29 protein-coding genes and 1 pseudogene are annotated in these 55,366 nt (G+C 69.6%); 9 read left to right on the top strand and 21 right to left on the bottom strand.

Features of this window, described 5'->3' with window-relative positions:
• The first annotated feature begins 339 nt into the window (after window positions 1-339).
• A complete protein-coding gene (locus tag DB30_RS22455) occupies window positions 340-1,221 on the top strand; it encodes a hypothetical protein (protein ID WP_146660119.1) in 882 nt (293 codons plus the stop codon).
• A 1,366-nt stretch (window positions 1,222-2,587) separates the two neighbouring features.
• Here DB30_RS22455 and DB30_RS22450 read toward each other — a convergent pair.
• The 9 genes from DB30_RS22450 to DB30_RS22410 form a co-directional block, all read right to left on the bottom strand.
• Complete coding sequence (locus DB30_RS22450; RefSeq protein WP_052552358.1) at window positions 2,588-7,144, bottom strand: Eco57I restriction-modification methylase domain-containing protein; 4,557 nt, start codon at window positions 7,142-7,144, stop codon at window positions 2,588-2,590.
• Window positions 7,145-7,148: 4 nt separating this feature from the next.
• Window positions 7,149-11,339 carry a DISARM system SNF2-like helicase DrmD gene (gene drmD / locus DB30_RS22445; RefSeq protein ID WP_052552357.1) on the bottom strand — a complete coding sequence of 1,397 codons (4,191 nt, stop codon included), beginning with the start codon at window positions 11,337-11,339 and terminating at the stop codon, window positions 7,149-7,151.
• A 110-nt stretch (window positions 11,340-11,449) separates the two neighbouring features.
• Entirely contained in the window at window positions 11,450-11,800 is a 351-nt protein-coding gene (locus DB30_RS22440) for a hypothetical protein (protein ID WP_146660117.1), read from the bottom strand.
• A 161-nt stretch (window positions 11,801-11,961) separates the two neighbouring features.
• Window positions 11,962-12,489, bottom strand: a complete 528-nt coding sequence (locus DB30_RS22435; protein WP_146660114.1) for a hypothetical protein — start codon at window positions 12,487-12,489, stop codon at window positions 11,962-11,964.
• A gap of 73 nt (window positions 12,490-12,562) precedes the next feature.
• Entirely contained in the window at window positions 12,563-13,342 is a 780-nt protein-coding gene (locus DB30_RS22430; RefSeq protein ID WP_052552351.1) for a crotonase/enoyl-CoA hydratase family protein, read from the bottom strand.
• A 28-nt stretch (window positions 13,343-13,370) separates the two neighbouring features.
• The gene (locus DB30_RS22425; RefSeq protein ID WP_052552350.1) at window positions 13,371-15,290 is read right to left on the bottom strand and encodes a hypothetical protein; all 1,920 of its coding nucleotides are present in this window, start codon (window positions 15,288-15,290) and stop codon (window positions 13,371-13,373) included.
• A gap of 330 nt (window positions 15,291-15,620) precedes the next feature.
• Window positions 15,621-17,081, bottom strand: a complete 1,461-nt coding sequence (locus tag DB30_RS22420) for a gamma-glutamyltransferase (RefSeq protein WP_146660110.1) — start codon at window positions 17,079-17,081, stop codon at window positions 15,621-15,623.
• Window positions 17,082-17,091: 10 nt separating this feature from the next.
• Window positions 17,092-19,950 (bottom strand): serine/threonine-protein kinase, encoded by a 2,859-nt coding sequence (locus DB30_RS22415; RefSeq protein ID WP_052552346.1) that lies wholly within the window; start codon window positions 19,948-19,950, stop codon window positions 17,092-17,094.
• 23 nt (window positions 19,951-19,973) lie between these two features.
• Window positions 19,974-21,203, bottom strand: a complete 1,230-nt coding sequence (locus DB30_RS22410) for a hypothetical protein (protein WP_052552344.1) — start codon at window positions 21,201-21,203, stop codon at window positions 19,974-19,976.
• 168 nt (window positions 21,204-21,371) lie between these two features.
• Here DB30_RS22410 and DB30_RS22405 point away from each other — a divergent pair, with 168 nt between their 5' ends.
• From DB30_RS22405 to DB30_RS22395, 3 genes are all read left to right on the top strand, one after another.
• Complete coding sequence (locus DB30_RS22405; protein ID WP_165703896.1) at window positions 21,372-22,082, top strand: sterol desaturase family protein; 711 nt, start codon at window positions 21,372-21,374, stop codon at window positions 22,080-22,082.
• A gap of 141 nt (window positions 22,083-22,223) precedes the next feature.
• Window positions 22,224-23,918 carry a glycosyltransferase family 87 protein gene (locus DB30_RS22400; RefSeq protein ID WP_052552340.1) on the top strand — a complete coding sequence of 565 codons (1,695 nt, stop codon included), beginning with the start codon at window positions 22,224-22,226 and terminating at the stop codon, window positions 23,916-23,918.
• A gap of 70 nt (window positions 23,919-23,988) precedes the next feature.
• Window positions 23,989-24,393 carry a hypothetical protein gene (locus tag DB30_RS22395; protein WP_052552338.1) on the top strand — a complete coding sequence of 135 codons (405 nt, stop codon included), beginning with the start codon at window positions 23,989-23,991 and terminating at the stop codon, window positions 24,391-24,393.
• Window positions 24,394-24,483: 90 nt separating this feature from the next.
• On the opposite strand, the gene DB30_RS22390 is transcribed toward DB30_RS22395, so the two are convergent.
• Window positions 24,484-26,007 carry a pyridoxal phosphate-dependent decarboxylase family protein gene (locus tag DB30_RS22390; RefSeq protein WP_052552336.1) on the bottom strand — a complete coding sequence of 508 codons (1,524 nt, stop codon included), beginning with the start codon at window positions 26,005-26,007 and terminating at the stop codon, window positions 24,484-24,486.
• A gap of 65 nt (window positions 26,008-26,072) precedes the next feature.
• Complete coding sequence (locus tag DB30_RS22385; RefSeq protein WP_146660108.1) at window positions 26,073-27,260, bottom strand: hypothetical protein; 1,188 nt, start codon at window positions 27,258-27,260, stop codon at window positions 26,073-26,075.
• 105 nt (window positions 27,261-27,365) lie between these two features.
• Here DB30_RS22385 and gcvT point away from each other — a divergent pair, with 105 nt between their 5' ends.
• The 4 genes from gcvT to DB30_RS22365 all read left to right on the top strand — a co-directional run bounded on the left by gcvT (window position 27,366) and on the right by DB30_RS22365 (window position 31,039).
• Window positions 27,366-28,457 carry a glycine cleavage system aminomethyltransferase GcvT gene (gcvT, locus tag DB30_RS22380; protein WP_052552332.1) on the top strand — a complete coding sequence of 364 codons (1,092 nt, stop codon included), beginning with the start codon at window positions 27,366-27,368 and terminating at the stop codon, window positions 28,455-28,457.
• A gap of 54 nt (window positions 28,458-28,511) precedes the next feature.
• Window positions 28,512-28,892, top strand: a complete 381-nt coding sequence (gcvH, locus tag DB30_RS22375; protein ID WP_052552329.1) for a glycine cleavage system protein GcvH — start codon at window positions 28,512-28,514, stop codon at window positions 28,890-28,892.
• 152 nt (window positions 28,893-29,044) lie between these two features.
• The gene (locus DB30_RS22370; protein ID WP_052552328.1) at window positions 29,045-30,199 is read left to right on the top strand and encodes an aminotransferase class V-fold PLP-dependent enzyme; all 1,155 of its coding nucleotides are present in this window, start codon (window positions 29,045-29,047) and stop codon (window positions 30,197-30,199) included.
• A 21-nt stretch (window positions 30,200-30,220) separates the two neighbouring features.
• The gene (locus DB30_RS22365) at window positions 30,221-31,039 is read left to right on the top strand and encodes a hypothetical protein (RefSeq protein ID WP_052552326.1); all 819 of its coding nucleotides are present in this window, start codon (window positions 30,221-30,223) and stop codon (window positions 31,037-31,039) included.
• 83 nt (window positions 31,040-31,122) lie between these two features.
• On the opposite strand, the gene DB30_RS22360 is transcribed toward DB30_RS22365, so the two are convergent.
• From DB30_RS22360 to DB30_RS22345, 4 genes are all read right to left on the bottom strand, one after another.
• The gene (locus tag DB30_RS22360; protein WP_052552324.1) at window positions 31,123-32,163 is read right to left on the bottom strand and encodes a fatty acid desaturase family protein; all 1,041 of its coding nucleotides are present in this window, start codon (window positions 32,161-32,163) and stop codon (window positions 31,123-31,125) included.
• A 125-nt stretch (window positions 32,164-32,288) separates the two neighbouring features.
• Window positions 32,289-37,967 carry an AAA family ATPase gene (locus DB30_RS22355; protein WP_052552322.1) on the bottom strand — a complete coding sequence of 1,893 codons (5,679 nt, stop codon included), beginning with the start codon at window positions 37,965-37,967 and terminating at the stop codon, window positions 32,289-32,291.
• A 154-nt stretch (window positions 37,968-38,121) separates the two neighbouring features.
• A complete protein-coding gene (locus DB30_RS22350) occupies window positions 38,122-43,782 on the bottom strand; it encodes an ATP-binding protein (RefSeq protein ID WP_146660106.1) in 5,661 nt (1,886 codons plus the stop codon).
• A 127-nt stretch (window positions 43,783-43,909) separates the two neighbouring features.
• Window positions 43,910-45,385: a hypothetical protein gene (locus DB30_RS22345; RefSeq protein WP_146660104.1), complete on the bottom strand. Its 1,476-nt coding sequence runs from the start codon at window positions 45,383-45,385 to the stop codon at window positions 43,910-43,912.
• A 135-nt stretch (window positions 45,386-45,520) separates the two neighbouring features.
• Between DB30_RS22345 and DB30_RS22340 the strand changes: the two genes are divergently transcribed.
• A complete protein-coding gene (locus DB30_RS22340) occupies window positions 45,521-47,653 on the top strand; it encodes a tetratricopeptide repeat protein (protein ID WP_052552317.1) in 2,133 nt (710 codons plus the stop codon).
• 114 nt (window positions 47,654-47,767) lie between these two features.
• Here DB30_RS22340 and DB30_RS22335 read toward each other — a convergent pair whose 3' ends face one another.
• From DB30_RS22335 to DB30_RS22310, 6 genes and pseudogenes are all read right to left on the bottom strand, one after another.
• Window positions 47,768-50,155 (bottom strand): rhomboid family intramembrane serine protease, encoded by a 2,388-nt coding sequence (locus tag DB30_RS22335; RefSeq protein WP_052552315.1) that lies wholly within the window; start codon window positions 50,153-50,155, stop codon window positions 47,768-47,770.
• 9 nt (window positions 50,156-50,164) lie between these two features.
• Window positions 50,165-51,145: an acetyl-CoA carboxylase carboxyltransferase subunit alpha gene (locus tag DB30_RS22330; protein ID WP_052552313.1), complete on the bottom strand. Its 981-nt coding sequence runs from the start codon at window positions 51,143-51,145 to the stop codon at window positions 50,165-50,167.
• On the bottom strand, window positions 51,142-52,143 hold the full coding sequence (gene miaA, locus DB30_RS22325) for a tRNA (adenosine(37)-N6)-dimethylallyltransferase MiaA (RefSeq protein WP_165703895.1): 1,002 nt from the start codon (window positions 52,141-52,143) through the stop codon (window positions 51,142-51,144). Before miaA ends, DB30_RS22330 begins: the two co-directional genes overlap by 4 nt.
• Window positions 52,140-54,209, bottom strand: coding sequence for a DNA mismatch repair endonuclease MutL (mutL, locus tag DB30_RS22320; RefSeq protein ID WP_052552309.1), 2,070 nt, complete (start codon window positions 54,207-54,209; stop codon window positions 52,140-52,142). Before mutL ends, miaA begins: the two co-directional genes overlap by 4 nt.
• 155 nt (window positions 54,210-54,364) lie before the next feature.
• Window positions 54,365-54,745 (bottom strand): hypothetical protein, encoded by a 381-nt coding sequence (locus DB30_RS22315; RefSeq protein WP_052552307.1) that lies wholly within the window; start codon window positions 54,743-54,745, stop codon window positions 54,365-54,367.
• Window positions 54,745-55,366 (bottom strand): annotated as a pseudogene (locus DB30_RS22310) (hypothetical protein); the annotation flags it as partial. The pseudogene DB30_RS22310 and the gene DB30_RS22315, both read right to left, overlap by 1 nt.

The raw sequence follows: 55,366 nt of genomic DNA, 5'->3' as shown, positions 1-55,366 counted from the left end.
CCGGGCGGCTAAGCGATCGGAATCTATTAAGAATTCAAACTGATCGCCGCTCTAGGAGCCCGTGGTGGAACCCATCGTGTCGCCTCGCGCCGGAACGAGGGCGAGGCGCCAACCTATCGTCCATGGCAGCTGTACCGGGCGTACTGCAAGTTTCGGCGACACTGCCCTCGGCGAAAAGGCCAAGCGAGGCGGCGCGAGGGGTTCCACCACGGGCTCCTCGCGCCGGGTGGGGCAGATCGACCCATTCATCCATCCAGCTCCGACCATGATATCGACTTTATTGAGACTTCATGAGAAAAGTCGCGGAATCTTCGGGTTCAATTTGTATGCTGTCTCGCTATGACAGTAGACCCTTCAACACTCGATCTGTCCGGCTACCGCACATTGTCCGTGCTCACGTTGACCGGCAGCATCTCGGTCGGCAATAGCCTGGTCGAAGCAATGCCCGCGGGCGTCCCCGATCATGTCAACGACGCGGCCCAGCTGCTCGCGGACGCGGTCGACGATGCCGAGAATGCGCTGATGGAGCGGCTCGACGGCAAGGCCGATGCTGGGCTCGAGCGCTCGTTCGACGTGCTCGTGGATCGGGTCTGGGTCGCCCTGCGTGCCCGCCTGGAGTTCTGGCAGGTGTACCGCCACGAGGGCCTGGATCTGCTCAGCGCAGAGGAGCTGACCACGGCCAAAGTGGAAGCGCATCGCAAGCTGAGCCGCGTGGCCGAAGAGCTGCTCGCGCGGCTGTTTGGCGACGGCGTGGACTTCTTGCGGGTCTCGTACCCGCAGCAGGCCGCCCACATGGCCGCGCGCCTGCGCTACATCGAGAGCCACGGCCTGCAGGCGGAGTTCGTCGAGCTCGTTGGTGCCGCGCCCGCCTCGCTCGCGCAGGTGTGCCAGCGTCGCTACGAGGCAATGGTCGCCGCGCGCACGGCTCGCGACAACGCGGTGTCGGTGAACCTTCGCCCGCTGCGGGCCAAGATCCGCTGGGCCGCAGAGAACTACGCGAGCCTGCTGATCTCGACGCTGCCCAAAGGTGACGCGGAGTGGAGCGAGACCGTGCTCGCGGCCTTGCAGCCCATGCTGGCAAACGACACGACCCGCTCGAAGACCGACGCCGAGGAAGCGCCGGATGCAGGTGGCGACCTCGAGGGTGTCGAGACGCCAGCGGCGGGGGATCTCGTGGATTCCGAGCCCCCGCCGGTCAACCCTCCGGCCGAGGGCGAGTGAGCTGGCGGTCTTGATGGATCTCGCCCCGCGCTGACTCCAGCGACGGGGCGTCTTTCCGGGTTCAATTCGAATGGGGTGCCCACGGCCGCGAGGTCTTCCGCCGCTGTGTTCGAATGGGGTGCCCACTGCCGCGGGGTCTTCCGCCGCTGTGTTCGAGTGGGATGCCCACCGCCGCGGGGTCTTCCGCCGCTCAATTTGAATGGGGTGCCCACCGCCGCGGGGTCTTCCGCCGCTCAATTTGAATGGGGTGCCCACTGCCGCGGGGTCTTCCGCCGCTCAATTTGAATGGGGTGCCCACTGCCGCGGGGTCTTCCGCCGCTCAATTTGAATGGGGTGCCCACTGCCGCGGGGTCTTCCGCCGTTCAATTTGAATGGGGTGCCCACCGCCGTTGGGTCTTCCGCCGTTCAATTTGGATGGGGTGCCCACTGCCGCTGGGTCTTCCCTCGTTCAATTTGAATGGGGTGCCCACCGCCGCTGGGTGTACCGAGCTTCGATCTTCTGGGTCCGCCGCGGACATCAGCTCGCCGGTGGTTGCAGGCAGCCGTCACCGGTACAGCCAGAGGCTACGGTTGCGGACCCGCCGCCGCGGCGCGCCCGTCCCCTGCGAACGCCGGGTCACCGCTGGCCGCTCTGCGACCTGGACGGGGCTTCGTTCGCGGATGTCGCGCCAGCCGGAGGACGGGCGAGGACTACGATCGCGGAGTTTCCGCCGCCCTCGGGACAGCCGCGAGCTACCTCGGCGTATGTTGGGGGAGCCCACACCACGGCCATCACCTACGTTCGCGGACATCCCGCCGCCCCCTGGGCAGCCGCGATCTACCTCGTCCTAGCTCGCAGGTGCCTCCCGGGCAGCCGCGAGCTACCTCGGCGTAGCTCGCAGGTGCCTCCCGGGCAGCCGGGCCTACCCCCGCGTAGTTCCGGCCGCCGTCGGGGCAGCCGGGGCCTACCCTGGGGTATCGGGGTCGCCGTCCGTGGGCGTCGCTCCGAACCGCCCGAGCCTGCAGGAGCCCGGTCACCCCGCAGCGGCGGAGCTCGCGGTCGAGCTGGCGAGGTCGAGCAGCTCGGCCGCGGGTTCGCAGCGGTCGTCGACACCAGCCCGGCCAAGGCGACGGCGAGCGCGCGCCGAGCAGCGTTGAAGCTCGAAGTGATCCTGGCGACGGCAGGAGGAACGCGGAGAAGCCGCCCCCGCTTCGGTCGCGCCGACTCGGGGTCTTGCACCGGCCGCGGCTCTGGCCCACAGGCTCGGGGTCTCTCGACGCCGGCAAGCTCGTGGCCGCGGGCCAACTTGGGCCACCAACTCCGGCAGACACACGCGCCTGAACGGCCCGGGTGAGGATCTCGTGGGTCGAGGCTTCGCGTGGGCGCTCAGCCGCGGCGTTCTTGGGCGGCCCGCAGCTCGTTGAGGGCCATGAGCGCGTCGAGGATCGCGTCGTTGAAGCGCTCGAGCGCGAGCTTGTCTGCGGGGCTGAGATCGGGGAGCCGCGGATCGACGTAGGGGGGGATGTCGATCGATTGAAACAGGGGGGCGAGCGCGCGCTGCTTGGGGTCGGTGCATGCCGCCAGCTGCTCGGCGTAGACGTCGAGGACCGCGCGATCGAGCTCGAGGTGGAGCGTACGCAGGGCGTCGAGGCGGGGGTCCGTCGCGGGGGCGTGGTGCTTGTGGCTGGGATCGGACTCGATCGTGGTGAGGTTGAAGCCGAGCAGGAGGTTGTAGGTGGTCGTGAGGCCGATCTGGTGCTCGAGCATGAAGGCGGAGCGCTGGGTGTCGAGGGTGGCGCCGAGGGCTTCGAGGCGGGGGTGCTCGGTGCGGGGGTCGGGGGACGGGAACGGGAAGTTTTGGAAGCAGTCGCTGGGGCGATAGCCTTGGCGGGATTCGAGCGTGGAGGAAAGGCTAGCGACCCACCGCTTGTGTATGGACGACGATAGAGTCGAGAGGGCCGAGTAGCAGGGTGTGGTAATGACGACCAAATTCTCGGAGAAGACGCGGTCCGATGGCTGCATTGAGAACATGGTGTGTTTGGATGTACGCGCGGTCACCAAACAACGCGGGAGGTCAGCGAGGGCGGCGTAAAGCGCGGGACGTGTCCGCGCGTGGAGCCACCAGTCGTTTTTGAGCCTCTTGCCGTCAGCAGTGTCTCGCAACTTGTCGCGCTCGGGCTTGACCTCCGCGCGAACGATGCCAATCAGATCCGGCCACTGCTGCGCGGCCTCCAGCGACATATCGCCGAAGTCGATAACGTAGCGGTCAAACCCCTGATCGGGGTTGCGATTGACCTCCGCGCCCCCGAGGTAAGGCTTAATTCGATCCGCATTGTGCTCGTCCTGTGCAACCAGCCTGTCTCGGTCGGCTGGTGTCAGGGTGAATCCCAGTCCCAGGACGATACTGCCCTGTAAACTCAGGTCGGTATTACTCCGCAGACCGACCGGGTCATTCCGTTCGGGGCGCGCCACCAGCCGCGAGTTAATCACCGCTGCTCGACGAGCCTCAACCTGCGCTGTCACCGGATCCATGCCGCGAAGTACTGGTTCCTCCGCATATTTTCCGACGGACCCCGTCGCCATGTGCACGATCGACACCGTCACCGCTGCGCCAGGCGCCGGCCACCTCAAATTCACCATCGCGTCATAAATCACCCCACCCGTCGCCAACATCGCCGCCAGCCCCGTCGTCCGCGTATCCCCCTGCCCGATCGTATTCGTCGCAACCAACCCCAACGCCCCATGCGGCCCAAGCAAATGCTCCGCCCGCCGGAAGAAGTGCGCACACAAATCCGCGTTCCCGTGCGCGCCCGGGTGCACGACCTTCAACCAATCCAAATACTGGTCCCCACCCGCAGCGGCCACCCCATTCTTCCCCGCAAACGGCGGATTCCCAACCACCGCATCAAAATAGGCCACCCGATTCTTCTTCCCCCCCGCCAGCGGATCCGCCCGCCCCTCCCAGAACACCTCGGGAAACTCCAGCATCCAGTGAAACGGCTCCTGCCCCTCCAACAATTCCCCCCGCAACCCCTCCACGACGCCCCGCGCCGCCGCCTCCTCGGGCTCGCCGCGATCCCGCGCCCCCCACCAGCTCATCAGGGCATCCAGCCGCTCGGTCCGCCGCTCCAACCGGGCCTTGTCCTTGCTCTCGGCAAAGAACGCCGACACGCACAGATCCGCCGCCAGCCGAGCGTCGTCCAGGGCCTCGCGCGCCTGCCCCAGCAGCAGCTCGCGCTCGAGCACGGCCTCCTCGCCATCGCGCCGGGCCAGCGCCACGATCTGCCGGCGCAGCTCGGTCGCCCGCGCCAGCGACTGCGCGATCACATGCGCGAGCGCGGGATCCTCGACCTGCTCGCGGGCCTTCGCCTTGCCCTTGCGCTTGCCCGCCGGCACCTCGCCGAGCCGCCAGTCGAAGCCCCGGATCTGCGCCAGGCTCAGCCCCACCAGCGAGTCACCCTGGCGCAGCGCGTGATCCACAAAGGTGAACGGCAAGCTGCGCGACATCGTGACCAGCCACAGCGAGAGCTTGGCCAGGTTCACTGCATACGGGTTCTTGTCGACCCCATACACGCAGCGCTGGGCGACCAGGCGGCGGGCGGCGATCACCGGATCCGCCTCGTCGGTCTCGCCTTCGATCGGCCGGGCCTCGCCGCTCAGATCCCCAAGCGCGGCCTCTAGCAGCGCGCCCTGACTGGCGTAGCGACCCTCGCGTTGCCAGGCCGCGACCACGTGATCCCCCAGCTGGCGCACCACCTCGACCAAGAACGCGCCCGAGCCCATCGCCGGATCCACGATCTTGAGGTTGAGCAGGGCCTCGCTGGTGGGCGGGCCGCCGCCCTCGGCCTCGATCGTGCGCAGGATCGGGGCCAGGGTGCGGCGCACCACCGGCTCGGTCAGCTCGCGCGGGGTGTAGTGCGAGCTGGTCCGCTTGCGCTCGTCGCCGGGCTGGATCACCAGGCGCCCGGCCGCCAGCCGCTGGCCGTGGGTCTTGCCGGCGAAGTCCTCGATCACGTCGAGCGCGGCCTCGGCCTGATCCGGCTTGGGCACGCCTTTGAGCGCCTCGGCCACGGCCTTGGCCAAGCGGGCGCCCGCGGCCTTGTCGAGCCCAACCTCGTCCTTGAGCCACTTGGCGCGCTGGGCCGGGGCGACCGCCAGCAGCTCGTTGGCGCCCAGCCACACGCCCTTGGCCCGGCGGGCCCGCAAGCGCACCGCCGGCTGCTCGAGCCGGATCACGTCGTAGCCCATCAGCGCCTCGTAGACGCTGCCGATCTGCTCGACGTCCAGGGCCCGGTAGCTCAGGCGTTGGCGGGTCCTGCCTTCGCGCAGGTACAAGAGCGCGTCCAGGACCTGGTACAGCGTGCCGTCGTCGACGCTTGGCACCTTCACGGTGGCGCGCTGCTGGGCGCTGAGATCGGCGCTTGGGCTGGCGGGACCGGTTGGCCGGGCGCGGCCCTCGAGGAACGGGTAGGCGTCGGGATCAAACAGGTGGCCGCGGCGCGGGGGCATCAGCAGGGCCGCGTCGCCTTCGTGCTCACCGTGATGGTGGATGCCGTCGTAGATCGCCCGCCAGGTCGCGACCAGCCGCGACCAGGCGCCAAACCGCCGATCCATGGCGTCGGGGTGGGCGCCCTGATCTTGCTGAAGCTCGTCAAACAGGCCCAGCAGCGAGTAGCCGGCCTGGTAGATCGGGTGCTCGACCGGGAGCAGGCCCCGGTCCTCCGCGTAGAGCATGAACACCAGGCGCAGCAGCACGGTCAGCAGGCCGGCGTAGACCTCACCGGTGCCGGCGTCGCGCTTGCCCTGGGCAACCAGGCCCTGCAGCAGCTCGCTGCCGTCGCGCGCGGCCGCGGCTTCAAACCCAACCAGCAAGGTCGAGAGCGCCTCGAACACCTGATCCGCCAGGCGCTCGGTGACCTCGGCCTGCTGCTTGCGGCTGGCCTCGAGCAAGGCCGGGAGCCGGTGCTCGGCCGCCTGGGTCAGCCAGCGATCGCGGCCCAGCAACGAGCTGAAGGCGTCGAGCATCGCGCGGCCGCCGACCTCGGACATGTCGCTCAGATCGAAGGTCAGCGAGCCGGTGGTCTCGCCGTGGGGGGCGTAGATCAGGCGCACGTGGGTGCGGTTGGTGAGCACGCCGATCGGGACCCGGGTGTGGCGAAGCAGGCGCTCGAATTTGGCGGCCGGCGGGTAGTTCCAGCTGGCGTCGCGATCGGGGCGATCCAGGTCGCGGCCGATCGCGTCGGGGCCAAACGCCGTGGCCTCGTCGGCCAGGTCCCAGACCAGGGCCAGGTAGTCGCGCCCAGCCAGCGCGGCCGAAGACAGCTCGGGGTCGGTGTCGCCGGGCTCGACCGGGGGCGCGGGCTCGACTGCGGGCGCGGGCTCGACTGGGGCCTCGCTGCGGGCGACGGGATCGGCGGCGAAGGGGTCGTTGGCGGCGAAGGGGTCGTCCGCGGCGAAGGGGTCGGCCTCGGGCGGCGCGGCTGGGGGCGAGCCAGCGCCAGCGGGATCAGCCGCGAAGGGATCCGCCGCGAAGGGATCCGCTGCGAAGGGATCCGCTGCGGCCGGGCCAGCTGGCTGCGCCCGCGCTTCGCGGCGGATCGCGGCGCTCGGGCGGATCATCGAGCTGGTCGCAGCGTCGGCCGCGACCACGTGCACGCTCGCGGGCAAGCTGGCCGCGAGGTCGATGTCGCCGGGCGCAAACTCGAGCAGGCCAAACAGCAGGACCTCGAGCGAGGGCAGCTCGAGGCGCGGGCGCTCGGCCCCCTCGGCGGGGGGCGGCAGCAGCTGCTCGCGGTAGCTTCGCTGGGCAGCGGGGCCGCGCTGGAACATCAAGCCGGCCGTGGTCAACACGGGGACCGAGACCACCAGGCCGTCCTGCCGGACCATGCCCAGCCAGCTCTCGTGCCAGCGCGCCTGCGTGTGTGCGTTGGTGCTGCGGCTCATCGGCTCAACCCCACACCTTCGGCCACAGGTAGACCAGCCCGATCGGCTCGATGCGACACAGCTGGACTTCGTAGAGGGCGCGCAGCTGGGCGGGCTCCTGATCGATCTCGGTCTGGATCGCGGCGAAGCGATCTTTGAGGGCGTCGCGGTCGGCCAGGCTCTGGCGCCGCTCGGCCTCGTTGGTGATGCCCTGCAGCGCGAGCTGCTGACCCAGCTCGCTGGCGAGCAGGCGGCGCTGATCCACGAGCAGCTGTTCGAGCTGGTGGCTCTCGTGCTCCCCACGCTTGCGCAGGCGGGCGCCAGCGGCCTCGGCCGCGCGCTGGGCCCGGTCGCGCGCCAGCGGCCACAGCGTGGCCAGATCGTCGCGGGCGCGGGCGAGCAGGGATTGGCGCTGGTGGGAGCGGAGCGAGCCGGTGGGCGGGTGGCGCTCGACGTCCAGCAGCTCGTCCAGGACCATGGACAGCTGACCCAGCTCGCGCTCGGACACGGGCTCGAGCGGGCCGTCGGCCGTGTCGCCGCTGACCTGGACGATCTGCTCGACGATCTCGTCGTGGAGGCGGACGGCGCCGTGGCCAAACAGCGAGACCCGGGCCAGCGCGACCGCGTAGGCGTGGCCGTTGTGGTTGTGCTCGAGCAGGGCCAGGTGCTCGAGCTGGTGGGCGCCAAAGCCCGCCGAGGTGAACACGTCGAGCAGCCGGCGGACAAAGGGGTGATGCAGGTGCAGGTGGACCCGCGGCGAGGTCATCTGCGGGGGCGGATCAAACACGACCGGCTGCGGGGGCGCGGCCCGACGCCAGTCCCACAGCGACTCGTCGCGCTCCCGCGGCCGACGCAGGGCGTCGAGGGTGCTCTCCCACCCGGCCGGCAGCTCGGGCACCGCGTGCGCCTGGGTCCCGCCGTCGCCGGACACGGGCTCGAGCTTGCCGACGCCAAGCAGCGTCAGCGCGACGTCCAGGGCCTGGTGCAGCAAGCGGGGCTCGAAGTTGAGCTGCTTGACCGCGTCGGAGTAGCGGGTGCCGGCCTGGCGAATGTCGCGGTCGAGCTGCTTCTCGCTGGCGCTCAGCCCGGCGCCTGCGCCATGGTCGAGCTCGCGCATCACGATCTGCTGGCGCTCGCCGGGGTGGGTCGCGGCTTCGAGCGCGGCCTGGGTCTGGGCCCCGATGCTGCGGCCCTCCAGGGTCGCGGCGATCTGCTCCATCACCACGCTGCCGACCGAGCCAAGCTCCTCGCGGATCACGTCGACCTTGCGCATGACGGTGTCGAGCACCCGATCTTCCTCGCGCTGGGCGTAGACAAAGTAGTGGCAGCGGGCTTCGGGCTCGGGTTGCAAGGTGCGATCGATCCGGCCGTTGCGCTGCTCGAGCCGGGCCGGGTTCCAGGGAATGTCGAAGTGCATCAAGTCGGCGCACGCACCCTGAAGGTTGATGCCCTCGCGGGCGGCGTCGGTTGCAAGCAAGATGCGGACGGGGTGAGCTTCGGGCGGGGCGTTGAAGGCCCGCTGGATCGCCTCGCGGCGCTCGTCCCCAAGCGCGCCGTGGATCTCGAGGATCCGCTCGGCGCCGTGATCCGTGCCCTCGAACGCCCGGTTGAGCAGGGTCTTGAGCCAGCGCTTGGTGTCCGTGTACTCGGTGAAGATCAGCAGCTTGCGCGGGCCCCAGCTGGTGCTCGCGGCGCTGCTGGGCTTGGGGCCCAGGCCAACCGCGGGGCACTGGTTGCGGCGGATCCACTCGAGCAGCGCGCGGACCCGGGCGTCGGCCGAGCCGCTGCTGCGCTTGGCCAGCGTGAGCATGGCGTCGAGCTGGGCCCGGGCCTGGGCAGACGGCGTGCCCAGCAACGCGCTGGCGGTGGCGGTCTGCTGAAGCTCGTCGTCTTCGATCGCCTCGTCGGCCCGATCAAACTCGCCGTCGAGCTCGAGCTGCGCGGCGTGGTCTTGGGGGTTGTCTGGCTGGGCGTCCAGGCGGTCGGCGAAGTGTTGGTCAAAGCGCTGGGCGTGGGCGCACAAGGTCCGATAAAACCCGGCCGTGCTGCTGAGCAGGCGCTTTTGCAGGTTGGCAAACACCAGCCGCTGGCGCTTGTTGGCCGGGGCCACCGTGCGCTCGTAGTCTGCGAGCATGCGGGCGAGCTCGAGCTCGGGCGCGCCGGCCTCGCCAAGCGACCACGCCGGCTCACCCTGGGCCGCCAAGGGCAGCTGCGGGCGGGCATAGTTGGCGAGCGCCGGGTCGTCTTTGGCGCTTGGGCGGGGGCTGTGCAGGTTGGCCTCCAGCGACCAGGCCCCGGCGCCGCTGTTGGGCGCGTGATGCAGGGTCATGGCAATGACCTCGCGCCGGGGGAACAGGCCCTTGGACACCCGCCGAATGTCGCGCTTGAGCCGGCGAACCATGACGGCCTCGAGCGCCTCGGGGTTGGCCGCGACCGAGGTTGCCCGGTGGAAGCGCTGCGGATCCAGGAGCTCGAGCAAGGCCGAGAAGCTGTTGGTGTGGCCGTTGTGGGGGGTGGCCGACAAGAACAAGCGGTTCTCGAAGCGCGGACACAGGTGCTCGCGCGCGATCCGGGTGATCTGCGAGTCAACGGCGTAGGAGCTGCCCGAGGCCGGCGCCACCGTGTGGGCTTCGTCGAGGATCAGCAGCGACTTGCGGCGCTTGCCGTGCTCGGCGTGGGCGCCCAAGAACGCGCGCAGCGGCTCGAGATACTCGGCCCGACGCAGCAGCGGATACGAGATGATGAAGCGATTGTGGGTGGTCCAGGGGTTGACCTTGTAGCCCCGCTGCTGCCGCATGCGGGCCACAAACGCGCGATCGTAGACCTGAAACTGCAGACCAAACCGCTTGTAGAGCTCCTCTTGCCATTGCAGGCACACGCTGGCCGGGCCGACGACGAGCACAAACTCCACGCGCTGGCGCAGCAATAGCTCTTGCATGACCAAGCCGGCCTCGATCGTCTTGCCAAGCCCAACGTCGTCGGCAATGAACAAGTTGGCGCGGGGCAGCTCGAGCGCCTTCATCAAGGGCGTGAGCTGGTAGGGCTGAACGTGGATGCCGGCCCGCAGCGGGGCCTGAAACAAGGTCGCGTCGGCGGCCGTGGTCGCGTTCCAGCGCAAGGTGTTGAGGTACGCCGCGAAGTGCTCCGGTGGGTCAAACCCGGCCAGCCCGCGCAGCTGACCGGCCTCGGGCTCGGTCACGTAGGACCCGAGCTCGAGCTCCCACAACACGCTGAGCTCGCGGCCGGGGGCGTCGTCGTCGAGGCAGACCAGATCCACCAGGTGCGCGGCCTTGCGGCGCGCGACGGTGGGCGGGTGGACGGCTTCGACCAGCCAATTGCGGTGGCGACAGCGGGCGATCTGACCGGGCTTGGGGATCGCCGCGCCGGGCTCGGTTGGCGGGCGCGCGGGCAGCCGGCTGGCAGGGGCAAGCGGCGGCTTGGGCTGGACGAGGTAGCTGGTAGCCGTGCCCGCGTCGTTGGCCGTGATGGGGGTTGGACGCGGCGGCTGGTAGGTGGCGGGCTTGGGCGCGGGCGCGGTCGGGGTGATCAGCAGCTCTTGGGTGGGGCCGGACGCGGCGAAGTCCACACCGTCGAGGCGCTGGCGATGGTGGGCGCGCTCGAGGGCGGCGCGCACACGGCCGGGCGAGACATCCAGGGTCTCGGCCAGGCGCAGGAGCACGAGGTCGTCGTTGCGCGCGTCCGAGACCCGGAGCGCGGCGAGCTCGGCGGGGAGCTTGCTGGTTGGCTCGGCGGCTTGGGCGGGCGCGGGCGTTCTGCGTGGGGGGGACGCCTCGGCCACGACGCCGGCTCCGCCATCACGACGGCGCTCGAGGGCGGCGAGATAGGCCGCCTCGCTGGATGTGAACTCGCAGTTGTCGAGCCGCGCGCGGTGGTGAGCGTCGTGCAGATCGATCTCTACGACCGCGGGCGGGGCACCCAGGATCTGCGCGAGCTGAACTTGCAGGGCGGGATCGTGACGGGCGTCGGAGCAACGCAGCTCGCCGAGCTCCTCGGACATGGGCAAGCGCTCGCGGGCCGTGTCGTCGGGGGTTGGCCACAGCCGGCCGAGGGCCTTGGGCAGCTTGGTGCGACCGTGAACCTGCTCGAGCCAGGCTTGTAGATGTTCGCGATCGATGCCGAGGAGCTTCGCGAGGTGGTCGAGTTGCGCCCGCGCGGCGCTGGTGCTCAGCTTGGCGAGCTGCTCGGGGGTTGGCACAGGGCCGGAGTACAACACAGGGCCGGCGACAGGGGAAAGCAGGGAGTTGCGGGCCGGTAGGCGCGGGTTTGGGGCGGCTGGGCCGAGTGAGGTGGCGTAGATCGCGGGGCCTACAGGGGATTGTCAAACACGACCGTGCAGCCCCCCGCGTCACAGCTACAGTGTCCTTGGCCGCAGTCCATGGTGCCCCCTTGGCACTCTTCGGTGCACGCGACCTCAGAGCAGTCCGGCGCCTGCGAGGCCGGCACGCAGGTGGTGGGGTGACAACATTGCGCAGGGACACAGTCGGCGTCGACCGAGCAGACATCGCCGTCTGGCTCTGGCTCTGGCGCCGGCTCTGGCTCCACGGGGTCGCCCAGCTCATCGGCGGGCCCCCCCATGTCGTTGGCTTTGTTTTGGCCCCCACAGGCGACCAAGGTGAACGAGAGCAGGCACAGCGGGATCAGGCGGGGTACGAGCATGGGGGCAGCGTAGCTCATCCGTGATCTGTCGACGATGGCGCCGCGCCCCCCTGTCGCATGCGACAGGGGTCGTCGAGACTCCTGGCCTGCCGGAATCAACACATTACACAATGACCCAATGGTGGGCGACCCAATGGTGGGCGACCCAATGGTGGGCGATCTCAGCGCGACTTTGGCTCGGGCTCTGGCTCTTCGCCGCAGGCCCCCACCCGCTCGAACCTCCAGCCCATCAGCCAGCCGCCGTCCTCCCCAGACGCGCTGAGCTGCGTCTCGAGGCTGTCTCCGTTCGAGACGAAGTGGACCTCCTGGGGAAAGTCGTTCTCGTAGTTGGCCCAGGCCCACGCCAGCGACCCCTCGGGCAGCTCGATGTCGCGTTGGGTCGCGCTTGGATCAACTGGCTCGAACGCGATCGCGGGGGCCTCCGAAGTCTGCGACACGTAGACATGGTCGCCGCCGCTGGTGAGCAAGGCCAGGCGCTCGGTCGACACGACCTTCCCATTTGGGTCGACGTGCCGGACCACACCGAGCAGGTCTTCACCAAAGATCCACCACCGCTGCGAGGTCCCGTCAGTGCTCTGCCAGACCCCGCACAGGACTTCGGGGTTGGGAGCCGTGGATTCGGGGGCCCTGCCGGCGCAAGCGCACAGGGCCAGCGCGCAAGCGAGGAGCCGAGAGGATCGACGGAGCATGCGGCGGATGGTAACCGAGCCCGCCGGGTGACCCCAGAGCCAGCCGCCCAACCAGGACCCGGAGCCCAGCGGGTCACCGACCGCCATAGCGGCCAGCGCGGCGCTCTTTGAACGACTGCACGCCCTCTGCGAAGTCTTCGCTGGCGGCGAGCTTGGCCAGCTGCTCGGGCAACGCCGCGATCGCGGCCGCGGGCCCCTGCTGCACCGCCAGCTGGGCGGATCGCCGGCTCGCGCGAACCGCCAGCGGGGCCTGTGCGGCGATCCGCTCGGCCAGCTCGATCGCCCGCGCCTGCCCCTGCCCTTCGTCGACCAGCTCCTGCACGAACCCGAGCCGCAGCGCGGTCTCGCCGTCAAACTCGTCGCCGGTCAGCAGGTAGCGCATCGCGTTGCCCCACCCTGCCCGCTCGACCATGCGCAGCGTCGCGCCGCCGTAGGCCATCAGCCCGCGCTGGACCTCGAGCTGGGCGAAGCGAACGCCGCGCTCGGCGACCACGATGTCGGCGGCGAGCATCAGCTCGATCCCGATCGTGAAGCAGATCCCGTGGACCGCGGCGACGATCGGCTTGGTCCGACGCACGCCTTGCAAGTCCAGCGGGTCGATCTGGCCTGGCTCGATCAGCGGATCGGTGATGTCGAACTTCGACAGCTCGAGCCCGGCCGTGAAGTGCTTGCCCTGCGCGAGCAAGACGGCACACCAATACGCGTCCTCGCGCTCGAGCAGGGTGTAGGCGGCCGCGAGCTCGCGCAGCATCGTGGGCGTGAAGCCGTTGTACTTGGCGGGACGATCGATCGTGATCGTCAGCACGTGGCCTTCCGCCGCGGTCGTGACCCGGCCCTCGGGGTTGTCGCTCATGCCCGAGGTTATACCCGCCCGCAGCGAGTCAGTGGGCCCCGCGAGGACGGCCACCCAAGGTCGTCGCGGCTGAACCTGCGCGCAATTGCTGCTCCGCCGCGATCAGCTGGGCGAGCTCGCTGCGATCGACGGGCATCGCAGGCAAACCATTTGTAGCGGGGCCGTCGAGCAGGACCTGCGCGGCGCCGAGCCCGGTAGATCCATCACCCAGGCCGCCCGGCGCACACGCGACCTCGCAGGTCTGCAGCAAGAAGTCTTCAAGGGCGAGCTGCCGCGCGGGCAGGAACTCGTCGCGCAGCGCGGGTGAGATAGCGAAGCAGGATCCACCCCCGCATGGTTCTTGGCCAAGTTCATCGACGTGCACGAACCCGCGCGAGGCGGGAGCGAACAGATCGTGGCCCAGGTCAAAGCTGGTCGCGGTCTGGTGGCAACCCATGCAATTGCTGGCGAAGGTCGCTCGATTGGCGAGCTGCTCCACGCTCAGATCACTGCCCAGCTCACCCAGCCGCTGGGCGAGCGCGGCCTCGAATTCACCGCTGCCCTTGGCCAGCTGCGCGGCATGGTCGACCAAGGCGTCATCGCGGCTCTCGGCCGCGAAGCAGCGCGGCTCGAGGCTCAGGCCCATGCTGGCAATCTCATCGACGAGCAGGGTCTCGAGCCCGTCGAGGATGCTGGCGCGACACAGCTCGCCAAACGGCTCGTCGCTCAGGTCGTTCCACAGCGGACCAAACGCGTTGTCGCTGACGGGCACCTGCGTGACCGAGAGCCGGCCCGCCTCGTCGACGAAGCGAAACTGGCGGAGCGTCCACGGATCCTGGTCAAAGCTGTTGGTGCGGACCTGCCCGGTGCCAAAGCTCATGTTGACGCCGGACATGAACGGCTCGAAGCCAGCTTCGCTCAGCTGCGGGTGGCCATCGAGGAACGCGAGCCGCAGCTGCTCGCCGCGCTCGACTGGATCGTTGATGAAGCTCAGGTCCGACCACAGCTGGGCGATCGGCTTGCACGCGACCGGGCCGCAGTCGGGGTTGGGGTTGGGGATCCGGGCCTCGAAGATCACGAACATCCGGTCGGTCGCGTTGTTGGCCATGATCAGCCGCTGCTCACCGCAGTCGCTGCCATCGAGCGGCGCGAGATCGAGGCGGTTGACGTAGGCGATCGGGAACCACGCGTCGAGGTTGGGGACCTGCAGCGCCTCGGCCCGGGGGCACTGGAGGGGGTAGCCATTGAGCGCGGGCAGTCCTTTGACGAGTAGATCATCGCAGTGCGAACCGCCCGGAAGCGCCGCGTCCTCGCTGGTCGTGAAGCTGTCGACGAGGCGGGTGTGGGTGAACTCGGGATCCCCGATCAGATCGGCGCTGAGGGCGGCGCGATCGAGCACCTCGGCCATCGAGACACCCGCGAGGGCTTCGAGGTTGGTCTCGATCAAGGAGCGGCGCGGATCGTGGTCGAAGGGCTCGCACTCGTCACCGCCGGTCTCCTCGCCGCCGGACTCTTCGGTTTCGCCGGACTCCGAGTCCTCGCTGCCCGACTCGCCCGATTCGCCCGATTCGCCCGATTCACCCGATGCGCCCGACTCGGACTCCTCGCTGCCCGACTCGCCCGACTCACTCTCGCCAGATTCACCCGACTCACTCTCTCCAGACTCGGATTGTCCAGATTCCGACTCCCCTGACTCGGATTCACCCGATTCGCTCTCCTCGGACTCGGACTCGGACTCGGACTCTCCAGATTCCGACTCCCCCGACTCCGACTCCCCCGACTCCGACTCCCCCGACTCCGGCTCCCCCGACTCCCCCGACCCCGACGCTTCGGACGCCGACTCGGTGTCGGTGGAGGTGTCCCAACCTTCGCCGAAGGTCTCCGTCTCCGTCTCCGTCTCCGTCTCCTCGAACGGCGGGTCGAGCTTGACCACACAGCCCGGCCCCAAGCAGGCGAGCGCAGACAGCAAGGCAATGGTGGTACATCCGCGATGTTCTCTGCGCATCACTTGCCCGTCCCCGCGCGTCGAGGGCCGCACGCCTAGCCAAAAATAAACCCGGAACCGGATCGGACCCTGCTGGGTCCTCCCCCGAAGCCCCCTGACGTGCCAACACGCGAGTAAAAACGAAGCAGAAGTTTCGTGAACTGTTGTGCGGCGAGACCGATCCGGGACCGGGTCGGCGCCCCGTTGGGGGCCACCTACTTGGTAGTCGCGCCTGGGCGATGAATCGATCAGCGCAAACTCGAAAAAATCCGACGAAGGGCCGGCGACCACGGCTAAACGCGCGACAGACCGGCTTCAGGCCACGTATTCGACGGCCCCGTTGCGACGCGCGTCGCCGTGGCCCTCGAGCACGCCACGCTCGTCGCGCTCGGCGACGTGGACCCCGCCAAAGAAGAAGTCCCGGGACTCGAACCCATGGACCTGCGAAAAGCTGGCACCGAGGCGCGAACGTATCGCAGCGGGATCCTGGCGCGAGTCGAGCTCGACCCACGCGGCGCCGTCTTCGCCATGCACGCGCGGCGCCTGGACGGCGGCCGACAGCGTGAGCCCGCGGCGAGCAAAGCCGTGCAAGACCGCCGCCACGGCGCTGCGGATCCTGTTGGATCCGCCGCTGCCAAGCGCGACCACCCGCCCGGAGGGATGCACGGCGATCGTCGGCGCGATCATGGTGGGCAGCGCGTCGTTTGGACGATGCAGATGAAAGCCGGCGGGGTTGAGGTCCTCTTCGCCCAAGAAATTGTTGACGTGCACGCCGGTGCCGGTGACGACGTGACCGCAGCCCTCGCCCGAGGTGAGCGTGACCGAGGCCGCCCCACCCTTGCCGTCGACGACCGAGATGTGGGTGGTGCTTCCGCGCGGGTCGGGTCGCGGCAACGCCAGCCGCGCCCGATGCCCCGCTGCCGAGGCGTTGGCCTGACGCAGCACCTCTTTGGCCTCGTCGTCGACCTCGTAGGTGCCCGCGGACAGCTCCTCGGAGATCATGCCCACGAGGCGCCCGCCAAGCCGCGGCGAGCTGACGACCGTCCATTCGCCGATCCGAAATTGATGCGGGCGCGTGACCTTGACCTGCGCCGCGTCCAGATCCGCCGCGGTGATCAGCCCGCCGCGATCGGGGCCGAACTCGCTCAGCAGACCCTGCCGAACCTGCGCTGGGGTCCGGCCGCTGGCGGCGAAGGCCTCGAGCGTGGCGGCCAGCTTGGGGTTGCGAACCCGCTCGCCAGCGACCAGGGGTCGATCCGTGCGCTGGCCTTCGACGATCTCGGCCAGGCACGCGCTGTCGCGGCGCAAGATGGGCCACAGCAGCGCGAAGGTCCGGGCCGTGAGCGCGTCGGCGACCACGCCCTCGCGCGCGAGGGCGATCCCAGGGGCGGCCAGGCGCGCGAGCGGGAGCACCCCAAATTGTGCGGCGGCCACGGCCAAGCCCTCGAACATCATGGGGGTCGCGGCCGAACCACGCCCAACATGAAAGGTCTGCGTCGCGGAGCCAAAGTCGACCTCGATCTTGTGAAAGTCGACCCGCTGCGGCCGGCCACCCGCGCCCGGAAAGGTCGAGAAGAAGTCGACAGCGACCGGCTCGGCGCCGGGCAGCCGAATCACCATGATCCCCGCCCCGCCCGCCGAGGTCAGCAGCGGCTCGGCGGTGAAGCTGGCCAGCGCCGAGGCGACCGCAGCGTCGACCGCGTTGCCCCCATCACGCAACACTTCCGCGCCAGCTTTTGCCGTAGCGACACTCCCCGCGGCGACGACCCCTCGCATTCGCCGGAGTCTACTTGCTATTGCGGTCGCGCAGCCACTGTTGGATCTCGTCGCGTCGGGGCTGGTGAGACCCGTCGAACCCGTCGTATGCGCGGGCGGCCTCGGTCGCGCGCTCGATCGCCTGGCCCCGATCTCCGCGGGCGTCGAGGGTCAGCGCGAGCAACCACCGGGTCTCGGCGGCCTCGACTGGGTTGTCGAGGCCCGCGTCGAACTGGGCGAGGGCGAGCTCGAGCAGGGTCTGGGCCTGGTCGAGTCGGTCTCGCGCGAGCAGCGTGGCGCCAAGGGCTTTGCGGGGGATCGCCAGGCTGATGTCGTTGGGACCCTGCTCGCGCTCGAGCGACTCGATCGCGGCCTCGAGCATGGGCTGAGCCTGGGCGTGGCGACCCAGAGCCGCGAGGGCTTCGCCGAGGTTGGCCCGGGTCAGCGCGACGTGGGTCGGATCGGCGTGGGCCTGGCGCTCGAGGATGTCGAGCGCGAGCTCGAACGCGGCGCGTGAAGCCTCGAGCCGACCCGCGCGAAACTCGATGGTCCCCAGAGCCGAGAGCGCATAGAAGCGATCGGGGTGGGCGGCGGCCTGCTCGCGATAGCGCCGGTCGGCTCGCTGCGCGTGGTCGCGCGCACGGGCGCTGTCGCCAAGTCCATCGTAGATCCCGGCGAGCGCGACGTCGCAGTCGGCGACGCGCAGGCTGGCCGGCCCACGCTCGGCCTCCCATGCCGCGCGCGCCTCCACGAACGCCTGCTCGGCGGTGCCCAGCTCGCCCGCGGCGTAGTGGGTCCACGCCCGATCGAAGGCTTGCTGACCGTCGGCGCCCCGGACCGTGCGCGCGCTGCTGGGTGCGCCCGTCTCGAGCCCGAGTTCCAGCCTCGCAGCCTGGGCGTGCGCCGCCGCTGCGTCGTCCTTGCGACCTTGATCCGCGGCGATCTTGCCCAGCGACCGCAGCACCAGCGCCTGGGTCGAGCTGGTCGCCGCCCCGGCTTCGCGCAGCAGCGAGAGCGCGGCCTGGTAGTCGCTGCGCGCCGCACCCGAGCGCCCTTGGATGTCTTGCAGACGCGCTTGGCTGATCCGGGCCAGGCCACGCTCGCGCGGTGCCCCGACCGCCCGCTCGGCGCTGCGGCGCTCCCGATCGGTCCGCCAGGTCGCGAGCTCGACATCCAGATCGAGGTCCAAGGCGACCGCGGCCATGCCGTGCCAAGCCGCCGCGCGCAGGTCCTCGCGGTCCAGCTGATCGGCGAGGTCGAGCATCCGACCGTAGTCGCGGGTGGCCGACTCGGCGTCGTCATCGAGATAGGCAAGATGCGCGAGGACCTTCATCGCGAAGGCCTCGAGCTCGGGGGATCCGAGCCGGGCGGCGTCCTGGCTCAGCCGCGCGGCCTCGGGCCTGCGCACGCCCAGCGCGGGCTCGTCGCTGCCGATCCAGACCGCGAACAGGCGCGCGCGCAGGTCGTTGGCCGCCTGGGCTCGAGCCGGGCTGAGCGTGGCCCCGCGACGGGTCAGGATCACTGCGTCCAGGCACGCGCGCGGATCATCCAGGGCGCCAAACCACTCGACGGCGTCCACCCCAGGAGCTGGCGATCGCTCGACCGCCGCGAGCACGACCTCGAGCTGCGCGAGCGAGGCGTCCAGGCAGGCACGGCGGCGATCCAAGCTCTGGTCCGAGCGCACGTGGGCGACGTGGACGTCGACGCAGCTCTGGGTCGCGGCCCCCCGCCAGCGCTCACTCCAGTCGTCGAGCATCGTGGTTGCGAAGCCGCGCGTGTCGGCGTTGAACACCGCGAGGTAGCGCGCGCGCGCGCTGGCGTCGAGCACCGCATCCAGGCCCGCTGCAGCCGCGCTGCACGGCGCGACCGCCTGGACCCGTTCGGACCGCAGCCCCGACGCGCCGACGCCAACCCCGACCAGGGCGACCACCCACGCAGCAGGGACCAACCACCGCCGCCGCGGAGGCGCGAGCGCGGCGAGCAGCTCGGTCATGCTCGCAAACCGTTGCGCAGGATCGACGGCGAGCCCCCGCTGCAGCGCGCGGTGGACCCGGCGCGAGATCCTGACCCCGGCGGGCGCCACCCATCGAACGCCGTGCTCCGCCGGGGCCGGTCGCTCGTCGCACAGCGACTCCCACACCGAGACACAAAACGCGTACTGATCCGCGCGGGCATCGACAGCGCCGCCCGCGAGCTGCTCGGGCGCGGCGTAGCTGCGGGTCCCCAGGAATTGTCCGGTCGCGGTCAGCGGCTCGTCACCCGCGGGCTCGACCTCGGTCGTCCCGCCGCCGTCGCTGGTCGACCCTTCGGTTCCGCGGACCAGGCCAAAGTCGATCACGCGAACCCGGCCGTCGTCGCCGATCATCACGTTGTCTGGCTTGACGTCGCGGTGGATCAACCCGCGCGCGTGCACGGCGGCCAGCCCCTGGCCAGCGTCGCGCCAGGCGGCGAGGATCTGCGCCACGCTGGGTTTGGCCTCGCGCACCCACTCGCGCAGGCTCCGGCCTGGGATCAACTCCATGGCGATCCACACCCGGCCCTCGTGGCGGCCAACGTCGTAGACCGGGATCACGTTGGGGTGCGAGATCTTGGCGAGCGCCTGGGCCTCCTCGAACATCCGCCGCTCGGCCAGCGCGCCCGCTCGCTCGCTACGCAGGAACTTGAGCGCGATCGCCCGGTTCAGCTGCTCGTCGTGGGCGCGCCACACCGTCCCCATGCCGCCGCTGCCGAGCTTGCGATCGAGCACGAAGCGATCGACGCGCGCGGGCTGGGGGGCGCGGCCAAGCATGCGCTCGAGCACGCGCCGCTGCGCCGCCTGAAGATCCAGCTCGTCGACCGCTGGCGCCTGCCCGAGCTCGGGAGTTGAAGCGCTGGGGTTGGATCGATCCATGCTCGCCTTGGGACCGCCCGCCGTCAGCCGCCGCAGCCGTTGTTCTTCTTGACGATCACGGTTGGGTCGTCGCTGCTGACCCACTGCCAGACCTTCTGGCTGCCTCCGTCGAGCTCGATCGTCTGTTCATCGGCCAACGGGCACTCGGTCGTTGGCACCTCACCCCGCGGCACGAGGCAGTAGTCCGTGGTCACGCCGCCGTCGGTCGCGGTCAGGGTGACGTTGGCGTCCGTGCAATTCTTGAACGTCACCTCGCCGCAGGCCTGGCTGTTGGTCGAGGCCGCCCGCGCGGCCACGAACGGGACCGCGACCGGGATGTTGGCGTCGTTGGTCCCGCAGGCGGTGGCGTCGTCTGCGGCCCGCTCGAACCGGACCGTGCTGAGCGTGCTGTCGCCGACCTCGATGAACGCGGTCGACAGCGCATCGACTGGCGCGCTCGCGTTGAGGTGACTGACGCCAACCGCCAGCGCCGTGCCCAGCGAGACCGCGACCGGCGTGGTGGTGCTCGCGTCGACGACCGCCAGCTCCGTCCATCCGGCGTCGTAGTTGCGCTCGTCGGTGCAGGTCGTCGCGTCGTGTCCGCTGGTGGACGACGGCGCCCAGCCCCACAGCTGCATCCGCTCGGCGTTGTTGTTGTCGACGTAGATCGTGGGCTCGCCGTCGACCGTGACGGCGTGCACGTACGTTCGGTACACGCTGGTGGTCCCGTCGAATTTGACCGGGAGAATCTCGACCTCGTGCGTCCCGGACTGGCACTCGAGCGAGACGGTGCTGCCGGCCAAGGGATCGAAGTTGTCGAGTGGGTCGAAGCTCAGTTCGTAGTCGGGATCGCTGTCGTCGACGTTGACCGAGACCGCCACGCTGGTCGGAACGACCTCGCCGTACGCGACCCACTTGTTCTTGCCAGCGTTGACCGGCCCGAAGGTCGTGACGATCACGCCCGCGGAATCGAGCGCCTCGAGCTCGACGTCGATCGCGCTGGACCCGTTGTTGGTCACGTAGACGGCGCCGTAGTAGGCGCTCACGCTCGGCGTCACGGGGGTCAGCTCCCACGTGCCCGTTGCGTCGGACAGCCCGGCGATCCCCGACAAGCCAAGCAACGCGTCAACGCACCCCCGGGTGGCGTCGACGTCTGGCGCGCACGGATCCCCGAGCGGCTCCTCATTGCAACCCGCGCCAACTCCAACAGCGAGGGCCAAGACCAGGACGGCGATCGTGCGCCCGCTTGCGAAACTATCGTGTTTGTGTGCCATTGATGTTCACTTCTCCGCCAGACTGGTCAAACCGCCCGCCCAAACGATCACCGATTCTGACCAAGGTCCCCGCGCATGGCCGCGAGCCAGCGCACGGGCGACGCGCATCAGGCCCTGGGGCCAACCCTTGCGTCTTTTCGCGTTCAGTGCTGTTCTCGCAACGCGACGATGCCACCGGAAACCGCCAGCAACGACATTCATGACTACCCCGGCGGCTATCAGATCACCCGCAAGGGGGCGGGGCGGCAGTTCGAGAGCAACTTCTTCGAGTTCTTCTCGCGCTGTCACGGCAGCATGCCGCTGATCATCTACGGGCCGGTCGTGCTCTACGTGTTCTGGCTGACAGCCACGCAGACCGAGCTTGGCCTCGGGTCGGCGATCGGGCTGACCGCCGCCGGTCTGTTCGTGTGGACCTTCGCGGAGTACTGGCTGCACCGGACGGTGTTCCACTTCGAGCGCTCGCCCAAGCTCCACTACTTCCTGCACGGCATCCACCACGTGTACCCAAACGACAAGTACCGGCTGGTGATGCCGCCGGGCGCCAGCGCGATCCCAGCGGGGCTGTTCTGGCTGCTGGCGTGGGCGCTGCTTGGCTACGAGATGGCGCTGCCGGCCTTCGCAGGCTTCGCGATTGGCTACCTCTGGTACGACATGACCCACTGGTGGACCCACGCCGGCAAGGCGCGGACCCGGTACGGCAAGTACTTGCGCAAGCATCACATGCTGCACCACTTCAAGGATCACGACATGTACTTTGGGGTGTCCACGCCGATCTGGGACTACGTGTTCGGGACCATCCCCAAATCTGGTCCAAAGTCTGGTCCAAAGTCTGGTCCAAAGTCTGGCCCCAAGACTGATCCCGCACCCAGCGGCGAGTGACTCCGCCTGCCCCGGGTCAGTCCGCAGATCCGGGGGTGAAGTCGATCTCGACGACCTCGGCCCCACCAGCGAGATCAGGACACGAAGGTGTCCGCCATTCGGCCACCTCACCGGGGCATTGTACGCGAGTATCATCCGCGCATGCCCGCGCCCGAGCCTGCCGCCGACAAAGGCCAGAGCCCCGCCGCCGAGCGAGTGGTGCTCGCCGGTGCATGGGGGCTGATCCTCGCGCCCGTGCTCGCGCATGGGCTGTGGCGTCCGCTGATCGCCGCGCTCGACACGAGCGGGAACGCAGCGTGGGTCACGATCGCCGCGCTCGTGGTCGCAGCCGTCGGCGCCGTCGCGACCTGGCGGTGGCCAGGACTGCGGTTGCGAGCGGCGGCCTGCGCGAGCGCGACGGCGATGCTCGCGGCCGACGGCATGCGCCTGTTCGGCGGTGGCTCGCCAAGCGAGACGCTGGCGACCGGCGCTGCGCTGCTCGCGGTCGCCGGCTTCGTCACCGTCGCGCTGCCCGTGATGATCGCCCGGACCCCGGCGGCGCTCGACGGCCAAGCGCGAGCGCACCGCGGGGCCACGCTGGCGGTCGCCGTCTTGCTCTCGTTGACGGTGCTGCAGTCGGCCCGGCTCAGCACGTTCATGGGCGACCAGGAGCGCGTTCAGGCGGCTGCGTCGAACCCCGTGGTCACCCGCTTCAACTTCCACTCGTGCCTGACCGCGTACCTCCAAGGCGCCAAGCTGGCCAACGAGCGGGCCGAGAACCTGTATGACGAAGACTGGTGGCCGGCCGTGGGCCACACCAGCACGGGCGAGGCCCAGGCCCAGCTCTACGCCCCCTTTGACCTGGACACCTACGCCTACCCGCCGCCCTTCTTGCTGGTCCCGCGGTTCCTGCTGCTCGCGGGTGAAGACTTCGTGGTCCAGCGCGCGCTCTGGTACGGGCTCAACGCGCTGTGGCTGGCGTTTGGGCTGTGGTACGTCGCCGCTTGGATCGCCGAGTCAGACCCGGGCGCGGGGATCCGCGCGCTGTTGTTGTGGCCGCTGATCTGGGTCTCCTTTCCCACCCTGATCACGCTGCAGCTCGGCAACGTGCACCTCGCCGTGGTCGTGATGGGGGTCGTCGCGATGGTCGCGTTCGAGCGCGGGCAACCGGCGCTCGGCGGCGCGCTGCTTGCGTTTGCGGTGCTGGCCAAGATCTCACCGGGCCTGCTGGGCGTGATGTTGTTGGTCCAAAGGCGCTGGCGCGAGGCGCTGTGGACGGCCGGGTTTGGCCTGGCCTGGACGCTGTTGGCTCTGCTCGCGTTTGGCCCCGCGCCGTTTCGGGCCTTCGTGCACTACCAGCTGCCGCGGCTCAGCTCGGGCGCGGCGCTCGAGTTCTTCGCGGAGTCGGTCCAGGAGGTCGCTTCGAACCTGGCGCCGTTCGGCCTGCCGTTCAAGCTCGAGGCGCTGGGGATCGGGTTTGACGACGTGTGGGCCAGCGCCGCGGCGATCGGCACGGTGTTCACGATCGTGGTCGTGGGCCTGACGATCATCGCGGGGCTGCGGCGCGGCGATCGGCGGCTCCACGCGGCCATGTGGCTGGCGGTGTTGACCCTTGGCGGCCTGCGCAGCCCGTTCGCGCCGGGCTACGTGGCCTTGGGTGCGATCTGGCTGGTGAGCCTGGGCGCCGCGGAGGTCCACCGCACCCGCGATGGGATCCTGCTTGGCCTGTTCTACGTGACGATGAGCGGGCTGCCCCTGACCGAGCCGGTCGCAATGCTGAGCTTCTCGCTGGTGCAGCAGGCCGCGCTGCTCGCCGCGCTGGCGTGGGTGATCCTGCGGCGGCCTCCGCGAACCTGAGGCGCCCAACCGCGATCCCCGTGCTCGACCTTGGTCGCCAAGCCAACGCGCGCGCTGCTACACTGACGCCGTGGCCGAGCCGCCAGCGACCCCGCCAAGTGAGGACCTTGGCGGCGACTTGCCCCGAACACCTGCGACCCACATCCCACCCGAGCCCGCGCTCGTCACCTTGGGGTGGCCGTATGTCGCGGTGCCAGAGGTCGTGCTGGGCACCGTTCCCGTCTACCCGTCCGACGCCGGCCCCAAGCACTCTGGGCACCCGCTCGCGCGCCGGGTGATCGGCTGCTTTGGGTTGGTCCTCGGCGGCAGCGCGGGGCTGTGCGTGGGAGGGCTGGGGGCCGCGCTGCTCGTCGCCCTGCTGCACCCCTTCATGCCGCACTTGGCCAACCTGCTGCTGCTCAGCCTCACGCTGTTCAGCGTGGCCTTCGGCGCGACCCTGGGCCGGCGCGTGCTCGAGCGCGAGACCTTCGAATGAGAAGTGCTTCAACCCCAGCCGGCCCGTCAGATCGGGGAGCGGATCGAAGGCTACACCGTCGACTCGCATGTGCTGGGGATCCTCCACCGATCAAACCTCGTAGAGCGCGTCCATGTACATGCCCAGAATGTCACTCACCGCCCCGCGAGCCGGCAGCGTCGCCGCGATTCCATACACGGGCGCCATCCCGCCAGCGCCCGCGGGGGTCCGCTCGACCTCCTCGACCGCCTCGCGCAGATCCGCCAAGAACCGCTCGACCACGCCCGCTTGCGTGTGCCGCAGCGTCACCGCGATGTGTACACACGACGGCCGGTGCAGCCCATTGAGGTTCCAGCGGCGCTTGCTCATCGCGTCGCTGACTCGATACACATCGAGCTTGTCGGGATTGGCGGCGGCGAAGCTGATGACCCACAGCGGATCCCCAAGCAGCTTCAGCTGGGGGATCGCCGCGATCCCTTCGCGCAGCTGCTTGCCGGCCTGCAGGATCGCCTGGGTCGCGTCCAGATATCCCTGCCGCCCGATCGCCTGCATCGCCGCCCAGCACGCCGCGCTGATCCCCCCGGCGCGGCTGCCCGCGAGCGTTGGCGAGAAGTAGATGCCGCCCGGCCAGTTGGTCAGCGTGAACCACTGGTGCTTGCGCAGGGCCTTGTCGCGGTACAGCAGGACCGAGGTGCCCTTGGCCGCGTAGCCGTACTTGTGGGTGTCGGCCGAGATCGACGTGACCCCCTCCACGCGAAAATCAAACTCGGTGATCGGGTAGCCAAGCTCGCGGGCCCACGGCAACACGAACCCGCCCAAGCAGGCATCGGTGTGAAAGCCGATGTTGCGCGCGAACGCGACGGCCGCGAGCTCGGGGATTGGATCGATGACGCCATGGGGAAAGCACGGCGCCGAGCCGACCAAGCAGATCGTGTGGCGATCCACGGCCTTCTTCATGGCCTTGACGTCCGCGCGGAAGTCCTCGCCCACCGGGATCTTGCGCAGCTCGATTCCAAAGTACTGGCTGGCCTTGTCGAAGGCCGCGTGGGCGCTGGTGGGCGCGACGATGTTGGGCTTGTCGTTGCCCTGCTCGGCGCGGGCGCGATCGCGGTAGGTCTTCATCGCCATCAAGATCGACTCGGTCCCGCCGGAGCTCACGGTCCCGCACACCTCGGCGCTCGCCCCTGCCTGCTTGGCGCCAAGCATGTCTGCGGTCATCGCGACGATCTCGGCCTCGTACTTGGTCACGCTTGGCCACAGATCCGAGTGCAGCGGGTTGGTCTGCGAGTGGATCGCGTAGGCCTGCTCGAGGAACTGCCGGTGCTCGGGATCGCCGTGGTAGACCGCGCCCGACACGAACCCGTCTTCCCACCGCGACGACTCGCGCTCGCTCATCGCCCGCATCTGGGCGAGGACCTCGTCGCGGCTGCGGCCTTGCTCGGGCAGCGCGTCGCAGCTGGGGAATTCGTCGCCGTAGGGCTTGGCCGCCGCGCGCAGCTCGGCCATCATCTTGTCGTACTCGGCGGCGATCCGGTCCTTGACGAAGGGCAGCTTCTTGGCCTGCTCGAACAACACGCCGACGACGCTCTCGCTGGCATCCCGCAGCTGTTGCTTGGCGCGATCTTTGAAGTCCACCGCGTGGTTCTAACCAAACCGCGCGCCGGATTGAACCGGGTGATGTCCCATAATTGGGAATCAGCTCAGTTCCTGCGCCGAGGCGAGAGGTCGATCTTGGTCCCGGGCTTGCCCGGGTCGGCGTTGGGATCTGGCTTGGGATCCGGCTTGGGCTCCGGCGCAGGCCCATCGATGGCCGGCCCCTCGACCTCTGGCTCGGGCTCGGGCTCGGGCTCGGGCTCGGGCTCGGGCAGCTCGCTGGCTGGGGGCGGCGGCTCGCCCATGTCCACGAACGCGTCGGCCTCCACGGTCGCGTCTGCGCCGATCGGCTGGTCCAACAGCTCGCTCTTGCGCTTGTCCCTGGCCGCCCGTTCCTCGAGCTCGATCAGCTCGAGCCAGCGCTCGTCGGCGACGCCAACGCTGCCGTCAGCTGCGACCGTGAACACGACGTCCGGGGCGGCTGGTCGGATGAACGCGTCGGCCTCGGGGTGAATGCGGATCTGCTTGAACGCAGACGCGACGCAGGACGAGACCTCGGCCGGGAGCTCGCCCCGCTCGACGCGATTGACGATGCTGCGACCGTCTCGATCGAACAAGTTCAGCCCCTGCACCCGGTACTCGCCGGGGCCCACGCGCCCGGTCAGGCAGGCCTTGGCCCGCACGCCCGCCGCCGTCTGCTGGCGGCGCATGAGCTCGGCGAACTCGTCGCTGCCGGCTTCGGCGAAGAACCCCAGGCTGACCCAGTAGTAGACGTCCACGTAGTACGCGAAGGTGTCGCGGCTCTCGACGAAGCGCTGCTTGGAGATGACCTTGGTCAGGCAGGTGTCCATGTGCGCGTCGTCGAACCCCGACTCGAGCACGTCGGTGGTGAGGACCTCGCCGCTCACGGACACCCGCGCGCGAAACTTGGCCTGGCCCTCGGGGACGCCGATCCACGCCCGCTCGCCGTCGACCTGCCCAGGCTCCATGGTCACGATCGCACGATCGAGGAAGCACAGCGCCGCGGGACCACGCAGGTCCTGGGCAATCTCGGCCAGCCGGACCCGCTCGATCTGGTCGAGGCCCTTTTGCGAGGGCTCGAGCACGACGCCCTCGCTGGACTGCCGCACGGCGTTGCGCACGTACTGCTCCGCCTGGGCCTGAGACACCCGCCCGTCCCGCGCGAGCTTGTCCCGGGAGCAGCCCGCGACCCCCGTGACGCTGGCGAACCCCACGACCAGCGCGAACGCAGATGCACGGGTCCGCGGGCGGCTGGGGTTTGTCGTGCGCTGCATGCCCATGACCATCGGCGTCGAGCCCGATTTCTAACACCGGGCATGGCCCCGGCAAAGCACCCCGGGTTGCACCATCGCCGCCGGTCCCGGATAGTGGCGGCGCCCATGGCTGAGCTTCTCTCGACTCCCCTCCACGCGGCACACCTCGATGCCGGCGCCAAGATGGTCGACTTCACTGGCTGGCACATGCCGGTTCAGTACGGGGGGATCCTCGCCGAGCACAAGGCGGTTCGCGAAGACGTGGGGCTGTTCGACGTCTCGCACATGGGTGAGATCGATTTCGAGGGGCCACAGGCGCTGGCCGCGGTCCAAAAATTGATCACCAACGACGTCGGCAAGCTCGTTGACGGGCAAGCGCTGTACACGGCGGTGTGCCTGCCAAGCGGCGGGATCGTCGATGACTGCATCGTGTACCGGCAAGGGCCCGAGCGCGTGCGGATCGTCGTCAACGCCTCCAACATCGCCAAGGACGAGGCCCACTTCCGCGAGCACGTTGGCGGCATGTGCGAGATCGTCAACCGCTCGGACGAGACGGCGCTGATCGCCGTGCAGGGCCCACGCGCCCTCGCGCTGTGCGGTCAGCTGTCGCCGCGCTTGCTCGAGATCGGCGGCTTTCACTTCGGCCCGGGCGAGATCGCTGGCAAGCCGGTGGTCGCCGCGCGCACCGGCTACACCGGCGAAGATGGGTTCGAGCTGTTCGTCGCAGCCGCGGACGCGCGCGCCGTCTGGGACGCGCTGGTGGCCGGTGGTGCGACGCCGTGTGGGCTGGGCGCCCGGGACACGCTGCGGCTCGAGGCCAAGCTGTGCCTGTACGGCAACGACATCGACGCAACCACCACGCCGCTCGAGGCGGGGCTCGGCTGGGTCGTCAAGCTTGGCGCGGGCGCGTTCGTTGGCAGCGAGGCGCTCGCGGCCCAGAAGCGCGACGGCGTCCAACGCCAGCTGATCGGGTTTCGCGTGCAGGGCAAGGGCACCCCCCGCCACGGCTGGGAGCTGGTCGCCAGCGCAGAGGCCAACGCCGAAGTGATCGGCCACGTCACCAGCGGCGGGCCGGCCCCCACCGTGGGCGGCTCGGTCGGGATCGGTTATGTCCGCACGGGCCACCACAAGGCCGACACGGTGATCGCCGCCCGCAGCAAGCACAAGTTGGTCCCTGTCGAGGTCGTCAAGGGCCCGTTCTACCGGCGCGCCGGCTGATCCAAGCACTCTTACTCTCTTCATTCACTCGATTCACCCCCTGCGAGACACCACATGAGCGAACTGCCCGAGAACCTCCGATACACCAAAGACCACGAGTGGGCCCGGCGCAACGACGACGGAACGATCACGGTTGGCATCACCGCCCACGCCGTTGGCCAGCTCGGCGACATCACCGCGGTCAGCTTGCCCGAGGTCGGCGAAGCCCTCGAGGCCGGCGAGCGCTTCGGCGACATCGACTCGGTCAAGGCCGTGTCTGATCTCTACGCCCCGATCACCGGCGAGGTCGTCGAGGTCAACACCGCCCTGGACAGCGAGCCAGAGGTCATCAACGCCGAGCCCTACACCAGCGGGTGGATGATCCGCATCCGGCCGGCCGACGGGGTCGACCTTGGCGAGATGCTCGACGCCGAAGCGTACCGGCTGTTGCTTTGACCCCCACAGCCACCTTCGCACTTCGCCGACTGCAGCCGCTTGCGCGTCTTGTCGCTTCGCTCCTCGGGGCCGTTTGTGCGCGGGGGCATCATTGGCCCCCTTCAAGGGGGCTTTCATCGTGCTTCGCTACCGCTTCGCATCGGTGACCCGTCATGATTGAACCTCAGATCGATCCCGCGCTCGAGCGCTACCGCGAGGACTACCCGATCCTCGCGGATAGCACGTACATGAACAGCAACAGCATGGGCGCGATGCATCGGGGCACCGCCGAGGCCCTGCGCGAGTACACCCAGGTGTGGGCGCGCGAGGGCGTCGAGGCTTGGGATCACTGGCCCACGTTCATCACCGAGACCGCCGACATGGCGGCGCGCTTCTTCAACGGCGGGGTTGGCAACACCACGCTCGGTGAGAACGTGGCGACCTTGCAGGCGCGGATCGCCAGCTCGCTGGACTACGCGAGCCGGCCCAAGGTCGTGATCGAGCAGCTGATGTTCCCCAACGTGATCTACGTGTGGGAGCGCTTCGCTCGGTTGGGGGTCGAGCTCGAGCTGGTGCCAAGCGATGATGGGGTGACGATCTCGACCGAGCGGATGCTCGAGGCGATCGACGAGCGGACCCGCATCGTGTCGATCTCGCACGCGGTCTATGTCTCGGGCGCGCTGCTCGATGTCGCCGCGATCTGCAAGCGGGCCCACGAGGTCGGGGCGCTGGTGATGTGCGACGTGTACCAGACCGCCGGGGTCGTGCCGATCGACGTGCAAGCGTGGGATCTGGACATCCTCGTTGGCGGCAGCCACAAGTGGCTGTGCGGCGGGCCGGGTACTTGTTTCTTGTGGGTGCGGCCGGGTCTGCGCGAGCAGCTCGAGCCCATGACGACCGGCTGGATGGCCCACGCGGCGCCCTTCGACATGGCCCCTGCCCCGATCGAGCTGGCCAAAGACAGCTGGCGCCTGGTCGCAGGTACGCCCTCGGTTCCGGCCTACTACGTGGCTCGCAACGCCTACCAAAACCTGCTCGAGATCGGCATGGATCGCATCCGGGCCCACAACTTGGCGCTGTCTCGGATCATCATCAACCGCGCGCTCGAGGCCGGGCTCACGGTCCGCTCGCCGGTCGACGACGCGGCCCGCACGGGCTTCGTCGCGGTTGACTTCCCGACCAGCGAGGCCGCGAGCAAGGTGTTGATCAGCGAGCGCTACAAGCACGACTGGCGGCCCAACTGCGGGCTGCGGATCGGGCCGCATTTTTACAGCACCCAGGCCGAGGTCGAGCGCATGATGACACGCGTGATCGAGCTGGCCCGCTGATGCCCCGCTGATGCCCCGCTGATGTTCATCGTCGCGATTACCCGCTGGGGGGCCGGGTTCGATCAACAGCTGGCGGAGCTCGCCCGCATGCTCGACATGTTCCCCTACGATCTGCGGGCCCGCGTCGCGGGTCCGCTGCCGGTGATCGTCGCGCGGATCCCCGAGCGCGAGCGGGCCAAGGCGCTCATGGACACCCTGCGCGAGTGGGGCCACGGCGTGGTCGGCTGCGACGCGCGCACGGTCCCAGGCGCGGCGGACATGCACCAGCCGCGCGAGTTCAGCTTCGAGGGCGAGGCCCTTCACACCGAAGACCACGCCCACCAGCGCGCGACATCCCACCTCAGCGAGGCCTACGCGCTGGTCCACGCCATGGTCCTCGCCGACCACCAGAGCACCAAAGAGCAGACCCGCAAGAGCTTCAGCGCCGCCCGGGCCGTGCTCACCGGCGGCATGGTCATGACCCGCAAGTCCACCACGACCACGCACAGCACCACCTCGGAGTCCGAGGAGCGCATCTATTTGTTCAGGCGAAGCGGGTCCCGGCTCGGCGATCCAATCTTGTTCTGCCAGCACCAGCTGCGCTACACGGGGCTCGGCGCGGCCATGGGCCACTCCAGCCACGAGAGCTTCGCGGCCCTCACGACCCAGCTGCGGGCCTGGGCGCCGCGCGCCTACTACGACGATCAGCTGCGCCAAACGAGGCGCAAGACCACGTTCGAGGCGGCGACCACCGCGTCCTCCAAAGGCACCGCGGTCAGCAGCGTGACCAGCTCGAACGCCTCGGGGGTCGACCTCGCGGCCTACCTGATCGTGATGGCCCACTCGCGCGGGCAGCTCTGAGCTGGCCAGCGCCCAGCTCTGAGCTGGCCAGCGCCCAGCTCTGAACCGGCCAGCGCCCAGCTCTGAACCAACCGGGCCCGGAGCTATCCGGGGATCGGCCGCAGCCGCGTGCGCATGAACTCGATCCGCTCCTCGATGCTGCGCGCGGGCGCCCCAGGCAGCTCGACCATCGCCTTGGCCAGCGTGCGATAGGCCCCGACCATCAGCAGCGCCCACACCAAGAAGAAGTCCAGCCCGCGAAACACGATCGCGTCGTGCTCGCCGTAGACCGCCTTGTTGTCCTGGAACTCGCCCGGGTAGTCGCTCCAGTGACAGCGCGCCTTGACGTGGTGGTAGATGTGATAGCCGTCGTTGAAGCAGCGCCGGTTGTAGCGCGAGTCAATGCAGGTGATCGAGTTGCGGTACGGATCCTCGGGGTGCGCAGCGTCCACGAACGCGTGCTGGGCCCAGTTGCCGGCCATCATGAGCACGCGAACCATCAGCACCGGAAACGCGAACACGACCAGGGTCGCGCGCCAGTCAACGAACACGGCGAGCAAGGTCACCACCGTCCAAAACACCAGCTCGCCGCCCACGGCCTTGTAGGCCATCTTGGCCTGGCCGCGGCGCACGAAGTAGAGCGACAGCTCGAAGATGATCAGGAAGAAGAACCGAAAGAAGTAGCGCAGCCAGTGCCCAAACCGGTCCCGCTGAAACCGCATCGTCGAGCTCAGATCGTCATGCAGGTTGTTCTCGGGGTGGTGCATGCCCATGTGGTGGCAAAAATAGGTCTGCGGCGTCTCGCCAAAGAAGGGGCCGAGCACCAGCGGGATCACATGGTTGAGCCAGCCGTACTGGCGCCGAAACAAGATCCGATGCGAGGTGCAGTGCAGCATCAGGATGAACCGGTCGAGCGTCCACAGCGCCCAGATCAGCAGGTACGCGCCCGCGGCCGCCCAGAACCAATCGCCCTGCAGCACCGTGAGGCTCAGCGGATACAGCGAGAGCCCGAGCAGCGCCGTGACGATGCAGGCCACCATCAAGTGGACGAAGCTCAGGTCGCGCGGGTCGTTGATCAACTTCAGCGCGGCCCGGTCCCACGGGGACGGGCGCTCGTTTAGCGTGGGCGGACCTGGATCGGGCATGGGCCAGCGGAAGCTACCAAACGCAGCGCCGTCAGGTCACGGGCCACCCAGCAAGGCCCCCAATTTCGGCTAGCGAGGCGCTGACCGGAGTTTCTCGCGAATCTTGGCTTCCGCGCATGGCGGCCTCACGAGCTCTGCGGGACCTCTGCGGCCACGGTTGGCAGCTCGAGGTGAAAGCGGGTGCCGACGCCAACCTCGCTCTGGACCCGCAGATCGCCGCCGTGTTCGAGCGCGATCCCGTGGCTCACCGCCAGACCCAGACCCGTGCCCTGATCGCGGCCCTTGGTCGTGAAGAAGGGATCGAAGATCCGCGCGCACACGTCCTCGGGGATCCCGGTGCCGCGGTCGCCAACCGTCAGTCGCAGCCAAGCTCGGCCGTCGCGCTGGAAGGTGCACGCGCTGACCTCGACGAGCTTGTTCTCGTCAAAGCCCGCGTAACGGTCGTTGAGGGCGTCGCGGGCGTTGGCGACCAGGTTCATGACGATCTGCTGGATCTGCTGAGAACGACACGAGACCAAGGGCAAGCCTTCGGGCAGGTCGAGCACCACGCGGACGTAGTCCTTGCGGATCACGGCCTGGATCAGCGAGAGCGTGGACTGGACCAGCTGGATGACGCTGACCGCCTCGCGCTCCTGGTCCCGCTCTTGTCGGGAGAAGGCCAGCAAGTTGCGGACGATCGTTGCGACCCGTTCGGACTCGTGGGTGATCTCGCGCGAGAACTCGCGCACGGTCTCGGGGTCGTCGGCGCGGCCTTGGATGAGCTCGGCGTAGTTGAGGATGCCCTGCACGGGGTTGTTGATCTCGTGGGCCACGCCGCTGGCCAGCGTGCCGAGCGAGTCCAAGCGCTGCTGCTGGCGGATCTGGGCCTCGAGCTCCTTGCGCGCGCTGATGTCGGTCGAGATCGTGAGGTACTTGGTCTGCGCGCCAGCTCCGACCCCCGTCCCCACGCTGACGATCCGGGTCATGTAGTGGCGTCGCGGGTGGCGTTCGGGGGCCACACAGATCTCGAGCTCGCGCGGCGCTCGGTCGGCGACGACGGCGGCGAAGGCCTCGCGCCAGGCCAACTTCGAGGCCGGGTCCATGTAGACGTCGGCGTTGGCGCCGATCAGCTGGTTGGGATCCGCGTCATAGGGCGCGAGGTGGTTGACGAACTCGAGCTGCGCGTGCTCGTCCATCAGCGCGATGACGTCCGGGACCCCATCGACCAACGAGCGCCACTGCGCCTCACTGCGGGCGAGGGCCGCGTACAGCCGCGAGTTGTCCAGCGCGCTGGCGGCCTGGGCCAACAAGATCCGCAGGATCTCGAGGCGTTGGGCGGTGAACGCCCCCGCCGCGAGGCGGTTCTCGAGCACCAGCGCGCCGATCCGCCGGGTCTGCTTGACGATCGGCATGCACAACATCGAGCGGACCCCCGAGCGCAGGACGTAGGCATCGGTCGAGAAGCGCGAGTCGGTGGCGATGTCATCGACCACGACCGCGCCGCCGGTCCGAACCACATACAGCACGACCGACGTGGCCAGCCGCTCGCGAGCGTCGCGCAGCGGCACGGGGTCGTCCATGAACTCGGCGGTCTGTTGCCCGTCGCCCTCGGCGACCATCGCGAATTCACCGTTTCGCTCGAGCATCAGCGCGCCCCGGTCCGCGCCGGCGTGCTCGATCGCGCTGGCGAGCACCCGCGAGATCACCTGCCCGAGCTCGAGGTCTTCACTGATCGCCTGCATGACCTGCATGGTCGCGAGCACGGTCGCAACATCGAGCGACTGCCCCGAGCCGTCGGTTGTGACCGGCCCCAGGAACATCGCGGTGTGGGTCATGCTCGAGCGCTCGAGCGGTGGCAGCTCGTGCGGTGTGAGCCGGCCGTACTCGCGGTCGAGGTGCTCGACGAGCGCCCGCGCGCCCATCCGCTCGTAAGCCTCGCGGGCGCTGCGACGGGCGCCGGACTTGGTCACAGCGAGCCCCTGCCGATCCGCCCACGTCGCCAAGCTCATGCTCGCCAGCGCGGCCACGTAGTGTGCGGCAGACTCGAGCGCGGCGGCGCGTGCCCGCTCGAACAGCCGCAGCGCCGCGTCGCCTTGGCCGCGCAACGCCGCGAGCTCACCGGCGACGATGTCCGCCATCGCTTGATAGTTTTCGGGGCAGACCTTGGCGAAGCGCCGGACCGTTCGCAGCCGCTTGCGGATACCCGCGACCAACCTGCGCCGCTCGCCAGGCTTGGCGGCCGGCCAGCGCCGGGCCGCGAGCACGGCCGCGAGCATGGCGAAGCGCGGCACCACGATGCTCCCAAGCAACACGCGCTCGTAGTTGTGGAGCACCGACTCGGCGAGCGCCCACGCTTTGTCGAGCTCGCCGAACATCATCCGACCCCAGACCTCGGTCGTGATGATCACGTAGCGGGTCAGCGGGCTGATGTCGTCGCTGGCGACCTCGTCGAGACGCATCAAGGACGCGCCCTCGGATCCGATCATGCACGTCACCAAGCGGCGAAACATCTCGGCGAGGATCTGCTGCTCGCGGCCGCCGAAGCTCTCGTCGACGCTGCGCACCCGCGCGTCGATCTCCAGGATCTCGCGCAGGTGGGTGCCGGCCTCGAGGTGGTTGACGAGGCCGACCGAGCCGATCAGGCCGGCGACGTAGCGCTCGCCAACCTCGACCGCCTCGGCGTGCGCGGACTCGACGGGGTCCGCGACCTCGCGAAATGGCCGACACTGCGGCCCCACCATGACCAACGAGTTGGATCGGGCCGAGACGCGCGCGGCCGGGGTGCTCGCGCGCTCGACCGCCAGCTCGACCGCGACGTCGACCATCGCGCGGGCCTCGTCGGCCTTGCCCATGCTCATCAACAGGATCGCAAAGCTGCCAAGCCCGATCCCGGCGGTTGGGTGATAGCCAGCCCGCAACAAGGTCTGCACGTGCGCGCACACGACGATGACCCACAGCTCCTGCCCGGCGATCCAAGCCGGCCCGGTCGCCGCGGCGAGCAGGTGCATGATCGCGATGTCTCGCTCGTCGGTGGCGGCCGGCAGCTCGCGCAAGCGCGTGCGGGTGACGCCCTTGGTCGCTCGCATCGCGCGAACGATAGCGAGGAGCACCAGCGGCTTCGAGGTCGCGCGCGGTAGCTTGCAACCCAGCGCCGCGAGCCCAGACAGCGCCTGCGCGAGGGCCTCGGCCGGGCGCTCGCGCAGCTCGAGGATCCGCACCTGTCGCCCGAGCACCCGGGCGCGCTCGACGATCGACAGATCCCAGCCAAGCAGCCGCTCGAACGCCGACGCTGCCTCATCGGTCAGGCCCCCGATCGCCAACGACTGGGCCTGACCGAACGCGGCGTCAAACGCCTGCACGCGCTCCGGCCCCGTCGATCGGGCCGAGCGCTCGAGGTCGTCGGCGAGCAACTCGACGGCAAGATCGAAGTAGCGGCGCGCGGCGTCCCACGCGGCCGAGTCGAGCGCCCGCTGCCCCGCGCGCAAGTTGAGCCGGACCAGCAGCTGCCGACGCGAGCTTGACAGCCGCTCGACCGGCAACCCGGCGTCGAGGTGGTCGACGATCTCGAACACGCGCTCGCCGAGCTGGTCCTCGCCTGTGTCTTCAGCTCGGGCGAGGGCTTCTCGCCCGCTCACGGACGCGGGCAGCGAACTCTTCGCGAGCAGGTAGTCACCGATCTCCCAGTGCAAGGACCGCCGCGTCTCCACTTCGATCCGGTCCCGCGCGACGGTCCGGATCCCCTCGTGGCTGAACACGTAGTCGGACCCCGATGGGCTCACCAAGCCCTGCTGCTCGAGGTCATGCAGCGCCCCGAGCACGACCTCGCGCCGGGGGTTGCCGCCCGCCTCGAGCAGCGCCGTGTCGAAGCGCGAGCCTGCGCAGGCCGCCAGCGCCAGCAGCTCGCGGGCGTCTGGTTCCAGGCGATCGAGCCTCGCGCGCATGACCTCGACCACGTCGTCGGAGATCCCCGCGGCCGCGATCTCGTCGGCGTCCCATTGCCAGCCCGCGCGGGTCGGCCGCAGCAGCTGCAGCTGCTCGAGGTGCAGCAGGAACTGCCGCACGAACAACGGGTTGCTCGCGGTCTTGCGATCGACCACCTGCGCGAGCGCGGTCATCTCGGCGGCGGGGCGACCCAGCACATCGGCGAGCAGCTGCCCGAGATCGACGGGGTCCAGCGGCTGCAGTTCGATCCGCGTGAGGCGACCAGGCGCGCGGTCCGACTCCCCCACCCCCTCGGCGTCCGAGGTACCAGATTCAGACCCAAGCCCACCCAGCGAGTCGATCACGCGATGCAGCGGGTGGTCCTCGTCAACCTCGTCGCTGCGGTAGGCCCCGACAAACAAGATCGGACTCTCGCCCCCTTCGCGCAGGAGCACGCGCAGCAGCTCGAGGCTCGCGGGATCCGCCCACTGCAGATCGTCGAGCACCAACACCAGCGGCCCGTCCTGGGCGAAGCCCGCGACGAACCGAGCCAGCGCCACGTGCAGGCGGTTGCGAGACTCGCCGAGCTCGAGCTTGGGGACCGGCGGGAGCTCACCGAGCACCAGCGCGAGCTCGGGCACCATCGCTGCGACGACGCCCGCGATTGAACCGAGCGCCTGTTTGAGCGTTCTTCGCCAGCGCCCCAGCTGCTCGTCACTGCGAGTCAGGACCTGCTCGACCAGGCTCGTGAACGCCCGGACGAAGCCGCGGTATGGCACGTCGCGCTGGTGCGCTTCGAATTTCCCGAGCGCCATGTGCACGCCGCTGACACCCACGCGGGCGTCGATCGTGCGCAGCAGCGCGGTCTTGCCCAGGCCCGGCGCGCCGCTGATCAGCACCATCCGCCGCTCGCCGTCCTTGGTGACCGCCGCCAACACCCGCTCGATCGTGGCGCGCTCGTTGGCGCGGCCGTAGAGCTGATGCGGCAGCTGCAAGGTGTTGGGGTGGTCGTGCTCGCCAAGCTCGAAGCGGACCTGAGCGTCGCCGCCGGCCAGCCCCCCGGCCCCCTCCTCGGCCCCCTCCCCGGTCAACAGCGAAGCGAGGCGCTCGAGATCCGCGTGCAACCCACCGGCGGACTGGTAGCGGTGCTCGGGCGCCTTCTCGAGCAGCTTCATGACGATCGCCGACAGCTGGACCGGGATCGTGGCGACCAGCTCGTGGGGCGGCGTTGGCCGCCGCGCGAGGTGGGCGTGGATCAGCTCGAGCGGCTCGTTGGCCTCGAACGGCCGCCGGCCCGTGAGCAGCTCGTAGAAGGTCGCGCCGAGCGAGTACAGGTCGCTACGAAAGTCGACCTCGCGGGTCGTGCGGCCGGTCTGCTCGGGCGAGACATACGGCAGCGTGCCCTCGATGACCTCGGGATCGAACAAGTGCTGCCGCTCGCTCTCGAGCAGCACCGAGATGCCAAAGTCAGCCAAGAACACGTCGCCCGTCCCCGCCTCGACCAACACGTTGCTGGGCTTGATGTCGCGATGGACGATGCGCCGCTCGTGGATCCGACCAAGGGTGGCGACCAGGCTCAGCGCCTTCGGCAAGAACGCGCCGACTTCGATCGGCTTGCCGTCCGAGAATTGGGCAAGGTTCACGCCGTCGACGTAGTCCAACAGCAAGACCAAGCGATCGCCGGCGCGCTCGACCCCAAGCGCCCGCACCACGCCCTCGACGTCGAGCTGCTGCAGCAAGCGGAACTCGTGCTCGACGCGAGCCTCGACGCCGTCGTCACCCAACTCGAACACCTTCGCGACGACGCGCTTGTTGTCACGCTTGCGCACAGCCTCGTAGACATGGGCGCGGGCGGACGCCCGCAACAGGCGGAGCGTCGTGTATGTCTCGGGCGGGACCGACACGGACGTCTACATGAATACACCTACTATTGGCGATTCAGGACCCTCTCGGCTCATCAATGCTCACGTCCACACTCGCGCAAGCTACGCCCAATCGCACTCGCTATTCGTGGGCCGATCGGACTGCGCGACTCTCGGCTGGCGTGCCAGCGTCAGCTCAACTCGACTCGACCGGCAGATCCATGTGAAACACGCTGCCGCTCCCGACCTCGGTCTCGAACCACAGCTCACCGCCGTGATCCCGCACGATCCCGTGGCTGACCGCGAGCCCGAGACCCGTTCCCTGATCCCGGCCCTTGGTTGTGAAGAAGGGGTCGAAGATCCGGGCGCGAACGTGCTCAGGCACCCCGCCGCCGTGATCCGCGACGCTCAAGCGAACCAGGCGTCCATGCTCGGTCTCGACCACGCGCGCCGAGATCGAGATCACGTTGCTGCCCGCGGGCGCGCGCTTGGGATCCGGGTGCAGCGACCTCACGGCGTCGCGCGCGTTGGTGACCAGGTTCATGATCACCTGCTGAATCTGTTGGGGCCGACAGCGCACAGGTGGGAGCCCGGTCGGTGTGTCGACCGCCAGGACAATGCCGTCGCGTGTCACGACCGCGCGAAACAGCGTCAGGGTCGTAGCGACGAGCGCGTCGACCAAGCGCAGCTCTGGCGGCTCTTCTATGTCCTGGCGCGAGAACGCGAGCAGGTTGCGCACGATCGTCGCCACGCGATCGGACTCCATCAGGATCTCCCCGGCAAATTCCTCGACGAGCTTCGGGTCGCTGGCTCGACCCGCGATCAGCTCCGCGTAGTTCATGATGCCCTGGATCGGGTTGTTGATCTCGTGGGCCACCCCGCTGGCCAGCGTGCCGACCGAGTCGAGGCGCTGTTGCTGGCGCAGCTGAGCCTCGAGTGAGAGCCGCTGCGCCTCCGCGCGCTTGCGGGCGCTGATGTCGGTTGCGACGCTCAGCAGCTTGCCGTGGCGGCCGCCAAATTCCACGGGACACAAGCGGATCGAGTACCACCGCGTCTCGCCGTCGGGCAGCTCGACGTCAACCTCGAGGTCTTGTTGTTCGCCGGTCTCGAACGCGCTCGCAACGGCTGCGCGCCAGCGTGGCGCCATGCTGGCGCCCATCATCAAGGCCGCGTCCATCCCGATGAGCGTCGCGGGGTCCGCAGTGAACCCGGCGAGATGGTTGAGGAACTCGACCCGTCCGTGCCGATCGAGCAGCGCGATTATGTCGGGCGCGCCGCTGACCACCGTCTGAAACAGGGCCTGGCTGCGCTCGAGGGCCTCGTGGATGCGCGCGTGACCAAGGGTCGCGCCTGCTTGGCTCACCAACACGCGCAGCGTCGACACGCGCTCGGCGTTGAACACCCCAGGAACCAGCGGGTGCTCGAGCAGCAGCGCGCCAAACTGCCCGCCGGGACCCGAGATCGGCGCGCTCAGCAGCGAGCGCGCGCGCGTCAGTTGGATGTAGGGATCACTGGCGAAGCGCGGATCGGCGGTCGCGTCGTCAATGATGACTGTCGTCCCGGTCCGCATCACGTGCTCGATGACCGCGACCGGGAGCTGCTCGCCCGCGTTGGCGAGGGGCTCGGGATCATCGACGCGGATCAGCGCCGCGCCCTGACTCACGCGCGCGACCTCGACCAGCTGTGTGTCGCGCTCGAGCAACAACACGCCCCGCTCCGCGCCGCTGGTTGCGAGGGCGCTCTCGAGCACGCGCGAGATGACCTCGTCGAGATCGAGGTCCTCACCGATCATGGACAGCATCCCAACCAGCAGATCGGGGTCGACCGTGTCGCGGGTCTCGTTCGGATCGGGCGCGGCCACGCTCGCAGCCGGCAGCGGCTCCAAGTTTGTCAGGGTCACCAGATCCGCGAGCAGCTCGACGTGGCCGCGCTCGAGCTGCGCGACCAACTCCTGGGCTCCCCACCGCCGCGCCCGGGCGATCGCGGTGAGCGTCGCACCGCGAGCGGTCGCCCGGCGCTGGTGAGCCCGCGCGAGGCTCAGCAGTCGCTCGCACGCCAGCGCGTGGATGCAGGCGCTGTCGATGTGTTCGGCGAGTTCGCACACCCGCTCGTAGGCCGCGAACACACGGTCGAGATCCCACGCGCCACCCGCAGACCCAAGCGCCCGCGCATGCTCGGCCTCGACCAGCTCGGCGCAGGCGGCCAGCTTGGTCCAGCCCTGGGTTGCGAACGTCGCAGCGCGCGCGCGCGCGTGCTCGAGCTGGGCGCGCGCCCGCTGGGCCCCCGACTCGCCAGCGCGCTCACCAGGGCGCTCTCCAGGGCTCAGGTGCTCGCACGCCATGATCGCCGTCATCGCCACACCCAGGCCAAGCGTCCATGGCCGGCCAGCCGCGAGATCGAGCGCGTCGACGAACCAGCTCGCGCTCGCGCGCGCGGCGTCCCGATCACCGAGCAGCCACTGGACGACCGACTGACGGATCCAGATCTCAGCGCGCGTGGCTGGCGTGGCCTGAGCGAGGTCAGCCGCCGCGAGCCAGCGCGTGCTTCCGTCCGGCTCGGCTGGCCGCTGCAGTCGCTGGGCCACCCGGCGCCAGGCTTCGAAGCTCAGGCGCGAGTCGATCGCGCCGCGTGGATCCAGCCGCGCCGTCCACCGCTGCCCTCGCGCGATCAACTCTGACACCCCGGCCAGCTCGACCGCGCCGATGAACGAGAACGCGACGCCACCGCGAGCCGTGAACGCCGCGAGCTCGAGCGCGCCGTGCTCGACCGTCTCGCGCAGCAGCGATGGCTTCCGCGCGCGGGTCTGGCGAGCCGGTCGAGTCAGCGGCCACACACGTAGCAGGGCCACGCTCTCGGCCCAGAGCCGCAGCTCGACCTCGGTCTGTCCCCGCGCGCACAGCGAGACCGCGCCGTCGCAGATCTGCGCGCCGAGCTCGGCCTCGCCCAGCTCGGCCGCCAAGACCAGGCCGAACGCCGCCAGCGCGGCAGGGGCCGTGCGATGAGAGCCATGGATCGCGACCAGCTCGGCGTGGACACAAGCGAGGCGCGCGAACGATCCGAAGTCGCTGTCTATCAGCGCCCGCTCGAGCGCGGCCAAGATCGACATCGCCGCGTCGACGTCCGCGTTGGCGAGCTCGGGACCCTCGGCCAGCGCCGCGAGCCAATCTTGGTGCGAGGGCCACTGCGCGGTCAGGCGCGCGCGGACCCGCGACGCGACGGTCGCCAGGTCCGGTTCAGCGTCGCTCGCCACGTCGCTCGCCACGTCGCTCGCTAAGTTGCAGCGCGCCAGACCACCCAAGCCGAGCGCGAGCGCCTCGTCGCTGCGGCCCCGCGAGACCAGCGATCGGATCGCCGCGACGACGACCCGACCCGCGAGCGGCATCGGCAGCGCCCGCGCGAGCAGCTGCTCGAACGCCGCGTCCGCTTCAGCGTCGCGCCCACACCACGCCAGCACCGAGGCGCGGGTAAGATCCAGCTCGGCCGCGCGCGTGCTGTGTTCATTGACGCCAGCGGGCCCGACGGTGGCCGCGAACTCGAGGTAGGCGCGAGCTGTGTCGCGCGCCCCAACCAGCACGGCGCGCTCGCTCGCGACCGCGCAACACTCGACCAGCTCGGCGCGTCGCGGGTGTTCGAGGGTCGCCCCGCCCCCGGCGGGCAGCATGTTGAACAAGTGATGCGCGAGCGCGAACGCGTGGCCGCCAAGCGCCGCGATCGGTCCGTGGCGGGCGAGCAGCCGCTCGGCGCTGCTCGCGTGCACGGCTGCGCGCGGCCCGGGGGCCAGCCACGTCCGCGCCTGCGCCCGCAGCTGCGGGTCACCAAATTGCATGTGGGATCCGCACCGGACCAGCACGCGTCGCCGCTCGAGTTCGTGCAGCGTAGCAGCGAGCGCCGCGTGGCTCAGTTCGCACACACCGGTGAGCGCGCCCGGGGAAAATCGCGGGCCCAGGCAGGCCGCGCCAGCCAGCAACCGTCGCTCGTGCTCGTCACCAAGCTCGACCCGCTCGGGCGCGGCCTCTCGCTTCGCGAGCGCGTCGCCCGTCCACTCCCACCCGTTGTCCGCTTGGTACAGCAGCCCACGCTCGACCAGCTCGGCCAGATAGCTTCGCACCGCGCCAGGGACGCTGTCCGTGTGCGCTTCAACGAGGTCGACGAGATTGTCGCGAATGACGAGGTCCGCAAACTCTCCGCCGAGTAGCTCGCCGACCAGCTGGGCGAGCGTCGCACGCCGAAGTCGCTCGAGCGGCAGCAGACCTGGCCCCTGGCCAAGCTCTGCCATCAACCTGCCCAGCGGCGCGTTGGCCTCGAGCGCGACGTTGGTACACGCGACCACGATCAGCAGCGGCGTCTGGTTCTCGTCGAACAACAGCGCGCGCAGCAGCTCGACGCTGCGCGCGTCCGCCCACTGCAGATCATCGAGGACCAACACCGGCGTCCCGAGCCGCTCGAGCGCCACGAACAAGCGGCACAGCGCCAGCTCCAGCGCGTGTCCGGCGAGTCCAGCGTCTAGCAGCCCGGTCGCGGTGATCGCCGGTTGGGTGACGGGTCCCACGATCCGCTCGAACGCGGGCACCAGCGCGGTCAGCACTGGCAACAGTGAGCCAAGCTGCGCGACGAGGTGCTCGCGCCAGCTGACGCCCCCGTGATGGGGCGCGATCGCGATCCGCTCGACCACCCCGACCAGCGCGTCCACCAGCCCGCTCAACCCATCCAGCCCATTCAGCCCATCCAGCTGGTCGGGCGCCCGATAGCGACCAAACGCGAAGCTCCCCGCCGCGCCCACGACGACGGGCTCGAGCGCCTCGAGCAGCGCCGACTTGCCCATTCCATGCGGTCCGTGAACGACCATCAGCCGTCGATCTCGACGGTCGCGCACGCGGCCAAGCTCGAGCGCGAGCGTGCGCACGTTGACCTCGCTGCCGTAGAGCTTGGTGCTGGCCGTCAGACCCGTCGCGCGCTCCGGCCCCCCGAGCTCGAACCACGGATCGGCGTCTCCGCTGGCCCGCGCTTCGGCGAAGCGCTGGAGGTCGGCGAGCAGCCCGCTCGCGGTCTGGTAGCGCCGCGCGGGATCCTTCTCGAGCAGCTTCGCGACCAGCTCGCCGAGCACCCGGGGCAACCCAGCGACCCGGCCATGCAGCGGGCGCGGGACCGTTGCGATCTGCGCGTCGATCAGCGCCGCGACCGAGCTCGCTGGAAACGGGAGCGCGCCCGTCAGCATCTGATAGAAGATCGCGCCCAGCGAGTAGAGATCGCTGCGGGCGTCGACCGCTCGGCCCACCGCGCTGACCTGCTCCGGTGCGACGCACGCGAGCGCGTCGCTGGCCAGGGCCGGGTCGTCGAGATCGCAGCGCTCGCGCTCGAGCAACGCGGCCACGCCAACGTCGACTAGATACACCCGCCCGCTGCCCTCATCGAAGTACACGCTGCTCGGCTTGATGTCGCGATGCAGCAAGCCTGCCGCGTGGAGCTTCATGAGGATCTGCGTGAGCCCCAGCGCGATCGTGCAGAACAGCTCGGTGCCGACCCCTCCGCTCGCGCACAGACTCGCCAGGCTCCGTCCCGGCGCGCCTCCACGCACGACCACCAGCATCTCGCCCACGCGCTCGACAGCTGCAGGCGGCACGAGCCCCTCGACCTCGACCGCGCCAATCAGCTGTAGCTGATGCAAGACGCACGCTTCGAACAGCTCGTCGTGTTCGTCGCCAGCCCAGTAGACGTTGGCCAGCACGCGCCGCGAACCTGGGTCATCGCACGCCAGCTCGTGGACCTGCACGCCAGCGGACGAGCGCAGCACCCCCACGCTCGAGTATCCGGCAAGGCTCAGCTGCGCCAGCTCAGGCCGGTGTGTGGCGGGCGGCATGCCTGGACCTCGGTGTACCACGTGATCAGCTCAATCGTGCGGGTGAGATTCATGGCGCCGGCGGGGATGCGGGTGCATGCGCGATCGCTTCTCGAGCTCGGGCGACGCTCGAGCCCGCGTGCTGCGATCATTCGAGCGCGGCGGCTTGGATGTAAGTAGCGATATCGCCCGCACCGCGCACGACCGGCGCAGGTGCGGGCTCGAGCTCGTCGATGCGCGAGAGCACCCCCTCCCGAGACAGGACGAACAGACTGCGAGGACGGCCCGACGCCACGACCCCATCGACCTCGTCGGTTGCGACCGACTCCACGCTGTACAGCAGCAGGTCGCCGCTGTCATCGAGCGCTAGCGGTGACATCGGAACCCCGATGTAGCGCTCGAGCCCGTCAGCCGACACGCGCACGACCGCGCTGGTGTTCGCCTGGGCTTCGCCCCCCGCCGCGCCGCCAGCTTCGCCTGACGCTTCGTTGCAGCTCCAGCTCGCCCAATCGCCACGTGGGGACACGACCGGCTCGGCCCCCTGCGGCTCGGGGCAGTCGGTGGTCTCGAGGTTCAGCACCGTCGTTGCTTGCGCGTCGACGCGGTACATCGAGCCCGTCACCGCCAGCAACACCAGCGCGCGGCCACGATCGACGGGCGACCAGATCAGCGGCGGCTTGGCGAACACAGGGGTGCTCTCGACGATCCCAGCCGCGCGATCCCAGCGATACAGCTGCCCGGCCCCCAGCCACACGCTGACCGCACGATCGATCACGTGCAGCAGGCGCAGGTTGCCGCTGCTGGCCGCGCTCGCGAGCGGATCGGGCAGCTCCAGCGGCCCGGCCTGGTGCGGTGCACGACGATCGAAGATCGACCACCCGCCCGAGTGGGTCCCGGCGATGATCGCCAGCTCGCCGGACGGCTCGAGCCCGATCGACGTGAAGCAGTCCGTGGCAGTCTGGCAGCGGCGCGACTCCGCCGGCTGGTTCGGCAACCACAGCGCGTGGGTGCTTGCCTCGAGCTCGAGCTGGTCGATCGGGTTGTCCGCGTCGCCGTAGCGAAAGTAGCTCGCGCTGCCGTCGGCCTGCTTGACCAACAACCTGGGCGCGTCGAGGCTGCCGACCGCCCAGGCTGCGCCAACCGCCGACACCGGGAGCATGCTGCCGTCCTCGCGGCGCTGCAGCGGGACCCCGGGCGCGAGCGGGACCACGCTCAACGACGCGTCGCTTGGCTCGAGCCACCACAGCGCGTCACCGCGGGCCGCGAAGTGGACCGGGCCATCGCCGTCGGGTGTCGACGGCGGCAACAACAAGGGCAGGCGCCGGCCGTCGTCGAGGTCGAACCATGTGCCCGCGCGGGCCCCGGCACGAACCATGACCCCGCGCCCCCGCGGCCCGAGCTGCATCCGCTCATGAGGATCGGTCGCGCCGAGCACGTCGAAGGCGTAGCGGTGCCCGCGATCATAGACGTGGATCGAGCGAGTCCCGTCCGCCCCAAGGCCGTCGATCCACACCGCCCGCGCGACCACGGGCTCGGCACCGCAGCCCAGCGCGCCCAGTCCGATCGCGCTGAGCAGCGCCAAGCCCAGCCCCAACCATGATCCGCGGATCGCGTGAGAACCCACGCGACCGGCTCGCGTCACGATCTCCCGCGTGCCTGGGCGCCTCACACGAGCCACGATATCACCGGCGAATTCGCAATCAAACGAGTCCGGGCCAGGCTTGCGTCGCTGCGGCCGTTCGTGCAGGCTCGTGCGCCCATGGCCGCCGAGGACGACAACAGCACCACCGACACCGACGACGAAGCGGCGATCGAAGAACAGAGCGCCGATGCCATCGAGTCGGCCCAGGCCGCCCAAATGGCCGCGATGCAGAAGGCCGCCGGGGAGATCGAGCTCGTCGTGCTTCCGCTTTCGTGCACCAACGAGGGCAAGGGCGCCCCGCTCTCGATGGGCGTCCAGCGCTGGCTGGCCCAAGAGCTCGCGCGCACGGGCCTCAAGGCCGCCGCGCCGGTGTTCACCGCGATCGCCGAGCAGCAAGGTCGCAAGGTGCCAGCCCTGCTGATCTACCGCGACGCGTGGAGTGACCAGCGCGCGCTGCAGGGCGCCGTCCGGTTCGCCAACGCGCGCCGGTTGATCGCCGCCAACTTCAGCGTCGCGGAGGACAAGCTGGCCCTCGACATGCGGCTGGCGGACATCCACCTCGACGATCCCGATCAGACCGGCGCGGCCGCGGCCAAAGACGACAGCAAGCCGGAGCCCGAAGCGGGCGAAGAAGCAGGCGCCGAGGGCGAGGGCGAGGGCGAGGGCGAGGGCGAGGGCGAGGAGGAGAAGGTCGCCGGTCGGCTCGAGACCGTCGCCAGCTGGTCGACCGAGACCACCGCCGACTCGCTCGGCGAGAAGCTGTTCGAGGCGCTCGTGGAGATGGCCAAGCAGAGCGGCCAAGAGGTCGCGCACGAAGGCTGGGAGCAGGCCTTCGGCACCTCCGACAAGCAGGCGATGCTCAGCTTCCTCGTGGGGCTTGGCAACCTCTCGGCGCTGCAGGGCCGCACGGTCCCGGCCACCGCGGATCAGCTGCTCAACCCGCTGATGGACGCGATCAACCGCGATCCCAAGATGGACGGCGCGATGGAGGCTCTCCACGCCATGACCGACATCTTGCTCGCGCTGCAGAGCGGCGATCGTTCGGCCCAGCCGCTGTGCCTGCAGGCCCTGTCGATCGCGGCCCAGCGTCGCAAAGAAGATCCCGAGGCGTGGCACCACCTCGCCGTGGTCGCGCGTCGGCTCGGGGATCTGCCAACCGCCGTCAACGGCTTCAACCAGGCGTTCAACCTGCTGCCAACCAGCGTGCAGATCGCCGTGGACTTCATCCAGACCCTGCGCCGGGCCGGCGACGCCGAGAACGCGCTGAAGGTCGCGCAGCACGCCGTCGAGCAGGGCAACGAGGCCCCGCCGATCCTCGCGCTGCTTGGCAGCCTGCTGATCGAGATCGACGACTTCGACTCGGCCGAGCCGTTCCTGCGCCGGGCCGTCGACGAGGGCCAGATCGCCAGCGCCTACGGGGATCTGGCCAACGTGCTGTGGGATCGCTCGGACGACGACACCCCCGAGCAAGGCGAAGATCGCGAAGAGGCGCTCGGCCTGCTCACGACCGCGGTCGGCCTGCGCCACGTGGCCAAGTCCACCCTGGACATGCTCTTGGACCTCGCCACGGACGAGGCCCACGAGGACGCCGAGAAGCTGCTGCGCCAGGCCGGTGAGAAGCACGGCGAGAACCCGGCGGTGCTGACCTCGCTCGCAACCTTGCTGCTCGAGAGCGAGGAGCCCGAGCAGGCCCGCGTGTGGCTCGACAAGCTGCTCGAGCTGCCGCGCCGGTCCCTCGACGACGACGCGTTCGGCCGTCGGGCCGTGCTCGCCCTCGAGATCGACGACTTTGAAGATCGCTACGAAGCCGCGATCGACGGGGTCAACAGCGCCACCGCCAAGCAGCAGAGCGAGGCCGCCGTGTTCCTGCGCGAGGTCATCGCCAAGGATCCCCGCTACTGGCAGCCGCACCTGATGCTCGCGCTCGCCGTCCGCCAGACCGAGGGCGACGCCGCCGCGCTGAGCCACCTGATGAACGCCGTCCGCCTGCGCCCCAACGACGCGCAGATCCGCCAGCTGATCGCCGCGATCATGCGCAAGCAGGGCCGCCCGCGCGAGGCCGTCGAGCACCTGCGTGCCGTCGTCGCCCTCAACCCGCGCGACGTCGACCCGGTCATCAACCTCGCAACCTGCATGCGCGACGCGAACATGTTCGCGGAGGCCCGCCAGATCTGCACGGCGGCGCTGCAGATGATCCCGAACCACCCGCAGTTCAAAGCCGTGCTCGACAGCCTCCCGAAAGAGGCGTGAGCGCGTCGCCCTGCGGGGCCGTTAGCTGACAGTGCCAGTGCCCGCGAGGACACTGGCACTTTTGTTTTCAGCTCGGGCGAGGGCTCGAAGCGCGGGCGAGGGCTCGAACGAGACCTACTCGATCTCGCAGCGCCCGCCATCGAGAGCCGAGCCGGCCTTGGCCTCGCGCATGATCGCCGCGTAGACACGCGGCGCATGCTCGAGCGCGCTGGCGGGACTCGCGACCAGCATCAGCGTCACGCGCTCGTCAGCTCCCGCGCTGACCTGCTTCTCGATCACACGTCCAACCCGCTCACCGTTGCGCCACAGATCCGTCGCCGTCCAGGTGCCGGCCGGCTCCGCGTCGATCAGCTCGACGAACGGCTCTGGCAGCGAGCCGGCGGCCGTGGCCGAGAGCTCCCCAGACAGCCCTTCGACCGCTTGGAACAGCGCCGGCGACTCAGCGTCCGCCGCCCCCGCTTGGCGGTGGACCGCGAGCTGCACCAGCGATCCATCGCGCAGCTCGAGCGTGTCGACCAAGCCACTGACGAGCGGAACTTCGAACGGAAGCTCGGGCGGGTCCGTCACCGGGATCAGGCCCAAGGGCGTGTGAACGACCACGCCGTCGAGCTCGCAGCGCTGCGCCCGATGATCGACGAGGAAGGTCTCGGGATCATCCTGGGCCACGAGCACAGCGCCCGCGACGTTGGCCAGCAAGGTCGCGCCCACGCACGCCCCGAGCGCGCGCGCCACCCACCGCGGCTGATCGAGCGGCAACGCCAGGGTCAGCACACTCGCAAACACGATCGTCACGACCAGGGCGACCGGCGCGAACCCGATCGAGGCCAAGCCAAACCCGCCCGATGTCCCGCCCGATGCACCACCGGACAGCCCTGGCATTCCCGGCAAGTTCGTCAGCAGGTTCGCGACCATCAGCAAGACCAAGGTCACGATCAGGTTCCGGCGCGCGCGAGGTGCCAGCGCCGGGGTCCGGCTCGGCAACAACAGCCACAGCGCCGCCGTCGTGGCGCCGAGCGCCATCAGGTTGCCGCCGGTTGGCGCGATGATCGCGACGCCGTCGAGACCCCGCGCCCACAGCCACGGCAGCGCGAGCACCGAGGCTGCCATCCCAGCGAACGCAGCGACGATCGTGACCATGGCCATTCGCGCCGACCCGAGCATGCGCTCGACGATCTGCCCGGCCAGCCAGATCGCGTAGAGGTCGAACAGCAGGCTGACCAGATCGACGTGGATCCACGCGCTCGTGAACACCCGGCCCCACGCGTTCGGGCTGCCGCGCCACAGATCTTCGGACAGCGCACCGAGCTCGAGCAAGCCAAGCCCGCCGCCGCCGCGGACCAGGTGCACGCCGTAGACCAGGCACAGCGCGAACATCACCGCATAGCTGGCGAGCGGCCGCTGGTGACGCTGCACGGGCGGCGCCAGCGACAACCACCCACGCAGCCGCGCGGCGACCAGATCGACGTAGCCGCTCAGCTCCGGCTCGAGCTCGACGCCGCCCGAGTCGACGAGCTCGCCCGGACTGTTCGTAGACTGGTTCACCGTGGGCAGCGAACTCTCTGACAGCACCCTGCGCGCGCGCTCGAGCAACGAGCGCGCCGCTTCTCGCACTCTTCGATCCCGGGGCCCGGCGAGGGTCTCGACCTTGGTGAGGGTCGCGACCGCGTCGCGCGGCTCACCTGCGCGGGCCTGGGCGATCCCTTTGAACAGCTCGGCGGTCGCAGCGGTGAGGCCCAGGTCCGCGAACCGGGCCCGCGTCACGACCTCGTCGACCGGGTCGACCGCGCCTGCATAAGCCAGGAAGGTCAGCCGCGCTTGGCCAAGTAGCTCGGCGGTGCTGGGATCCGCGCCGACCGGGCCGTCCTCGAGCTCGCGCAGCAACCCGGCCGCGGTCTCGAGCCGCCCCGCCTCGCCGTAGGCGCGCAGCAGCCCCAGCGCCAAGCTTGGGCGCAGGGCCGCGTAGCCAGCGTGAAACCGACGCTCGTAGTGAGCGATCCCCTCGTCCCAGCGCTGGCCGTGAAACAGCATCGACACGATCTGCTCGTGGATGATCGCCGCCTCGACCCCGTCGTCGGCCTGGTCCGCGAGCTGCCGAAAATGGGCCAGCGCCGCGTCGACGCCCGCGCGATCGAGCAGCGCCAAGCCCTCGAGGATCGGCAGCTGCCGGGCCAGGCCCGAGCCCAACATCAAGCTCGCGCGCAGGCTCGCCAGGCGCCCCACCAAGATCAAGTGACCGCGCGCGAATCCCCAGCGCGAGCCGTGCTCGAGCACCCACGGCAGCGCCACGGTCAACACGACCAGCGAGAGCGCGACGACCCCGCAGAACCGACTGGCATCCCCAAATGATCCGCCCATCGCGAGCAGATCGAACACCAACAGCGCGCCGACCAGCAGCGAGTAGCCCCGCCCGATCCCATCGCGGCGTCGCATCAGGCGCACCAGCGTGGCCGCGCACGCGACCGCACCAAGCAACAATAGATGATCAACGAGCTCGAGTTGCACGCGCAGCGCTCAATCGGCCGACGAGGCGGCCCGCGACTCGATGTGGCCGATCTGCCGAAACTTGGTGTAGCGGTCCGCGACCAGCTGTTCGGGGGAGAGCTTGGCGAGCTCGATCAGGTGCTCGTCGAGCGCCTGCTCGAGCGCGGCGGCCGTGACCGTGAGCCCGCGGTGGGCCCCGCCGATCGCCTCGCGGATGATGCCGTCACACACGCCGAAGTTGAGTAAGTCTTCGGCGGTCATGCGCAGCTGCTCGGCGGCGGTCTGCTCGGCCTCGGGGTTCTTCCAGAGGATCGACGCGCAGCCGCGCGGCGAGATCACCGAGTAGACCGCGTGCTGGAGCATCAAGATCCGGTTGGTCAGGCCGATCGCCAGCGCGCCGCCGGATCCCCCTTCGCCGATCACCACCGAGATCGTGGGCACCCGCAGCGCTGCCATGAGCTCGAGGCTGGCCGCGATCGCCTCTGCTTGGCCGCGCTCTTCGGCGCCGATCCCCGGGTACGCGCCAGCCGTGTCGATCAGGCAGATGATCGGCAGCCCAAATTGCTCGGCGAGCCGCATGAGCCGCTGGCACTTGCGGTAGCCCTCTGGCCGCGCCATCCCGAAGTTGCGCAGCACGTTCTCTTTGGTGTTGCGGCCCTTTTGGTGGCCAATGATCATCACCCGACGCCCGCGCAGCCGACCCATGCCAGCGACGATCGCAGGGTCGTCGTTGTAGGCGCGGTCGCCCTTGAGCTCGACGAAGTCCGTGGTGATCTCACCGACGTAGTCGAAGGTGTAGGGCCGGTCGGGGTGCTTGGCCAGCTGCAGCTGCTCCCACGCGGACAGCTGGGCGTAGTGCTCGCGCTGCAGCTGCGAAGCCCGAGCTTCCAGCCGCTCGATCTCCTTGGCCATGTCCTCGTTGCCGCCCGCGAGCAGCAGCTTGAGCTCGCGGATCTTGCCCTCGAGCTCGACGATCGGCTTTTCAAAGTCGAGGACTCGCGTGTTGCTCACGTGGGTCCCCCTTCAAACACAGGATCGCCCGCGAGAAAGGCCGCGACGGAGCCGGCAGGAAACGCATCTGGGTGGTCGATATTGACGATCCGCGCCATCGGGAGGAGGTCTTTGAACTGGTGGCGAAAGTAGGTGCGTTGCCGCCGAGCGTAGTTGCGGGTGGCTCGCTGAATCGCTGACTTGGCTTGCTCGAGCGAGGAGCGACCTTGGATGTGCTCGAGCAGTTCGCGGTAGCCGAGGCTTCGCATCGCCTTGTGGCGAGCATCATAACCGGCCGCAACCAGCTTCTCCACCTCCGCTGGCCAGCCGCGGGTGAGCATCGCCTCGCAGCGACGATCGATCGCCGCGTCGACGGCCGCCACGCCTGGATCGATGACGATCATCAAGAGGTCGATCATGGGCCGCGGCGGATCCTGCCTGCGGACCGCGCTGATCGGTGCTTGGTGGTGTTCGCACAGCCACAGCCCTCGCAGGGCACGAACGACATTGTTGGGGTGGATCCCCGCCGCGGTCTCGGGGTCGCGCGCGATCAGGGCTTTGTGAATGGCGCCGGCTTCGCTAGCTTCGCGCGCCATCCACTGCGATTCGAACTGCACACGTTGGTCCCCGCGATCAGGGTTGCACGCCTCGCTCCCCGCATCATTCGTGTCTGAGTCCGAAGCTCGACCCGAGTAGGTCCAGCCGGCCGCGCGCAGGTACAGCCCGGTGCCCCCACAAATGATCGCGGGTCCGCGCGCGAGCTCGGCCCGCGCGAGCGCACCGTACTCACCCGCCGAGAACACCTGATCGGGATCGACGAGATCGAGCAGGCTATGGGGCACGCGCGCGCGCTCCTCCGCGGTGGGCTTGGCGGCCCCGATGTCGAGGCCGCGATAGACCTGGACCGAGTCGCAGCACAAGATCGGCAGCGCGTGGGTCTGCGCGAACGACAGCGCGAGCGAGCTCTTGCCCGCCGCCGTCGGTCCAACAATTGCGACCGCGCGATCGAGGCCGCTCACCCGAGCAGCTCCGTCGCGGACCATCGCCGCAGGCCCGGCAGTTGATCGAGCGCGGACTGGCCCGCGTGCGAGGGCCGGTCGCGCGCGGGTAGATCCGCGAGCAGATCGGCGAGCCAGCGCTTGGCCACGCGTGGGTTGACGTCGATGCTGCGCGCGCTGGCGTGCTCGGCCACGGCCTCGACAAATCCTTCGCGCTCGGCCTCGGGCACATCCGCGTGGCCACGCATGCGCAGCCACGGCATCAGGCGATCGAGCAGCCGGCCGACCTCCTCTGCGTCGAGCAAGCTGGGCAACACCGCTGGGACCGCGCGCACCAACACGGCGTCGTCGCCGAAGCCCTCGAGCTCGAGGCCCAAGCGAGCGAGCGCCTCGCCAGCCGCGAGCAGCTGCTGGCGGTCGTCGGCCACGCGCGGGACAACAACGGGCTGCAGCAAGCCCTGGGCGGGGGCGCGTCCGTCTTTCGTCGTCGCCGCGAGCTCCGACAGCAGGCGACGGCGGACCAGGTGGGCTCGGATCCGACGCAGATCCGCGACCAGCAGCTCACCGCGAAATTCGAAGAGCGCGACCGCACCCGGGAGGCAGGTCAACAGCCGCGGGCCCTCTTGCTCGGGCCTGGGCTCACTGTCGGGTTCGGGCGCCGCTTCGTCGCTGTGACCCGCGCGATCCAAGCGGCGCTGCGCGAGCGGATCGGCGTGCCCGCCCTCGTCAAACGGCAGCGTCGCGGCCCCGCGCGCGCGATCACGATCGACCGGAGTCAGGCTCGCGCGGAGCCGTTCGACGTCGGATCGAAACTCTTGCTTGTTGGCCCGGTAGTCGCCGCCTGCGGCCCGCGTCCCCAACCGGTAGCCGCCTCCCCCACCCTGATCACGCGCGGCCCCGCCGTCGCGAGCGAGCATGGCTCCGGACAGCCCCTCGCGGCGCGACCATCCGGCCAGGGCCGCCTGGGCGCCGGCTTGGGGCGCGTCGACGCGGGCCCACCCGTGCGCGTGCGCAGCCTCGTCATGGATCGGATCGCCGTCGCTGTCGTCGTCATGGCGCCCCGGCTCGCGCCGCCAGGCCGCCGCGGCGAGTCCCTCGTCGACCAGCTCGCGCACGACCGCGTAGACCAGCTGCGGACTCGAGAACCGGACCTCGGATTTTTGCGGGTGCACGTTCACGTCGACGGTGCCGCGCGGCGGCTCGACGAACAGGCACGCGACCGGGTGGGTCCCCCGCGGCAGCGCGTCGGCGTAGGCCTGCTTGAGCGCCGCGCCCAGGGTCCGCTCGCGAACGACTCGCCGCCGCACGACCACGAAGCTGGCGCTGCGCTGGCGGGTGGCGGCGCTCGGGGGCGCGAACCAACCTTGCACCGTCACGCCCTGCCGCTCGCTCGAGAAGTGCACGAAGGGCCCCGCCCCGCCGCGCCGCTGCAGCACCGCGATCACCCGGCTGGTCTGATCGCCGGCCGCGAACTCCAGCAGCTCGCGGCCGCCGTGACGCACGCGGAACTGCACGCGCGGGTGCACGATCGCCGCGCTGATCACCGCGTCGACGCAGTGCCCGACCTCGGTCGCCTCGCTCCGCAAGAATTTTCGGCGAGCCGGCACGCTGGCGAACAGGTGCCCAACCTCGATCTGGGTCCCGAACGGCATGCCGATCGGCTCGATCCGCGGGGCCGAGTCGGGGGTGGAACGCAGCCGATGACCGACGGCCTGCCCGGCGACGCGACTGCGCAGCTCGACCCGGGCGACCGCGCTGATCGACGCCAGCGCCTCACCGCGAAACCCGAGGGTGTGGATCTCGACCAACTGCGCCGCCGTGCGCAGCTTCGAGGTCGCGTGGCGCCGCAGCGCGAGCGGAAGATCCTCGCGGTGGATCCCGCCGCCATCGTCGATCACGCGGATCAGCTCGCTGCCCCCCGCCTCGAGCTCGACCTCGACCCGGGTCGCGCCAGCGTCGATCGCGTTGTCGACCAGCTCCTTGACGATCGAGCCCGGCCGCTCGACGACCTCGCCCGCCGCGATCTGATCGGCAAGGGAGGCCGGCATCACCGCGATGCGGCCGTCAGCAAGCTGCTCCTCGGGCATCCGGGGCCTTTATAGACCTCCGGCATCAAATTCGCACTTCGTAGGCGGCCGCGTCTCACTCGCGGGCGCTGCTCGTGCGTGACCGGAGCCGGGTCGGCCGTCCGCCGAGGCGCCCGCGAGCGGCCGAGAAGCCCTCGCGCGAGCTGATGAATGTCTCAGTCTGGTTCGGCGCAGCAGCACCTCACGGTGTTGTTGAACAGCCAATCGATTGGCGCTTCGCAGGTGGTGGCGACGGGGCTTCCGACCGAGGGGTCGGCGCAGAGCTCGGTACCTCCGAGGGCGAACACTTGGGTCGCCATGTCGCAGGGCTTGGGGTTGCAGTACTCGGGGTCGGCCGGACATGAGTTCGCCACACACACCAGGCCTTCAGCGGCGCAGACCTCGGCGCAGTTTTGCCAGTCGACGTCATCCGTGACGCAGGGACCCCACTCGGGGGTCGCCGATGGAAGGTCATCATCGTCACCGCCGCTGACTTGGCGGACGCCACAGCCGACCAAGAGCGCAGTGAGCACGACCGGCGCAGCAGACCACCGCATCAGTAGCCCCTCGCGTTGAGGCCGACCGGGTACGCGGCCTTGGGTGTCGGCAGCGGATCCTCGCATGAGAATGTCCTTTCCTCCGGCACGCAGCGCCACACTGGGCTCGGATTGTCGGGTGCGACCGGATCGTACCAGAGGATGTCCGTGCAGCCATCGCCGTCGAAGTCTTCGGCGTACGGAACATAGTCGCCAGCGACCTCCAACGCGCGTACCTCGACAGCCGCGCCCTCGAAGTACCACAACCAGCTCGGTCCACCAGCGATCTCGGCCGCCGGTCGGTACCAGAGGATGTCGTCGTCCGCGTCGCCGTCAAAGTCGCCCACGATCGGGTGGTACTCGCCATCAACCGCAAACAGGTAGTTGATGAACGTGACGCCGACTTGGGTGCTGTCAGACAGCCACAGCCAGTCAGGTGCTGCTCCCGGCGTATACCAGAAGATGTCCGTCCGATTGTCCCCGTCAAAGTTGCCCACGAGCGGTAGATTTTCGGTACCTGGGCCTACGCCCATGTGTGCCACGGACCTTGGACCGGACTTCTCTACGACAGGGCCAGCATCGAACCGCCACGTGTCCGTCGTCGCGGTGCGCGGCTCGAACCAGACAATGTCCGCCGTGTCC

Source organism: Enhygromyxa salina (genome assembly GCF_000737335.2).
Lineage (GTDB): Bacteria > Myxococcota_A > Polyangia > Nannocystales > Nannocystaceae > Plesiocystis > Plesiocystis salina_C.
Note: the sequence above shows the minus strand (reverse complement) of the source record. Positions and strands in the feature narration are given on the sequence as shown.

Bases quoted from the DNA above. Each gene is read 5' to 3' on its own strand.
- mutL (WP_052552309.1), bottom strand. From the start codon at position 54,209: ATGCCCGAGGAGCAGCTTGCTGACGGCCGCATCGCGGTGATGCCGGCC.
- DB30_RS22400 (WP_052552340.1), top strand. From the start codon at position 22,224: ATGCCCGCGCCCGAGCCTGCCGCCGACAAAGGCCAGAGCCCCGCCGCC.
- DB30_RS22410 (WP_052552344.1), bottom strand. From the start codon at position 21,203: ATGGCACACAAACACGATAGTTTCGCAAGCGGGCGCACGATCGCCGTC.
- DB30_RS22315 (WP_052552307.1), bottom strand. From the start codon at position 54,745: ATGCGGTGGTCTGCTGCGCCGGTCGTGCTCACTGCGCTCTTGGTCGGC.
- DB30_RS22340 (WP_052552317.1), top strand. From the start codon at position 45,521: ATGGCCGCCGAGGACGACAACAGCACCACCGACACCGACGACGAAGCG.
- DB30_RS22415 (WP_052552346.1), bottom strand. From the start codon at position 19,950: ATGGATCGATCCAACCCCAGCGCTTCAACTCCCGAGCTCGGGCAGGCG.
- DB30_RS22370 (WP_052552328.1), top strand. From the start codon at position 29,045: ATGATTGAACCTCAGATCGATCCCGCGCTCGAGCGCTACCGCGAGGAC.
- gcvT (WP_052552332.1), top strand. From the start codon at position 27,366: ATGGCTGAGCTTCTCTCGACTCCCCTCCACGCGGCACACCTCGATGCC.
- DB30_RS22385 (WP_146660108.1), bottom strand. From the start codon at position 27,260: ATGCAGCGCACGACAAACCCCAGCCGCCCGCGGACCCGTGCATCTGCG.
- DB30_RS22455 (WP_146660119.1), top strand. From the start codon at position 340: ATGACAGTAGACCCTTCAACACTCGATCTGTCCGGCTACCGCACATTG.
- DB30_RS22450 (WP_052552358.1), bottom strand. From the start codon at position 7,144: ATGAGCCGCAGCACCAACGCACACACGCAGGCGCGCTGGCACGAGAGC.
- DB30_RS22405 (WP_165703896.1), top strand. From the start codon at position 21,372: ATGCCACCGGAAACCGCCAGCAACGACATTCATGACTACCCCGGCGGC.
- DB30_RS22440 (WP_146660117.1), bottom strand. From the start codon at position 11,800: ATGCTCGTACCCCGCCTGATCCCGCTGTGCCTGCTCTCGTTCACCTTG.
- DB30_RS22435 (WP_146660114.1), bottom strand. From the start codon at position 12,489: ATGCTCCGTCGATCCTCTCGGCTCCTCGCTTGCGCGCTGGCCCTGTGC.
- gcvH (WP_052552329.1), top strand. From the start codon at position 28,512: ATGAGCGAACTGCCCGAGAACCTCCGATACACCAAAGACCACGAGTGG.
- DB30_RS22430 (WP_052552351.1), bottom strand. From the start codon at position 13,342: ATGAGCGACAACCCCGAGGGCCGGGTCACGACCGCGGCGGAAGGCCAC.
- DB30_RS22420 (WP_146660110.1), bottom strand. From the start codon at position 17,081: ATGCGAGGGGTCGTCGCCGCGGGGAGTGTCGCTACGGCAAAAGCTGGC.
- DB30_RS22360 (WP_052552324.1), bottom strand. From the start codon at position 32,163: ATGCCCGATCCAGGTCCGCCCACGCTAAACGAGCGCCCGTCCCCGTGG.
- DB30_RS22365 (WP_052552326.1), top strand. From the start codon at position 30,221: ATGTTCATCGTCGCGATTACCCGCTGGGGGGCCGGGTTCGATCAACAG.
- DB30_RS22350 (WP_146660106.1), bottom strand. From the start codon at position 43,782: ATGCCGCCCGCCACACACCGGCCTGAGCTGGCGCAGCTGAGCCTTGCC.